The organism is Arthrobacter sp. 05T47 (assembly GCF_056395825.1).
Genome location: NZ_JBFTKG010000011.1, coordinates 57,672 through 115,342 on the forward strand (window position 1 = coordinate 57,672; position 57,671 = coordinate 115,342).

At 65.7% G+C, this 57,671-nt stretch carries 46 protein-coding genes (2 of these 46 cut by a window edge); 31 read left to right on the forward strand and 15 right to left on the reverse strand.

The window, feature by feature from the left end; all coding sequences use genetic code 11:
* From gyrA to dnaA, 7 genes are all read right to left on the reverse strand, one after another.
* Positions 1-1,058 carry the 5' portion of a DNA gyrase subunit A gene (gyrA, locus tag AC1DEY_RS10245; RefSeq protein WP_476867840.1) on the reverse strand. It extends 1,657 nt beyond the left edge of the window, so 1,058 of the gene's 2,715 nt are visible here — the first part of the coding sequence; the start codon lies at positions 1,056-1,058; its stop codon lies beyond the left edge, outside the window.
* A 61-nt stretch (positions 1,059-1,119) separates the two neighbouring features.
* Positions 1,120-3,213 carry a DNA topoisomerase (ATP-hydrolyzing) subunit B gene (gene gyrB, locus AC1DEY_RS10250; RefSeq protein ID WP_476867841.1) on the reverse strand — a complete coding sequence of 698 codons (2,094 nt, stop codon included), beginning with the start codon at positions 3,211-3,213 and terminating at the stop codon, positions 1,120-1,122.
* Positions 3,214-3,626: 413 nt separating this feature from the next.
* Positions 3,627-4,187 (reverse strand): DciA family protein, encoded by a 561-nt coding sequence (locus AC1DEY_RS10255; protein WP_441409164.1) that lies wholly within the window; start codon positions 4,185-4,187, stop codon positions 3,627-3,629.
* Positions 4,184-5,386 carry a DNA replication/repair protein RecF gene (gene recF, locus AC1DEY_RS10260; RefSeq protein ID WP_476867842.1) on the reverse strand — a complete coding sequence of 401 codons (1,203 nt, stop codon included), beginning with the start codon at positions 5,384-5,386 and terminating at the stop codon, positions 4,184-4,186. Before recF ends, AC1DEY_RS10255 begins: the two co-directional genes overlap by 4 nt.
* A gap of 44 nt (positions 5,387-5,430) precedes the next feature.
* On the reverse strand, positions 5,431-6,366 hold the full coding sequence (gene gnd / locus AC1DEY_RS10265; RefSeq protein ID WP_476867903.1) for a phosphogluconate dehydrogenase (NAD(+)-dependent, decarboxylating): 936 nt from the start codon (positions 6,364-6,366) through the stop codon (positions 5,431-5,433).
* A 42-nt stretch (positions 6,367-6,408) separates the two neighbouring features.
* Positions 6,409-7,533, reverse strand: a complete 1,125-nt coding sequence (dnaN, locus tag AC1DEY_RS10270) for a DNA polymerase III subunit beta (protein ID WP_441409167.1) — start codon at positions 7,531-7,533, stop codon at positions 6,409-6,411.
* A 587-nt stretch (positions 7,534-8,120) separates the two neighbouring features.
* A complete protein-coding gene (dnaA, locus tag AC1DEY_RS10275) occupies positions 8,121-9,542 on the reverse strand; it encodes a chromosomal replication initiator protein DnaA (RefSeq protein WP_018775671.1) in 1,422 nt (473 codons plus the stop codon).
* Between the two features lie 464 nt (positions 9,543-10,006).
* Between dnaA and rpmH the strand changes: the two genes are divergently transcribed.
* The 8 genes from rpmH to AC1DEY_RS10315 all read left to right on the forward strand — a co-directional run bounded on the left by rpmH (position 10,007) and on the right by AC1DEY_RS10315 (position 15,762).
* Entirely contained in the window at positions 10,007-10,144 is a 138-nt protein-coding gene (gene rpmH / locus AC1DEY_RS10280) for a 50S ribosomal protein L34 (protein ID WP_003800212.1), read from the forward strand.
* Between the two features lie 41 nt (positions 10,145-10,185).
* Entirely contained in the window at positions 10,186-10,596 is a 411-nt protein-coding gene (rnpA, locus tag AC1DEY_RS10285) for a ribonuclease P protein component (protein WP_441409168.1), read from the forward strand.
* Positions 10,597-10,633: 37 nt separating this feature from the next.
* Positions 10,634-10,999 (forward strand): membrane protein insertion efficiency factor YidD, encoded by a 366-nt coding sequence (yidD, locus tag AC1DEY_RS10290; RefSeq protein ID WP_476867904.1) that lies wholly within the window; start codon positions 10,634-10,636, stop codon positions 10,997-10,999.
* Between the two features lie 15 nt (positions 11,000-11,014).
* A complete protein-coding gene (gene yidC, locus AC1DEY_RS10295) occupies positions 11,015-11,989 on the forward strand; it encodes a membrane protein insertase YidC (RefSeq protein WP_476867843.1) in 975 nt (324 codons plus the stop codon).
* On the forward strand, positions 11,989-12,591 hold the full coding sequence (locus AC1DEY_RS10300; protein WP_441409171.1) for a Jag family protein: 603 nt from the start codon (positions 11,989-11,991) through the stop codon (positions 12,589-12,591). The genes yidC and AC1DEY_RS10300 overlap by 1 nt, the downstream gene beginning before the upstream one ends.
* 16 nt (positions 12,592-12,607) lie before the next feature.
* Complete coding sequence (rsmG, locus tag AC1DEY_RS10305) at positions 12,608-13,258, forward strand: 16S rRNA (guanine(527)-N(7))-methyltransferase RsmG (RefSeq protein ID WP_476867844.1); 651 nt, start codon at positions 12,608-12,610, stop codon at positions 13,256-13,258.
* Positions 13,259-13,345: 87 nt separating this feature from the next.
* A complete protein-coding gene (locus AC1DEY_RS10310; protein ID WP_476867845.1) occupies positions 13,346-14,413 on the forward strand; it encodes a ParA family protein in 1,068 nt (355 codons plus the stop codon).
* Between the two features lie 68 nt (positions 14,414-14,481).
* Positions 14,482-15,762, forward strand: coding sequence for a ParB/RepB/Spo0J family partition protein (locus AC1DEY_RS10315; protein WP_476867846.1), 1,281 nt, complete (start codon positions 14,482-14,484; stop codon positions 15,760-15,762).
* A gap of 6,908 nt (positions 15,763-22,670) precedes the next feature.
* Here the strand turns inward: AC1DEY_RS10315 and trxA are convergent.
* The 5 genes from trxA to AC1DEY_RS10340 form a co-directional block, all read right to left on the reverse strand.
* Complete coding sequence (gene trxA, locus AC1DEY_RS10320; RefSeq protein WP_091248528.1) at positions 22,671-22,997, reverse strand: thioredoxin; 327 nt, start codon at positions 22,995-22,997, stop codon at positions 22,671-22,673.
* Positions 22,998-23,036: 39 nt separating this feature from the next.
* Entirely contained in the window at positions 23,037-23,993 is a 957-nt protein-coding gene (trxB, locus tag AC1DEY_RS10325) for a thioredoxin-disulfide reductase (RefSeq protein ID WP_476867847.1), read from the reverse strand.
* A 193-nt stretch (positions 23,994-24,186) separates the two neighbouring features.
* A complete protein-coding gene (locus AC1DEY_RS10330) occupies positions 24,187-25,752 on the reverse strand; it encodes an ABC transporter substrate-binding protein (RefSeq protein WP_476867848.1) in 1,566 nt (521 codons plus the stop codon).
* Between the two features lie 172 nt (positions 25,753-25,924).
* Positions 25,925-27,988, reverse strand: coding sequence for a murein biosynthesis integral membrane protein MurJ (gene murJ, locus AC1DEY_RS10335; RefSeq protein ID WP_476867849.1), 2,064 nt, complete (start codon positions 27,986-27,988; stop codon positions 25,925-25,927).
* 71 nt (positions 27,989-28,059) lie between these two features.
* Positions 28,060-28,608 carry an NUDIX hydrolase gene (locus AC1DEY_RS10340; protein ID WP_441409178.1) on the reverse strand — a complete coding sequence of 183 codons (549 nt, stop codon included), beginning with the start codon at positions 28,606-28,608 and terminating at the stop codon, positions 28,060-28,062.
* A gap of 171 nt (positions 28,609-28,779) precedes the next feature.
* Here AC1DEY_RS10340 and AC1DEY_RS10345 point away from each other — a divergent pair, with 171 nt between their 5' ends.
* The 5 genes from AC1DEY_RS10345 to AC1DEY_RS10365 all read left to right on the forward strand — a co-directional run bounded on the left by AC1DEY_RS10345 (position 28,780) and on the right by AC1DEY_RS10365 (position 34,831).
* Positions 28,780-30,258, forward strand: coding sequence for a CCA tRNA nucleotidyltransferase (locus tag AC1DEY_RS10345; RefSeq protein ID WP_441409179.1), 1,479 nt, complete (start codon positions 28,780-28,782; stop codon positions 30,256-30,258).
* Positions 30,259-30,843 carry a histidine phosphatase family protein gene (locus tag AC1DEY_RS10350; RefSeq protein WP_476867850.1) on the forward strand — a complete coding sequence of 195 codons (585 nt, stop codon included), beginning with the start codon at positions 30,259-30,261 and terminating at the stop codon, positions 30,841-30,843.
* Between the two features lie 738 nt (positions 30,844-31,581).
* Positions 31,582-31,716, forward strand: coding sequence for a hypothetical protein (locus AC1DEY_RS10355; protein WP_476867851.1), 135 nt, complete (start codon positions 31,582-31,584; stop codon positions 31,714-31,716).
* 188 nt (positions 31,717-31,904) lie between these two features.
* Positions 31,905-33,386, forward strand: coding sequence for a glycosyltransferase family 87 protein (locus AC1DEY_RS10360; RefSeq protein WP_476867852.1), 1,482 nt, complete (start codon positions 31,905-31,907; stop codon positions 33,384-33,386).
* Positions 33,383-34,831 (forward strand): phytoene desaturase family protein, encoded by a 1,449-nt coding sequence (locus AC1DEY_RS10365; RefSeq protein WP_476867853.1) that lies wholly within the window; start codon positions 33,383-33,385, stop codon positions 34,829-34,831. Before AC1DEY_RS10360 ends, AC1DEY_RS10365 begins: the two co-directional genes overlap by 4 nt.
* Here AC1DEY_RS10365 and AC1DEY_RS10370 read toward each other — a convergent pair.
* A complete protein-coding gene (locus AC1DEY_RS10370; RefSeq protein ID WP_476867854.1) occupies positions 34,828-35,553 on the reverse strand; it encodes an ABC transporter ATP-binding protein in 726 nt (241 codons plus the stop codon). The two genes, AC1DEY_RS10365 and AC1DEY_RS10370, sit on opposite strands and share 4 nt — an antisense overlap.
* A 90-nt stretch (positions 35,554-35,643) precedes the next feature.
* Positions 35,644-36,753 (reverse strand): FtsX-like permease family protein, encoded by a 1,110-nt coding sequence (locus AC1DEY_RS10375; protein ID WP_476867855.1) that lies wholly within the window; start codon positions 36,751-36,753, stop codon positions 35,644-35,646.
* Between the two features lie 262 nt (positions 36,754-37,015).
* Here AC1DEY_RS10375 and AC1DEY_RS10380 point away from each other — a divergent pair, with 262 nt between their 5' ends.
* The 14 genes from AC1DEY_RS10380 to AC1DEY_RS10445 all read left to right on the forward strand — a co-directional run bounded on the left by AC1DEY_RS10380 (position 37,016) and on the right by AC1DEY_RS10445 (position 55,063).
* Positions 37,016-38,344, forward strand: coding sequence for a sensor histidine kinase (locus AC1DEY_RS10380; protein WP_476867905.1), 1,329 nt, complete (start codon positions 37,016-37,018; stop codon positions 38,342-38,344).
* Positions 38,341-38,997 carry a response regulator gene (locus tag AC1DEY_RS10385; RefSeq protein ID WP_476867856.1) on the forward strand — a complete coding sequence of 219 codons (657 nt, stop codon included), beginning with the start codon at positions 38,341-38,343 and terminating at the stop codon, positions 38,995-38,997. The genes AC1DEY_RS10380 and AC1DEY_RS10385 overlap by 4 nt, the downstream gene beginning before the upstream one ends.
* Before the next feature lie 77 nt (positions 38,998-39,074).
* On the forward strand, positions 39,075-41,108 hold the full coding sequence (locus AC1DEY_RS10390; RefSeq protein ID WP_476867857.1) for a penicillin-binding transpeptidase domain-containing protein: 2,034 nt from the start codon (positions 39,075-39,077) through the stop codon (positions 41,106-41,108).
* Between the two features lie 82 nt (positions 41,109-41,190).
* The gene (locus AC1DEY_RS10395; RefSeq protein ID WP_476867858.1) at positions 41,191-42,873 is read left to right on the forward strand and encodes an ABC-F family ATP-binding cassette domain-containing protein; all 1,683 of its coding nucleotides are present in this window, start codon (positions 41,191-41,193) and stop codon (positions 42,871-42,873) included.
* 89 nt (positions 42,874-42,962) lie between these two features.
* Entirely contained in the window at positions 42,963-43,736 is a 774-nt protein-coding gene (locus AC1DEY_RS10400) for a DeoR/GlpR family DNA-binding transcription regulator (protein ID WP_476867859.1), read from the forward strand.
* A complete protein-coding gene (locus tag AC1DEY_RS10405) occupies positions 43,733-44,920 on the forward strand; it encodes an MFS transporter (RefSeq protein ID WP_476867860.1) in 1,188 nt (395 codons plus the stop codon). The genes AC1DEY_RS10400 and AC1DEY_RS10405 overlap by 4 nt, the downstream gene beginning before the upstream one ends.
* A 96-nt stretch (positions 44,921-45,016) precedes the next feature.
* Positions 45,017-46,513, forward strand: coding sequence for a phosphatase PAP2 family protein (locus AC1DEY_RS10410; protein ID WP_476867861.1), 1,497 nt, complete (start codon positions 45,017-45,019; stop codon positions 46,511-46,513).
* A 206-nt stretch (positions 46,514-46,719) separates the two neighbouring features.
* A complete protein-coding gene (locus AC1DEY_RS10415) occupies positions 46,720-47,661 on the forward strand; it encodes an ABC transporter ATP-binding protein (protein WP_476867862.1) in 942 nt (313 codons plus the stop codon).
* A gap of 3 nt (positions 47,662-47,664) precedes the next feature.
* Complete coding sequence (locus AC1DEY_RS10420; protein WP_476867863.1) at positions 47,665-48,549, forward strand: ABC transporter permease; 885 nt, start codon at positions 47,665-47,667, stop codon at positions 48,547-48,549.
* 35 nt (positions 48,550-48,584) lie between these two features.
* The gene (locus tag AC1DEY_RS10425; RefSeq protein ID WP_476867864.1) at positions 48,585-49,964 is read left to right on the forward strand and encodes a sensor histidine kinase; all 1,380 of its coding nucleotides are present in this window, start codon (positions 48,585-48,587) and stop codon (positions 49,962-49,964) included.
* Positions 49,924-50,715: a response regulator gene (locus tag AC1DEY_RS10430; protein ID WP_476867865.1), complete on the forward strand. Its 792-nt coding sequence runs from the start codon at positions 49,924-49,926 to the stop codon at positions 50,713-50,715. Before AC1DEY_RS10425 ends, AC1DEY_RS10430 begins: the two co-directional genes overlap by 41 nt.
* Positions 50,716-51,000: 285 nt before the next feature.
* Positions 51,001-52,446: an amino acid permease gene (locus AC1DEY_RS10435; protein ID WP_476867866.1), complete on the forward strand. Its 1,446-nt coding sequence runs from the start codon at positions 51,001-51,003 to the stop codon at positions 52,444-52,446.
* A 224-nt stretch (positions 52,447-52,670) separates the two neighbouring features.
* Entirely contained in the window at positions 52,671-53,585 is a 915-nt protein-coding gene (locus AC1DEY_RS10440) for an intradiol ring-cleavage dioxygenase (RefSeq protein ID WP_476867867.1), read from the forward strand.
* 152 nt (positions 53,586-53,737) lie between these two features.
* Complete coding sequence (locus AC1DEY_RS10445) at positions 53,738-55,063, forward strand: M18 family aminopeptidase (RefSeq protein WP_476867868.1); 1,326 nt, start codon at positions 53,738-53,740, stop codon at positions 55,061-55,063.
* 14 nt (positions 55,064-55,077) lie between these two features.
* Here AC1DEY_RS10445 and AC1DEY_RS10450 read toward each other — a convergent pair whose 3' ends face one another.
* Complete coding sequence (locus AC1DEY_RS10450) at positions 55,078-55,761, reverse strand: DUF1345 domain-containing protein (RefSeq protein WP_476867869.1); 684 nt, start codon at positions 55,759-55,761, stop codon at positions 55,078-55,080.
* 258 nt (positions 55,762-56,019) lie between these two features.
* On the opposite strand from AC1DEY_RS10450, the gene rpsF reads away from it, so the two are divergent.
* The 4 genes from rpsF to rplI all read left to right on the forward strand — a co-directional run.
* Positions 56,020-56,325 (forward strand): 30S ribosomal protein S6, encoded by a 306-nt coding sequence (gene rpsF / locus AC1DEY_RS10455; RefSeq protein WP_026266755.1) that lies wholly within the window; start codon positions 56,020-56,022, stop codon positions 56,323-56,325.
* Positions 56,326-56,380: 55 nt separating this feature from the next.
* Positions 56,381-56,953 carry a single-stranded DNA-binding protein gene (locus AC1DEY_RS10460; RefSeq protein WP_390201359.1) on the forward strand — a complete coding sequence of 191 codons (573 nt, stop codon included), beginning with the start codon at positions 56,381-56,383 and terminating at the stop codon, positions 56,951-56,953.
* A gap of 125 nt (positions 56,954-57,078) precedes the next feature.
* On the forward strand, positions 57,079-57,318 hold the full coding sequence (rpsR, locus tag AC1DEY_RS10465) for a 30S ribosomal protein S18 (protein WP_003800144.1): 240 nt from the start codon (positions 57,079-57,081) through the stop codon (positions 57,316-57,318).
* Between the two features lie 18 nt (positions 57,319-57,336).
* On the forward strand, positions 57,337-57,671 hold the 5' portion of the coding sequence (rplI, locus tag AC1DEY_RS10470) for a 50S ribosomal protein L9 (RefSeq protein WP_476867870.1). It continues 118 nt past the right edge of the window; the window shows 335 of its 453 coding nt (coding positions 1-335); the start codon lies at positions 57,337-57,339; the stop codon falls past the right edge of the window.

The window sequence follows — 57,671 nt, forward strand, 5'->3', positions numbered from 1 at the left end:
TCCTGCAGCTGGGTGTGCTTGTAGAGGTTGTTCAGCACCACCTTGGCCACGGCGTCGCGCTTGAGCACAATCACCAGGCGCTGGCCCGTGCGGCCCGAGGTCTCATCGCGGAGGTCGGCGATGCCGGAAATCTTGCCGTCCCTGACCAGTTCGGCGATCTTGATGGCCAGGTTGTCCGGGTTTGCCTGGTAGGGCAGCTCGGTGACCACCAGGCATGTGCGGCCCTGGAGTTCCTCGACGCTGACCACGGCGCGCATGGTGATGGAACCGCGGCCGGTGCGGTAGGCATCCTCGATGCCCTTGTGGCCGAGGATCGTGGCGCCGGTCGGGAAGTCCGGTCCCTTGATGCGCAGGAGGAGTTCTTCGAGCAGTTCCTCGCGGGTGGCCGTCGGGTTCGCGAGGTACCACTGGACGCCGTCGGCTACTTCGCGGAGGTTGTGCGGCGGAATGTTGGTGGCCATGCCGACGGCGATGCCCGAGGAGCCGTTGACCAGCAGGTTSGGGAACCGCGCCGGCAGGATGGTGGGTTCCTGGTTCTTGCCGTCGTAGTTGTCCTGGAAGTCGACGGTTTCCTCGTCGATGTCCCGGACCATTTCCATGGCSAGCGGGGCCATCTTGGTYTCGGTGTAYCGCGGGGCGGCMGCGCCRTCGTTGCCGGGCGAACCRAAGTTGCCCTGKCCSAGYGCCAGCGGGTAACGCATGGTCCAGTCCTGGATCAGGCGGACCAGGGCATCGTAGATCGCGGTGTCACCGTGCGGGTGGTACTGGCCCATGACCTCGCCCACCACACGGGCGCATTTGTTGAAAGAGCGGTCGGGGCGGTAGCCGCCGTCGAACATCGCGTAGAGCACGCGGCGGTGGACGGGCTTGAGGCCGTCGCGGACATCCGGCAGGGCGCGGCCCACGATCACGGCCATGGCGTAGTCGAGGTAGGAKCGCTGCATTTCGGTCTGCAGGTCCACCTGCTCGACGCGGTCGGTCAGTACGTCGCCGTCGAGGATGGCGCCTTCAAGGACGGGCTCGGAGCCRGCCGGCACCTCGGGTGTTTCGTCACTCATAGTCTATATTTTCCGTTTCAGGTATATATCAGTCCGGGCATATTCGGGGCGWGGAAKCCCGCTAGATGTCCAGGAACCGAACGTCCTTGGCGTTCTGCTGAATGAAGTTTCGGCGCGATTCAACGTCCTCGCCCATCAGGACMGAGAAGATCTGGTCCGCCGCCAGGGCATCGTCCATCGTGACCTGCAGCAGGGTCCGGTGGTCCGGGTCCATGGTGGTGTCCCACAGTTCCGTGTAGTCCATTTCACCGAGGCCCTTGTAGCGCTGGATGCCGTTGTCCTTGGGAATACGGCGGCCGGCGGCCGCGCCCGAGAGCAGCTTCGCGTCACGTTCACGGTCGCTGTAGACGTAATCGTGCGGCGCATTGGACCACTTGATCCGGTACAGCGGCGGCTGTGCCAGGTAGACGTAGCCGTTTTCGATCAGGGGGCGCATGTAGCGGAACAGCAGCGTCATCAGCAGGGTCGTGATGTGCTGGCCGTCGACGTCGGCATCKGCCATGAGCACGATCTTGTGGTAGCGCAGCTTGGCGAGGTCGAAGTCCTCGCCAATCCCGGTGCCGAAGGCCGTGATCATGGACTGGACCTCGGCATTGCCCAGCGCCTTGTCCAGGCGGGCCCGTTCCACGTTCAGGATCTTGCCGCGCAGCGGCAGGATGGCCTGGGTCTCCGGGTTSCGGCCTCGCTTGGCGGAACCGCCGGCCGAGTCACCCTCCACGATGTAGACCTCGCACAGTTCCGGGTTCTTCGAGGAGCAGTCAGAGAGCTTGCCGGGCATGCCGAAGGATTCCAGCGGGCTCTTGCGGCGGGCGTTGTCCCGGGCCTTCCGCGCGGCCATGCGTGCCTGGGCTGCCGAGATGGCCTTGCGGATGACGTCCCGGGCGGGGCCGGGGTTGCGTTCGAGCCAGTCGCCGAGCCCGTCGGTGACCACGCGCTGGACAAAGCCCTTGACCTCGGAGTTRCCGAGCTTGGTCTTGGTCTGGCCCTCGAACTGTGGCTCGGAGAGCTTCACGGAAATGACAGCCGTCAGKCCCTCGCGGATGTCGTCKCCGGTGAGGTTGTCTTCCTTTTCCTTGATGATGTTCTTCTCCCGCGCATAGCGGTTGATGAGCGAGGTCATCGCGGCGCGGAAGCCCTCTTCGTGGGTGCCACCTTCGTGCGTGTTGATCGTGTTGGCGTAGGTGTGGACGCTCTCGGAGTACGCGTTGGTCCACTGCATCGCCATTTCCAGGGCAATGTGCCGTTCGGTGTCCTCGGTCTCGAAGGCGATGACGTCCTCGTGGACCACATCAACCTTCTTGCCGGAGTTCAGGTGCTTGACGTAGTCCAGCARGCCGTCGTCGTACTGGTACACCACGGTGTGGAATTCCGCCGGGACCTCACCTTCGGTGGGCACGGTGTCCAGGTCCAGGTCGTCGTCCTCGGACGGSTCCKSCGGAKCGCTCCGCTCGTCGGTCAGCGTGATGCGCAGTCCCTTGTTGAGGAAGGCCATCTGCTGGAAACGGGCACGCAGGGTTTCGAAATCGAAATAGGTGGTCTCGAAAATGCTGGCGTCCGGGTAGAACGTCTGCGTGGTGCCGGTCKCGGASGTCTCCTCGCCCTGGACCAGACCGCCCTGGGGCTTGCCGCCGTCGGCGAAGGACATCCGCCAGACRTGTCCCTGGCGGCGRACCTCGGTGTCGACACGGCTGGAGAGCGCGTTGACCACGGAGATGCCGACRCCGTGGAGGCCACCGGAGACGGCGTAGCCGCCGCCGCCGAATTTGCCGCCGGCGTGCAGGATCGTCATGACGACCTCCACCGTGGGCTTGAGCTCGGTGGGGTGCATGTCCACGGGGATGCCGCGGCCGTTGTCGACCACCTTGACCCCGCCGTCGGCCTGCAGCACGATCTCGATGTGCGTGCAGTAGCCGGCCAGGGCCTCGTCCACCGAGTTATCCACCACCTCGTAGACCAGGTGGTGCAAACCGCGGGGTCCGGTGGAGCCGATGTACATGCCGGGACGTTTCCGGACAGCTTCCAGGCCTTCAAGTACGGTGATGTCGCTGGCGCCGTATTCGCGCGTTGTCGCGGTCCCGGACGACGCCGCCGCCTCTGGCACTACCGCTTCCGCTACGTCTTCCACTGCCGGGATCTCTGCATTGTCGTTAGCCACAGGCGCTTTCGACTCCTCTATGTTCGTTGAAGGCCGGCCCTTGCCTCTTCCGTGGAAAAGGGTCCTGCCAACAGGCACGTCACTGACGGCGCCGGCGTGTTCCGCTGACWTGGGATCCCGTCCGCCGCACGCCGAAATTGCGTCGGAAACGGACTCAGTCAACGCTTCACCGGCGCCCAGTTATCTACATCGATTCTATCGTGTTATAGGACCCAAACCCGCATTCCAGGGCCCYAAACGGGCGGGAAAGTGCCGCTGGGAGGCCGCTGGCTCCCCCTGCAAGGCATTCAGGGTCCAGCCCTAGGGTTCCTATACGGCTCCCGGGCGTTCGAGCGCCCTACACGCCGTTCGCGGATATTTCAAGGGTTTTTGCAAGAAGTGCTTCATATCCGGYGCACGGGATGGGCTTTGGGCTATCCGTAGGTGTCGCGCGGGCCGCGGCCGTTGACGGTCCGGAGGCCCTTGCGCCAGCTYGGGGCGGCGGGTCCGAGRACCTGRATGCTGGTGACGACGCCCTCGCCCAGCTCGGTCCGGAATTTTTCCAGCAGGCTGCTGCTGAGCAGCCGCAGCTGGGTGGCCCAGGCCGTGGAATCGGTCCGCACGTGCAAGGTGGTGTCCGTGAAACTCTCAGGTGTGCAGTGCGCCGAAATTTCCGGGCCCACCAGGACGGCCCACTGCGCCATCACGGAACCTACGGCCACCGGCGAGCTCCAGCCACGCTCGGCCACGAGACGCCCCACGACCTTTCCCAGGCCCAGCGGATCCCTGCCGGTGCCATGGAACTGGGAGAATCCTCGGGTTCCCCGCGCGGCGCGSGCCGGCTTCTGGGCGCTGGTACCMGATCGCGGRACCGCGCGCCGGATTTCGCCACGGGCCGCGGCAGCGTCGCGCATCCTGTTCAGTGCCGCYTGCGCGGCATCAATGGCGTCGGGATCACGGCCCGGCTGCAGGCCGCCGTCGGTATCCTTATTCATCGATTTTCCTGCTCATCGATTCCTCCCGGGATGACCTTCACCCGCCGTCCGGTCAGTTCCGCCGGGATGTCGGCCTCGACGGCGGCAGTGACCAGCACTTGCTCGGCGCCGGATACTATTGCCGCCAGTTTACGCCGCCGYTGGACGTCCAGTTCGGCAAACACGTCGTCCAGGATCAGGATCGGAGGCGACCCWCCGGTGCGGGCGTCGTCGAGCATGACGTAGTAGGAGGCCAGCCGCAGGGACAGGCACATGGACCACGTTTCTCCATGCGAGGCGTAGCCCTTGGCCGGCGCCGATCCCAGCACGAGCTCAAGCTCGTCGCGGTGCGGTCCCACCAGCGAGATTCCCCKTTCCAGTTCCTTGCGGCGCGCTGCCGCGAAGGCCTGGATGTAGCGGTCTGCGAGCTGATCGACCGAGAGCAGCCGCAGGTCCTCTGACGGCGCGGCGCCGTCGCCGGCGTCTGCCGCCGCCGCCCCGCCGTCGTCATCCAGCATGTCCTGCAGCGTGGAGCGGTACACGGCAKAGGCCTCTTTGGAACCGTCGGTGAGCTGCGCATAGGCCTTGTTCAGGTGAGGTTGCAGGCGGTCCACCAGCTCGAGGCGCGCATGGAGCAGTTCCGCCCCGGCCCGCGCCATGTGCTGGTCCCAGACATCGAGCGTTGCCTCATGGCCGGCACTGAATTTTCCGGCGCGRCCCGAYTTGAGCAGTGCGTTGCGCTGCTTCAGGACCCGGTCATAGTCACTCCTGGTCGCGGCGTGGCGCGGCATGAGGCTGACCAGGAGCTCGTCCAGGAACCGGCGGCGGTTGGACGGATCGCCCTTGACCAGCGCCAGATCTTCCGGAGCGAAGAGCACTGTCTGGCAGATGCCGAGCAGGTCCCTGGCGCGGACAGGATTGCTSCGGTTGATCCGTCCCCGGTTGGCCCGCGCCGCATTGATTTCCAGTTCCAGCACGGTGGACTGCTCGCCACGGACCAGCTTGGCCCGGATCATGGCCCGTTCGGCACCAAAMCGCAGCAGCGGCGCGTCCGTGCTGACCCGGTGCGAGTTGAGCGTGGCCAGATAGCCGATCGCTTCCATCAGGTTGGTCTTGCCGATGCCGTTGGAGCCCACCAGGACGGTGACCCCGGGCTCAAAAYTGAGATCGACCTGGGCGTAGCTACGGAAATCTGTGAGCGAGAGTTTTTCTAGGTACACGCGGGATTCAGGACTTCACACGCAAGATCAATGGGCCGGCAGGATTACTTGGCCGGCCGTGTCGCGTGGCCGCCGAACTGGTGGCGCAGCGCGGACACCATCTTCATGGCGGGCGAGTTGTCCTCGCGGGAGGAGAACCTGGCGAACAGCGCAGCCGTGATCGCCGGTGCGGGCACGGCGTTGGCAATCGCCTCCTCGACGGTCCAGCGGCCCTCGCCGGARTCCTCGACRTAGTCGGAGATCGATTCCAGTCCGGGATCCTCGTCGAGGGCYTTGACCATGAGGTCCAGGAGCCAGGACCGGACAACCGTGCCCTTCTGCCAGGCCCGGAACGTCCCGGGAAGATCAGCGACGATTTCCTTGGCGGCCAGGAGTTCGTASCCCTCGGCGTAGGCCTGCATCAGGCCGTATTCGATCCCGTTGTGGACCATCTTGGCGTAGTGGCCCGCGCCGATGCCGCCCACGTGCACAAAGCTGTCGGCCCGCTCACCGGCGGGACGGAGTGCGTCGAAGACGGGCAGGGCCCGCTCGATATCCGCGGCATCGCCGCCGGCCATGAGGCCRTAGCCGTTCTGGAGGCCCCAGACYCCRCCGGATACACCGCAGTCCGCGAAGCGGATGCCCTTTTCGGCCAGCGCGGCGCCGTGCTTCTGGTCCTCGGTGAACCGGGAGTTGCCGCCGTCGATCACGAGGTCGCCGGCGTCGAGCTTGTTGCCGAGTTCGGTGATCACGGCRTCGGTGATGTCGCCCGAGGGGACCATGACCCAGATGACGCGCGGAGCCGGCACGGCGGCGATGAGTTCGTCCACGCTGGCGACGTCGGTGACGTCGGGGTTGCGGTCAAATCCGGTGACCTCGACCCCGCCGTTGCGCAGGCGTTCGCGCATGTTGAAGCCCATTTTTCCAAGGCCGATTAGTCCGATGTGCATTGGATGAACTCTTTTCTGCGCTGGGATTTCTGCGTGGGCCCACGCCGCCAGGGTTCCCTGGCCGAGCTTGCGAGGCGAGGGTGGCGGTGGGGACTAGTTGGGCAGYCKGACGGGCATGACGAGGTAGCGGTAGTCGCCCTGGTCCTCGCCCTCGGCGTCCTGCTGGGCCGTGATCATGGCCGGTTTGGGAGCGGTGGTGAAGGAGAAGCGCACAAACTTGGTTTCGATGACGCTCAGGCCCTCGATCAGGTAGTGCGGGTTGAAGGCCACCGTGATGTCCTCRCCGGACAACTGGGCTTCGAGCTCTTCKGAGGCCTGCGCGTCCTCGCCGGTGCCGGCGTCCAGGTGCAGCTGGCCCTGGGTGAAGGCGAGCCGGACAGGGGTGTTKCGCTCGGCCACGAGCGAGACGCGGCGCACGGCCTCCACCAGTTCCTGGGTCTGCACGGTGGCATGGATGGGCGTGGAATCCGGGAAGAGCGAACGGATCTTGGGGTAGTCCCCGTCGACCAGGAGCGACGTCGTGGTCCTGCCGCCGCTCTCGAAACCGATCAGCCGGCTGTCGTCGTCGGCCAGGGCGATGTTGATGTCGCCGCTGCTGCCGAGCGTTTTGGCTACTTCGTTSAGTGTCTTGGCCTTGACCAGGGCGCTGGTGGAGATGCCYGGGGTCACCGGCTTCCAGGGGACTTCACGCATGGCCAGGCGGTAGCGGTCGGTGGCCAGGAGGGTGATGAGATCGTCCTCRATTTCCATCCGCACGCCGGTCAGGATGGGCAGCGTGTCGTCCTTGCTGGCCGCGATGATCACCTGGGAAACCGCCTGGGCAAAAGAATCTCCGGGAACGGTGCCGCTGATGGTCGGCAGGGCCGGCAGCGGCGGGTATTCGGCCTCGGGCATGGTGGCCAGGTGGAAGCTGCTTCGACGGCAAGTGAGTGTCACCTTGTTGCCATCGGTCTCGACCTCGACGGGTGCGGAGGGAAGGCTSCGGCARATGTCCGCGAGCAGCCGGCCGGAGACCAGGATGGTGCCTTCGGTGGTGATGTCAGCAGGGATTTCGAGCCTTGCRGAGGTCTCGTAATCGAAGCTCGAGAGGCTGACGGTGCCGGCTTCAGCCTTCAGGAGCAGGCCTGAAAGGACGGGAACAGGCGGCCGCGGAGACAACGACCGGGCGGTCCATGTCACGGCTTCTGCCAGGACGTCCCGTTCGACTCTGAACTTCACGGAAGGGTGCCGCCTTTCATTGCTGCTGTTAGTGCTGAAAATAGCTGGAACTGCTCAAGCTGCCGCGGACCCCGGCAGGGATGCCGAAAKCCRTCAACAAGGGAATCGCMCGCCCACCCCGGGTCTCATGGCCCGGTAGGGAACCACAAAAGATGTCCGGGACGGACGCACTGCAGACAGCTTAGCCCCAAGGCGAGCGTTTCTCCCATCCCCGGCTTACAACAGTGTTGTTCGCGGGGCCGSYMTCCTGCGCCGGTCCGGAACGTGCCTGGGCGCTGTTCGGAGGTGGGAAGGAGATTGTTGTTTGAGGGAATTTCATTTTCTTGGGATTAGTAGTGTTAATAACTGCTGTGGAAACTGTGGATAACTYGATCCGGCCTCGGAAATCCGCGGTTAAGCCCTGTTCATGGAYTGTGGGYGGAGMAGGTTTTAAACAGGGTGTGGATGGGGACAASATTTTTGGCCGWKTCGSCGATCCACAGGCGCCTTAAGGGTTTTAAGCCCATTAACCGCGGTTGTCCCCTTAAGTATCCACAGGGTTGTCCACAGSGCCCTGTTAATAAGGTAAGAGTGCGCCGAGGGACGGCTCAGGAATTGCGCTGCTGCTGCTTGATCCGGTTGGTCAGCTCGGTCACCTGGTTGTAGATGACCCGGCGCTCGGCCATCAGTTCGCGGATCTTGCGGTCGGCGTGGATCACGGTGGTGTGGTCGCGGCCGCCCAGCTCCTGTCCGATCTTGGGCAGGGACATGTCGGTGAGTTCCCGGCACAGGTACATGGCGATCTGCCGCGCCGTCACCAGCGTGCGGGTKCGCGACTTGCTGCAGAGCTCTTCCATGCTGAGYTTGAAGTAGTCCGCTGTCTGCGTGAGGATCTGGGCCGAGGTGATTTCCTGGGCACCGTCGTCGGTGATGAGGTCCTTGAGGACCATCTCGGCCAGGGCCACATCWACGGGCTGCCGGTTCAGGCTGGCGAAGGCGGTGACGCGGATGAGGGCGCCCTCAAGCTCGCGGATGTTGCTGGAGATCTTCGAGGCGATGTATTCGAGGGCATCATCCGGGGCGGARAGGCCTTCGCTGAGGGCCTTCTTCCGGAGGATCGCGATGCGGGTCTCGAGTTCGGGCGGCTGGATGTCAGTCAGCAGGCCCCACTCGAAGCGCGACTTCATGCGGTCTTCGAAGCCGGCSAGCAGCTTCGGCGGCTGGTCCGAGGTGATGACCACCTGCTTGTTGTTGTTGTGCAGGGCATTGAASGTGTGGAAGAACTCCTCCAGCGTCCGGTCCTTGCCGGCCAGGAACTGGATGTCATCGATCAGCAGCACGTCCACGTTGCGGTACGTGGTCTTGAAGCTGGTGCCTTCATCGTCGCGGATGGAGTTGATGAAGTCGTTGGTGAATTCCTCGGAGTTGACATAGCGGACCCGGATCCCGCTGTAGAGCCGGCGCGCATAGTGGCCGATCGCGTGCAGCAGATGGGTTTTGCCCAGTCCTGAGTCGCCGTAGATGAACAGCGGGTTGTATGCCTTGGCCGGTGCTTCGGCCACAGCCACGGCCGCCGCATGGGCGAACCGGTTGGAGGACCCGATCACGAAGGTGTCGAAGACGTACTTCGGATTGAGGCGGCCGAATTCGTGGGAGGTGCTCGGCAGCATCGGYTGCGGCTTCAGCTCCACGGTGGGGTCGGCGGCSAGGGAAAGTTCGACGGCGGGTTCGGGTTCYGTGTGCAGGGGCACCAGATCGGTGTCGACGTCGATRGCGCARCGGATTTCGTCCGAGAAAACGCTGCGGAGCGCGTCGTCGAGCGCTTCCTTGACCTGGGTCTGCAGYACYTCGCGGGTGAGTTCRTTGGGGACGGCCACCAGAAGGGTGGAACCGATCAGGCCCTGGGCCTGGGCGAGGATAACGAAGCCGCGCTGCCGGGGAGAGACACGGTGGTCGTTCTCCAGGAGGCTCACAACCCGCCGCCAGGAACTTCCGACAGTGTTGGCTTGGTTGGCTTCGTCTACTGTCATCAATCAGTTCCTCAAACTTGCTGGCCTGCATTACGTGCATCCACGCGGTCCGGAGCTGTACGCCGGCCCGGCTCAATCCACAGGGTTATGCACAGTCCGTGGATAAGGGGTTACTGAGACACTGTAGGGGATGAAAACGCTAGAAGATAGCTGGGTTCAGTCCTGTGGATAATTACACCGTTGTTGTTCTCAAACGGGGCGCGTGACGCACTTCATCCACAGGCTGGCAGGTGGGTTAGCCACAGCTGGGGAAAGGTTGCCGAACCCCCGCCGGTTTGACTCTGGAGGGCGGCAAGCCCTAACGTTGTGAAGTCCCATGTGTACGCTTTTCGCCTCATCTGAATCTTTCCCGACGCCCCGCGTCGTGCGAGTTACGAGGGAAGTGGCACATACCAAAACTTAGCGTCGGCCAGTTCTTCCCCTTGATCGGGTGGGCGCACCTTTGATCCACTGGAGTAACTAACGTGAGCAAGCGGACTTTTCAGCCGAATAACCGCCGTCGAGCCAAGAAGCACGGCTTCCGCCTTCGTATGCGTACCCGTGCCGGCCGTGCCATCCTGGCAGCCCGTCGTGGCAAGGGCCGCACCGAACTGTCGGCCTAAATAACTGACTCGTCGGTCTGTATCCCTGTGCGAGTTGAACGGTGCTAGCCACCAGGAACCGACTGCGGACATCAACCGATTTTTCAACAACTGTACGTTCCGGTGTCCGCAATGGACGCCGGAACGTAGTGTTATATGCGGCAGCTCTGGCTGCCGAYGAACCAAGCCGGATCGGATTCATCGTTTCCAAGAGTGTCGGGAACGCTGTTGTCAGGAACCTCGTTAAGAGGAGACTGAGAGAAGCCGGTGCATTGTCGTTGCAGAAATACGGCAGCGGGTTCGCCATCGTGGTACGGGCACTGCCCGCCGCGGCGGGGGCCAGCTGGGATCAGTTGCTCGCCGACTATGACGCCGCGTTGGAAACGACCATGAAACGGCTGGGCAACCGCCTTCCACAGGCTGCATCACCAGGTTCTTACGAGACAACACAGGAAGGGACCCCGCGTGCGTAACTCAACTRCCGCCGKCGTCCCCCGCCTGCTCGTTGCAATGCCCGGAACGGTCCTGAGCCGGCTGGCCACTGCCGTCTGGAACCTGCCCCGCAACATCCTCATCCTGCTGCTGATGGCTTACCGCAAGGTGATTTCACCCTTGTACGGCCAGGTCTGCCGCTTCTTCCCCTCCTGCTCGGCCTATGCCCTTGAGGCGATCACGGTGCACGGTGCCGTGAAAGGAAGCTGGCTGGCTACCAGGCGCCTGTTGCGCTGCCACCCATGGAATGCCGGCGGAGTGGACCATGTCCCCGCCGGGCACCGGGAATGGCCGGCCGACCACACCCCCACAATTGTTGTGCTGAACAATCCGGACAAGTACTTGGCTGCTCAGCCTGATGGAGAAGGCCGCACTGCGGCCTGACGAATAGGGAATCGTATGGATATCTTTGGAACACTCTTGGCCCCGTTCAAATGGTTGGTCTCAGCCATCATGGTGGGCTTCCACGACGGGCTGAGCGCCATCGGCATGCCGGCGGCCAGYGGCTGGACGTGGACCTTTGCCATCATCGGGCTGGTGCTGGTGATCCGCGCGGCCCTGATTCCCGTCTTCGTCAAGCAGATCAAGGCCCAGCGTGGGATGCAGCTGCTGCAGCCGGACYTGAAGAAAATGCAGGACAAGTACAAGGGCAAGACCGACCAGCTSTCCCGCCAGGCCATGGCGCAGGAACAGATGGCCCTGTACAAGAAGCACGGCACCAACCCCTTCTCGGCCTGCCTGCCCATGCTGATCCAGATGCCGTTCTTCTTCGCGCTCTTCCAGGTGCTTTCGGGCATCACGGCGGCCGCCAACAAGGGCGAGGGAATCGGGGCWATGAGCCACGAGCAGGTAGTGCAGTTCGACCAGTCCACGATTTTCGGTGCCCCGCTCTCGGCATCGCTGCTGCACGGCGGCGGCGGCAACCAAACGTCCGTGTGGATTCTCTCCATCGTGATGATCCTGGCCATGACGGCCTCGCAGTTCATCACSCARAAGCAGATCATGGCCAAGAACATGTCCGAAGARGCCMTGGCRAGCCCSTTYATGCGCCAGCAGAARATGATGCTCTACATCCTGCCGATCGTGTTCGGYGTGGGTGGCATCAACTTCCCCATCGGCGTAYTGATCTACTGGACCACTACCAACCTCTGGACCATGGGACAGCARTTCTTCGTGATCCGCCGGATGCCGACGCCGGGTTCCCCCGCCGCCAAGGCTCTCGCCGAGCGTCGGGCAGCCAGGGGCCTTCCCGCACTGCCCCTCCTGGGTGGAAAGAAGGCCGACGCCGAGGCAGCGGAGGCCTCCGCTGCGACCGCCGTGGAAGCCAAGACCCAGCGCGTCCAGCCGCAACGTAAGAACAGGAAGAGGAAGTAATGTCCGCCGAGAGCACCGAACACGCTATTTCCGCCGAGTTTGAGGACGACCGGGACGACGCCCAGGAGGCAGTCCTGGACGGGTCGCAGGACTCGTCGAAGGGTGCGGAGGCCGGCGCCGGCAAGAGCGTCACCGCMAGCCGCCTCGAAGAAGAGGGCGACGTCGCCGCGGACTACCTCGAGGARCTGCTGGACATCGCTGACATCGACGGCGACATCGACATCGAGGTSCGCAACGGSCGYACSTACATCTCSATCGTGGCSGAAGAGGAATCAGCCGGGCTGGAAGGCCTTGTGGGCCGCGACGGAGAAGTCCTTGAGGCGCTCCAGGAGCTGACGCGGCTCGCCGTCCTGTCCGCCACCGAGAACCGGTCCAGGCTGGTGCTGGACATCAACGGCTACCGCGCCGAGCGTGCCGGCGACCTGCAAAAGATTGCCGAAGACGCCGCCGCCGCGGTCAAGGAATCCGGCGAGGCTGTTGCCCTGGCTCCGATGAGTGCCTACGAGCGCAAGATCGTGCACGACGCCGTCGCCGATTTGGGGCTCGTCAGCGAGTCCGAAGGCGAAGGCGCAGACCGGCACATCGTTGTTTCCGCAGACTGAACCGTTGACTAGCTTGATGGTTGAAATTACCGCYCCGGAACTCAAGGCAGCAGAGTCCATCTTTGGTGACCGCCTGGACCTGGCGAAGCGCTACGTGGAACATCTGGCGACATCCGGCACCGAGCGGGGACTGATTGGTCCCCGCGAAGTGCCGCGGCTGTGGAGCCGGCACGTGCTCAACTGCGCCGTCATCGAGAGCCAGATTGCCCACGGCAGCCACGTCGCCGACGTCGGCAGCGGGGCCGGACTGCCGGGCCTGTGCCTGGCGATCGCCCGGCCGGATCTGGAACTGACCCTGATCGAACCGCTGGAACGCCGTGTCATCTGGCTCCAGGAAGTTGTGGATGATCTCGGCCTCGAGAACGTCACCATCATGCGCACCCGTGCCGAACTGGCTGTGGGACTCGTGAACGCSGACGTCGTGACGGCCCGTGCGGTATCCGCGCTGGCCAATCTCGCGGGATTGACCATTCCGCTGCTGGCCGGCAAGGGCGAAGTTGTTGCCATCAAGGGACGCAGCGCCGGCGAGGAAATCGAAAAGGCCGCCAAGGTTATCCGTAAGCTGGGCGGCATTGAGACTTCCGTGGTTGTGGTGGGTGAGGACCTGCTCGAGGAACCCACCACTGTTGTCCGAATAGTAGTGAACAAGCCTCAAAAGATTGCCTAGCACCGGCCCCGGTRCCCGGGGAGTCTGAGGGGAAGAGGTTAGGCTAGTAACCGGCAGTAAAAGCCGAATGAGAGTGAGCGTGTCATAGTGAGCAGTAGCGAGGCCTCCACACAACGGATCCCGCCGTTTATGTCCCTGGGGTCCGCACGGGCGTTTACCGCTCCTTCCGCCGCTTTTGACTTCGGCGGAAATCACACGTCTTCGGTTGCAAAGGCTACCGGGATGGCCGGTGTTTCACGTGAAACATCWCTTACCCATACGGGCAACGTCCTGGACTCCATTGACGATTCCAGTCCCATCGCCCGGGAGCTCGCGCACGAAAACAAGCGCCGCGAGCGGTTGCTCGGCCGGAAGCTGCCCAAGCCTGAGAAAACCCGCATCTTCACCGTTTCCAACCAGAAGGGCGGCGTCGGCAAGACGACGACGACGGTAAACATCGCCGCTGCCTTGGCGGCCGCYGGCTTGAACGTGCTCGTGATCGACATCGATCCGCAGGGCAACGCCTCGACTGCCCTGGGAATCGAGCACCACGCCGACGTCGACAGCATCTACGATGTCCTGATCAATGATGTCCCGCTGAAGGACGTTGTGGCCCCGTGCCCGGACATTGACAACCTGATCTGTGCTCCCGCCACCATCCACCTTGCCGGYGCCGAAATCGAACTCGTCAGCCTGGTGGCCCGKGAGCAGCGGCTGCGCCGCGCCATCGATGTGTATTCCAAGGAGCGCGCCAAGAATGGCGARGAGCGGCTGGACTACATCTTCATTGACTGCCCGCCGAGCCTTGGGCTYCTGACGGTGAATGCCTTCTGCGCCGCCGGCGAAGTCCTCATCCCGATCCAGTGCGAGTACTACGCGCTCGAGGGCCTCAGCCAGCTTCTGAAGAACATCGAGATGATCCAGAAGCACCTGAACGCCGATCTGGTTGTCTCCACGATTCTCCTGACCATGTATGACGGCCGCACCAACCTCGCCGCCCAGGTGGCAGCCGAGGTCCGGGAGCACTTCCCGCAGCAGGTGCTCGGTGCCGTGGTGCCGCGCTCGGTCCGKATTTCCGARGCGCCGAGCTACCAGCAGACYGTCATGACGTAYGAYCCTTCYTCCAGCGGYGCCCTKTCCTATCTGGAAGCCGCAGCGGAAATCGCRGAACGTTAGAATCTTYTCAAGAATTGCACTAACCAGAGCCAGGTGAATCCCGGCTCTTCCACTGGAGGGATTTATCCATGAGCGATAAGCGACGCGGCCTCGGCCGTGGACTTGGCGCACTCATTCCAAGTTCCGCCGCGACCAGCGCCTCCGGAAACGGTGCCGCCCCATCCAGGCCTGTGGACCTGTTCTTTCCCGAAGCCCGCAAGAAGACMTCCGACGCCGAGCCCGTCCAGGACGCTCCCGTCCCCGAGGCCTCAGAGTCCGGGGTGGCCGCCAAGACCCGCGCTTCCTCTGCTGCGACTGTTGAAGCTCCTGCAGACGACGTGACCGACGGYGCCGACGGTGCCGCCGAGACTGACGGCGCCGACGACGCTGGCGCCGGGTCGGCTGCGTCCAAGAAGGCACCGGCCCGCAAGACTGCTGCCCCGAAGTCCTCACCTGCTGCTGCCAAGCCTGCTGAGCCCAACGCCGACGAGCAGTTGCCGTTCGAGTCATCTTCCGAGCAGCGCGACAAAGACGCCGTCGAACTCGTGGACGTGCCCGGTGTCCGGTTTGCCGAAATTCCGGTCACGGACATCCACCCCAACCGTAAACAGCCCCGTTCCGTCTTCGATGAGGACGACATGGCCGAGCTGGTGCACTCTGTCCGGGAAATCGGCGTCCTCCAGCCAATTGTGGTCCGTACATCAACCGAAGAGGGTGGCGAGCCCTATGAGCTCGTCATGGGTGAACGCCGCTGGAGGGCAGTACAGGCCGCGGGGCTGGAAACTATTCCCGCGATTGTCCGTGACACCACCGATGATGACCTTCTGCGCGACGCCTTGCTGGAGAACCTGCACCGCAGCCAGCTGAATCCCCTCGAAGAGGCAGCGGCCTACCAACAGCTTCTTGAAGATTTCGGAACCACACACGAACAGCTTGCGGACCGGATCGGGCGTTCAAGGCCCCAGGTGTCTAACACGCTCCGTCTCCTGAAGCTTCCGCCGCTGGTGCAGCGTCGTGTTGCCGCAAACGTCATCTCGGCAGGCCACGCACGCGCATTGCTGGCACTCCCGGACGCTGCGGCAATGGAACGGCTGGCGCAGAAGATTGTTTCGGAAGGCATGTCGGTCCGGGCGACCGAAGAAGCTGTGACTTTGTATCAGAGCCCCGCCGCGCCGACCAAGAACAACATCCCGCGGCCGGGCGCCCGCCACGAGCGCCTGGACTACCTGGCATCGTCGCTCTCCGATCGCCTCGATACGAACGTCAAGATCTCCCTCGGCGCACGCAAGGGGCGGGTCAGCATTGAGTTCGCCAGCGTCGAGGACCTGAACCGCATCATGGATGTGCTGACGCCCGGGACGCCCAGCTAGATCACCGACTGCTTCGTAGTCCCAGGAGGGTCTGTTTCACGTGAAACAGACCCTCCTTTTTTGTTGGCGCCCATGCTGGTGTGGGTGCTGTTGTGCTGCTGATGATGTTTCCCGTGTATCGCCGATTTCCCTCGAGGACTCTCCGCTTGTCCCTCCCTCGGCCCAGCTGCCGGGATGTCCGGGTCTCGATTGTGGTGGCAAACCGCGTTTCGGTGTTGTCCTTCGCAGTTTGGGGACGGAACTCGTGTAGGTGGCGAGGTAACCCCCAAGCCGCTGTCGAGACCTGTTGACGGCACGGAAGCCGAATATGTTCCCGCTCTGGGCGCGGCCTGCTCTCGTACGTGTGAGCGCAACTGCATGGCGAGACAACTTCGGCGCATCGCTAAGCGGTGCATGGGGCGAAGCTCCTTCGTTGGAGGGTCCCGGCGCCTGCCTCGGGGGTGGGCGCTCTCCTTGGGGGCTCGACGCCTGTCTTGGGGGTGGGCGCCCTTTGAACTAGGTGGGCCAGGTATTTCTGTGGGCCAGGATGCGGCCCTTGGTTTTGCTGCTGATGCGGCCAGATCGTTTCGCCGAGGGCTATTGAGTCCCTGTACGCTTCGATGCAGGCTGCGGGCTGCAAGGGGCTATTGCCGGTTAGGAACTACTGTATGAAATCCGCGCCGGCACCGGGGGCCCTGCTGTCGTAACCGGGCACCGCTCCTGGCGTCGTGTCCGTGCGATCCGAACTGAAGGATCCATGTTTCACGTGAAACAGGATCGCCTCCGTTTCACGTGAAACCAAGCAGACATCACCCCGCCTAACGGACCTTCTTGGGCGCGGACTCTAGGTGGGTAGTCTTCCGACCAAACACGTGATTGCGGAAGTCTCTGACCGGATGACCACCGGCCCGTAGTCGCCCTTGTCAGCTTGGGGATTTCTCCCGGATGTCAGTGATCGAGCCGGCAGGGCGCGAACCGGCTGGAATGGCTCCCCCGCACTTCTGGCCGGCGAGGCCAGTTCTAAAATCTACTTCTTGCAATCGACTTTCTTTGGACCGTCAACCACGCCTCTGCTGGGCGCGAAGGGAACTTTTGCTCCTAAATGAGCGCGGAAGCTGCCGGAGAACTTGGGGCGACATGGCACGCTATCCGGGGTTACTCCTTCGCTCCTCGACAAAAAATCCTTCGTCCATTCCAGCCGATGCGGGTACGGGACAGGCCAATAGCCACATCAGTTCCGCGGATACCTGCGGGGCAACTGCAGAGCAGAGTGGACCAACTTGGGACGGCTGAATCGACATGACGCCCTGTGCGCACACTCCCCTGTCGCGAGATCGTCCGCTCATGCCCATGATTCACTCCACAACGGCGTCGGTCGCCGTTATCTGGACACATTTCAGCCCAGTCCAGAGTCCAGCGAAGTGCAATGGACTCCCGACTGGATTGGTCTGGTCTGGTCTGGAATGCGCTGGACTGAACTGCACTTCGTTGTACTGCGCTGGCTGACTGCGTTGCGCCTGTGGACGCAACGGGGCGATGTGGATCCAATAGATGCACGCACGCTGGCGGTCCACGGAGTGTGGGTGAGCCTTGGAGGGTACTGGAGCGGGCAACGTTTCGTCTCTCGCGCGCCCTCGAGCGCTCCCTGATGTCGATGCGCGCCCGTGGAGACACCCCCAAGGCCTGCAAGTTGCTTGATGTGAGCTGGCCCGAGCAGATCCAAACGGTAGGCGGTCGAGGCGCTGGTCGAATGAGGTTGAGCCTGCGCGTATGGGTGCCACGGTCTGGCAGAGCGGGGAGAGCTCGCCAGAGTTGCGCTTCCTCCGTAAAACACCAGGCTGTTGCCCTCGTGCCCTGAGCCGAGGCTCCCACGAGTAGCACTGAGTCTCGCCACAGTGGCGAGTGCTGATTTCCCGCCGCGACCCAAAGCCGGCAACTCTCGTCTAAGTGCCCAGAGTTGAGACAAGCAGGACACGGAGCCCTCGCCCACCTGCTATCCGCCAGCCCTCCGCCGCACTCCGTAGATCACTACTATCCACCACGCGCCGAGAGCTGAGGTTTCAATCCATTCGTCCAGTCCGCGACTTCCTGACCATAGCCGCGAGCCCTCCGTCACCACACCACCCCAGAGGCCATGTGCCACCTCTGCTTGTCCTTGATGTTGGAGCTCTTCCTAGTCAGGTCTCCGCTTGGCTCTGATCGTCGGTCTAGTGGGCCGGACGGGAGCCCCTATGGAGATGCCAGGACGGCTTCGATGCTCCCGGGAGATGGTCACCCACTTAACGGTCCGGAGCATCGCGACTCGTCTGTCGCCTGGCTGATACGCCCGGATGGATCTGCAGGCCCCGACTCCCGGTTGGGGCGACAATCGCGATCTGCTCGGTAGCTCCTGTCCCCCGACTCGCGGGCTGGGTCGGCGATCGCCTTCCGTTCGGTAACTCTTGTCCCGGGAACCTGTTCTGTCCATCAGTCCGTCGATCGAACTTTACGCATCAGCCCACCACCGGGGAACGGCGTTCCTTCCCCTTGGACGATGGCTCCTATGATCTCCTTGCCACGAGACCTTGTGGGACCGTGGAGCAAGAATGATCGCCCTCGGCGCCGGCACCTCTGACCACAACGACCCGTCGGGCGATTCCCCCAGTGTGACAAGCCGAGCCGGCCGGGAGATGGACGACTCGAGGAGCCATGGCATGTGTGCCTCCCCCGCAGCGCTGGTCGAGCACGTACGGTAGGCGTCATCGCCGTGCCGAACGATGGTGCTCATTACTGAGCCGAAAGGTACGGGGGTCATACCTCTCGAGACGGCTGGGAGGTTGGCCACCTGGCCTGTCGGTGCGATGATCAGCATCGAGGCGATATGCGGTCTGCGCAAAGCCGCGGATGGCGTGATCCTTCTCTTGTGACCATCGACGGGCGATGCAAGGTAGTTGGAGCCTTCATGACTGAGCGAGCGAATGGCGTCCGGCAGGCATACCGGCATCCACTCCCCTTCCCGGGCAGCACGAATCCGCCCCCCCCTTCCAGGGACAGCGCACACCCGCTCCCCTTCCGAGGGCAGCGCCCCGTCCACGGCTTGTACTCCGCGGCCGCCTGTTCGACGGTGCGGCGGGCGGGGACGCCCCTCTCCTGATGGCCGCGTCGCAGCTCCCGTCTGCGACGAGACCATATCGAACAATGCCAACGAGAGTAGCGGTCGACGCTTGAAGCGATGTCGCACTGCGACGGTTCCACGCAGATGGCGTCCCGGCATTGAGGTCGGGACGTGGGCATCCATGAGCTTGGCCTTGGGGTTGAAACCGCTCATCCTCTTGGTGCCTCCAACCGCTGGGGCTGTGTACCGATGTGGTGCGCAGGCCGCTTTGCGAAGCGGCTCGGTCAAACGGGGCGCATCTCGGCCTCACCGTCTGGAGCGGCGACGTGCGCGCGGGTACTGCGGTCGGCGCTGCAAAAATGAGCTGTCCCTTCGATGTCCCGGGGTGCGCGACATGCGGTTTGGGCGGAGCAGCGCGTGAGCGCCAGGGGTCGCTTCGGGTGCGCGCCCCTGTCTGACCTGGGCGGTTTCGGCGGTGGATACAGCGGTGGATATTGCTGTGGATAACTTTGTGGATTACCCACATGCTCCGGCCCGCTCCGACGGTCGTACCGGAGGCCCCTTCGAGGTCGAGGCAATTGCGTGAGCGTTCGATATCCCTGCCGGTGACATGTTTCACGTGAAACAAGATCCCCGACTGCACCAGCTACCGGAGAAACTGCGGCGAGTACGTATCAAATCGCCGTCCTAGGGTTAAATACCCGCTCTCTCAGGCCTGTTCTCTCCGCCGCACCGCCCGAACGCTGAGCGGCTTCTTCTGACCGTTATATGTCGTCGAGGACACTCGCCTGCGAGGCAGCGTCGGGGGCATCGATTGACGGATACTGGCCAGTTCAAAACGGGTGTGAATAATCTCTCAGACCCTGTGGATAACCATGTGAATAACTTCTGTGGAGAACACGGTGGAAATCGGCGAGTCGGTAAGAGTCCGGGTCGTCTGGACGCGCCCGGTCTGCATGAGCGAGGGCCTTCCGTGACCCCCAATTTTCCGCCCTGGTGGGCAGCGGCGATGGTCCGGGCGATGACCGCGAAGCACCAGCCCTTTGCTTCTGAAGCCCCTGGTTCTTTGCGGTTGGACACGCAGGAATCCGTAGTCTCCCCTCCCAGCTCCGGGATGGTCGTGAACGATTGGCAGGGCCAAGGAAGACGTGATCCCGTGACTGTGTTGTCGAAGGGCCGTTCGAGAGTGCCATTCGGCGGCGAGGGTGATTGACGTGAACTAGGAGATGGGGAGGAGTCAAGGTCGTCCCTGTCCACCGCACGGGAACTCCGGGCACCGTTCGGGAGACGAACCGGCAGACGGGCTGTGCCCTCTTCATCAGCCCCGGAGCAAATTGATCGCCGGAGCAAGCATGGGTTCATGGGCCGTGACAGAGCTTAGGCGGAGTGGGGACGGGACCGCTAGCGAAGTAGTCCAGGGACGAGGACGCCCCGATGGTCCGGTGGAAAGTACGCGGCTGATAGACGAACCGTTGCTGACTTGATGAGAGAGCTGGACCCGGCACTTGATCGACCAGTCATTGCTGAACTAGTTGGCGACGTGAGCTCAGCCCTTGATCGACGAACCTCTGCTGAACTGGTTGGGAGCCTGGACCCAGCATTTGATCTACCAACCGGTGCTGAACTGGCTGTCGACGTGAGCTCAGACTGTGATCGACAAGGAAGGGGGACGGACCCGTTGGACCGCGGTCGAGGCAGGTGCAATCGAGGGGTCCCCCAACTACCGGTCATCTAGACGGAGACTCGCGAGGATCGCGACCCGAACTCGCGTGAGCCGGCGGCGCGATGTTCGGCCAAACTGCTGAAAGCCGGACGCTGAATGCTGATCGTGGGAGCCGGTGTGAACATGATTCCTCGCGAACCACTAAGGAAAGTCAACCGCCGGTCGCCCATCAGCGATGGACTGAAAGGGAGCCGAGCGCCGTAGACATTGCTTCAGCAGTGCGAACGCCGGAGTTCGTGGGCTGGATCCGCAAGCCGTCGGGGTTCTGGCATTCCGGGATGCAAGGGAACGCTGGCGCCGAGGAGCAACCGGCGGTCGATACTGTTCTGCCTGACGGATTCGGCTCACGGTCCGCCTCTTGCTGCTGAGCCCGGGTGCCGAGTTGTCCTGACCTGAGGGCTCCTGCATTGGCCGAGGGTGGGATGGCCTGCAGGCGTAGGCGGCGGCCTGAGCTCAGGCCGAGTGCTCCCCCCTGGGTGGCCCCTTTGACTCCGCTTGCGGGCCAACTCTCCCCTGGCTCGCTCTGGTCCGACGCCGCCAGAACCGAACAGGGATTGATGCTGGCGGCGTCGCGGCAACGGCATGTGTAAGCGGCTGCCTACCCTCAGGCCGGGCCGAATCGATCGCCATGTTTCACGTGAAACGGAGCAGCGCCAACTTTCTGCCCCAATCCGTGGAGGAGCAGCGCGGTTCTCCCGTGGTGCAGCATTGAGAATGGGCTTTGAATCGGAGGGTCCATGTCCCGATTGGATGGCAGTGGTCCCTCGGGAGATCGGTTGCTGGCCATGAGTCTCTACTTCGCCCGCACTCGTCGTGGCTTTGTCGGTGTCCGCTCCTGCGGACTGCGTGGTCGTACCCCCGGGAGTAGCTCTCCCCTGGACGGTCGTGGAGAACTAGCGGGTCGGCATTGGCCTGATGAGTCCAAGCTTCCCATCCGGCCGACAAATATGTTGGACAACAAGACAGAGAATATGGTCAATGGGTTATCTGAGAGTCAACTGTCACTTGCCTTCGAGGTCCCTTACCGCTTGGCGGCTGGTTGCAAGACTGTTTCACGTGAAACATGGGATATCGAAACTCTGTTGCCCCTTTCTTGCAACAACCACTGTCCGAGGAGACGCACTTRTCCGAGGATGCCCCTCTCAGTTCTCCGGCGCTGCGTGGCATTGTTTCACGTGAAACATCGCCTACCATTCGGTCCGCGCGTCCGGTGCGGTGATGGAAATAGTCATCGCAGTGAAGCGCCGCTGGTCTGAACTTCACTCATGTGGTCCCCCAGACCTGCCAGAGGACCGAGATCGATCAGGCTGGGCGGTGGGGATCGAGGGGTCCTTCAGTTGCAAGTTAAAATGACGATCGAATCACCACCGAATGCCAATCAGCTGCCGGCGCGTTCACTTGCAACACATTCGCTGTGCAAACGAAGCTCACGGCGGGATAGGCCCCATATGTCATATCGCCCGTTGTTTCAAAGACTGCCGGAGCAGCGGCTCATCCAACGTTTGACGTCCATTTGCGCCAAATTCAGTCAGTCGTGAGCAGTGAATGTTTCACGTGAAACGGGCACCAATGCCGCGTGTTCCGTCACCGCGGGGCCAGTACACTTTTAGCCCTTTTCGACCCAGATCCGCCCGGATTCCGCGAAGAGACCTCGGCTGCCGGAAACCACCGGTTTGCTGATCGGAGCACGATCGCATGTCGGCAGCCAATCAGTATCCGATACAAGTGCGCCGCTGACCATCCAGGATGTCACAAGCGACGACTATTCGGGGACTGAATTATGTTTCACGTGAAACACGCCGACAGGCCGTGCAATCAAGGAAGTCCTTCGCCCGACCAACAGAAAAAGAGGGCGGGTCGGAGCCTCCCTCAACGCGAAATTCGATCGCTCAGCGAGAATGGTCGATCTACAGAAACCCATCCCCAAAGACAACCTTTTTCGCTTGCAATTTCGCCCAGTGAGACCGACAGGCGACATCGGGCCGGCCAGTACCCGGCCACTCCCCTCTGCGGGCACCCCTGCGGGGCACTGGAGCACAACAAAAAAGTGGCCCCCGCGAGAAGCGGGGGCCACTTTCACTCAGCCCACAGCGGGCTGACTACGAGCTGGAACTAGGACAGGACGTCCGCGAATTCCTTTTCGAAGAACTGCTTGGGCCGGGCGCCGATCACCGTGCTCTTGACCTCGCCGCCCTGGAACAGGTAGACGGCCGGGATAGAGGTGATGCCGTATTCGGCGGCGATGGCCGGGTTGTCGTCAACATTCACCTTGACCACATCGACCTTTTCGCTGTACTCGACCGAAATCTCATCAAGGATCGGTCCAAGCTTGCGGCAGGGGCCGCACCATTCGGCCCAGAAATCGACGATGACAGGCTTGTCGGAGGCCAGCACGTCAGTGCTGAAGCTTGCGTCAGTTACGTCTTTTGCGTTGCTCATAACCCTTGTCTCTCTCTTCGGTGGTTTGCTGCGCGCCGTTTAGGCGTGGAAATCTGCGAGGTAGTGCTCGACGTCGAGAGCCGCAACACAGCCGGAACCCGACGCAGTGATCGCCTGGCGGTAGGTCGGGTCAATGACGTCGCCGGCAGCGAAAACGCCCGGGACGCTCGTCTTCGAGGTGCGGCCGTCCACTGCGATGGTTCCCTCGGCGGTCAGCTCAAGCTTGCCCTTGACCAGGTCGGTCCGCGGATCGTTGCCGATTGCCACGAAGACACCGGTCACGGCCAGTTCGGTTTCCGCGCCGTCCACCAGGTTCTTCAACCGCAATCCGGTGACTTTGTCCTGTCCCAGGACATCCTCCACGCCGGAGTTCCAGACGAAGTTGATCTTCTCGTGGGCCAGGGCGCGGTCAGCCATGATCTTCGAGGCCCGGAGGGTGTCGCGGCGGTGCACCACGGTCACGGACTTGGCGAACTTGGTGAGGAACAGTGCCTCTTCCATGGCGGAGTCGCCGCCACCGATCACAGCGATGTCCTGGTCCTTGAAGAAGAAGCCGTCGCAGGTTGCACACCAGCTGACGCCGTGGCCCGAAAGCCGCTTCTCGTTCGGCAAACCCAGTTCACGGTAGGCGGAGCCGGTGGAGAGGATGATGGAGCGGGCTTTGAACGTCTCCCCCGTGCCGATCGTGACAGTCTTGATGTCGCCGTCGAGGTCCAGCTCGGTAACGTCCTCAAACTGGATCTCCGTGCCGAACCGGGCGGCCTGCTTCTCGAAGTTCTCCATGAGGTCCGGGCCCATGATGCCGTCGGGGAACCCCGGGTAGTTCTCCACGTCCGTGGTGTTCATCAGTTCGCCGCCGGCGGTAACCGAGCCTGCCAGGAGCAGCGGCTTCAGGTTCGCGCGCGCCGTGTACACCGCTGCGGTGTAGCCCGCCGGGCCGGAGCCGACGATGATGACATCACGTACTTCGGAGGCAGTGTTTTCTGCGTTGCTCACTGAACGGTGAACCTCTTCCTTTGTCGATGCGCCCGCCTTGATGGCCGGCCACATGGCACAACTCTTGCCGGGCATTGAATATTCCGGGCCGAAATGGGCGTCACGGAGCAACACCACTACTCAGGGTACCGGGTTGCCCGCGCCGAGGCCGGAGACGGCCCCGCGTGACAGGGCCGCCAACGGACGAGTTCGGCTACTGAACCTTGATCTCGGCCAGGCGCAGGCCGTAGCCGTAGCGGGTCTTGGGAGCAGCCAGCTTCGGGAGTTTCTTGATGGACACGATCACGTACTCCGCGGTGACCGGTTCGGCCAGCGGCATGGTCAGATCCGGCGAGGTGAAGCTGTTGCTGCCAATCTGCTTTGCGCCGTCCAGCGACGGCTTGTCATTGGTGAAGACGCTGATGCTGCCGCCGGAGGCGCCCAGCTGGCTCAGGGTGACGGACGAGACCTTAGAGGGGTCCTTCAGCTTGACCACCAGCGGAACCTCGGAGGCGAGGCCGCCCCAGTCGTCGGTGGCGAATTCCATGTCGGACCAGTAGCTTGCGCCGTTGCCGTCAAAAGTCTTGACGAGGTCGGAGTCGTAATTTCCGGCGAAGTCGAAGTTCCCCAGTCGCGTCACGTCATCGATGACGGGCGGCCCGGCGGCAGGTGCCTCACTGGCGGTCGACGACGGTTGCCCGGTCGACTGTTCCGGTGCGCTGGACTGCGCGGAGGACGCGGCGGTCGTCTGCGGGCTGCTCTTGAAGAGGCTGCCAAGGTTGGTGACGGCGAAGATGAGGCCCACCACCAGCACGGCAGCCAGCAGGCCACCCACCAGCCAGCGCATGGATCGCGGTTCCTTGGGCGGTTCCTCTTCGTACTCGTACTCGTCCTCATCGACCTGGGCCCGGGCAGACGCGGGGAATTGGCCCGGAGCCCGATCCGCGGCCGCGTAACCGGCTCCAGCCAGTCCGGCGGCAGCTGCGCCTCCGTGGCGGTCTCCGCCACCGCGCTGATCGGCGTCGGCGTAGTCCTCGCCGGTGTAGTCGTCCTCGGACCACAAAGAAACTTTGGGTGCCGCGGCTGTCGCCGGCTGCGGCGTTACCGGCTCGGCCTGGCGGGGCGCTGTGCCTTCCTGGACGGGCTGCGGCGCCGTTGTGTGTGCCGCGGTCTCTTGCGGCGCGGTTGTGGGTGCTTTGGGAGACCTGGCGGCTGCGGCTCCCGCTGCTGCCGCCGCGCCCGTAACGGCCGACGGTGCAGATGTGGGCCGGGAGGGTACCGCGGCTGGCGGCGCCGTCGGGGAAACCGGCTGCTGGCCGGCTGCGGGCTGGGCCTTCCCGTAGTCGATGTACCCGGCGTCGACTTCCTCGTCGTCGTAGAGTCCGTCGTAGGTTTCGGGTTCGTGGGAGCGGGCCTGCCCGAAGATCTCGCTGCCCAGGGTGTCGGTGAAGAAGGGCTCGACGTAGGGCGGGTTGGAGGACACCACAAGATCCAGCAGGTCCGCCGCGGAGGTGTGGTTGGTGATCAGATACGTGGTGGAATCGCTGACGCCGAGGTCAAGGATCTGCACGTTGCCCGGACGTTCGCCGGTGGCCACTTCACGGGCGCTCTGGGCCACCTGGTCGGCATTGCCGGGCCCGGCGACGAGGATGCTTACGGGACGGTTGAGCACCTGGTCCACACCGTCCAGCACCAGATCCTGGTCATGTGAGGTCAGTACGGTGGCAGTGACCTTGTAGCGGCCACCGAGTACTGATCCGACATCGATCGGGTGGGACACGGGCTCCTCCTAGACTGTCCGGGACCTGCCGACGTGGTCACTCTGAGAGCGACCGTGTGCCCTCCGGTAAGCCGGTTGACCGCTGGTCCGCAACTTCCCTTGTTAGTCTTCGATCCTAGCCGATGCTCTGTCCAGGCCGTGTGAGCACGGCGGTTTGAAACGGAGCAGGGCTTTATTTTTTCTTTTTCCGGCTAAACGGGAAATAGGGGTTGTGGCCGGCCGGGCCCTGGTAGGTCCGGCGGCCCGGCAAGGGAGCATCGCCCCGGCCCAAACCGCCTAGCGCGGTGCTGGGCAGGTCTTCGGCCGGCAGGTAGCCGCCCTCCGGACCGGCCGGACGGCCGTACGGGAACGAGTCCTCTTCCCGGATGTCGGGACCGGCGCGGAACGACTCGGCGTCGAACCCACCGGAAATTCGCGGAATCAGGCCGGTATCCACGGAGATCGTGGCCCGCTCCGGCGCCCTCCGCACTTCTGCTGCGCCGCCGGCCTGCGGCTCAGTGCCCGCCTCGGGAACCGGCTCGGCCGCCCTGCGCCGGAGCCGGCCAAGCAGCGGCTGCAGGAGGTCCTGGAGCTCGGTGACCCGGAAAACCTTCAGCAGCAGGAAATAGACAACCAGCATCACCGGGCCAACGACGACGATCGTCACGAAGGCGGCGATCCGGTCGCTCCAGGCGTAGCCGTCCGGGTTGTAGCTGCCCAGCAGCCACAGGGCCACGGCTCCGGCCAGGGCGGACCCGAGCGCCGCGTAGCCCATGCGGATGTAGGAGTTGGCGATGCGGGGGCCGTCCAGGTGGCCCAGGAGCCGGCGCAGGAAAAACGCGCTGACGATCACGGAGAGGATATTGCCTCCGGTATAGAGGAGGGCGATCGCGAAAATGATCTTATCGAAGGCCAGGAACTGGATCGCGAAAGCGGCCACCACGTTGACCAGGGCCAGCACCAGCTGGATGAAGAACGGCGTCCGGGCGTCCTCGTTGGCATAGAACACCCGCGACATCATGAAGTTGGCGCTCATGAAGGGGGTGCTGAGGGCGAGGATAGTGAGGGTTTGGGCCAGCATGACGCCGTCCTGCCGCWCGCCGCCGGAGAAGAACATGCCCAGCGGTCCGGCCAGCGCGAACAGCGCCAGCGCCCCGAAAACAGTGGCGACTGCCATGGTCCGCAGTCCGTGTGAGAGCGCGCTGCGCAGTGCAGCCCGGTCCCCCTCCTGCGACGCCCGCGTCATCCGGTTGAACAGCACGGTGGCCAGGGACAGCGCAATGATGGAATGCGGCAGCAGATACAGCTGGCTGGCCACCTCCAGCACGGCGTTGCCGGGCATGGAGTCTGCCGCCGGATCCCCTGCCTGCTGCAGGCGCAGGCGCTCCGCGCCCGGGATGGTGGCGATGCGCATGACGTACAGGAACGCCAGCTGCCCGACGGCGGCCGTCGCCAGGGTCCAGACACTCAGCTTCGCGGCATGGCCGAGCCCCACCCCGCGCCAGCCGAAGCGCGGCCGGAGACCCAGCCGGAGCCTGAAGACCGGAATGAGCAGGATGGCGGTCTGCGCGACGACGCCGATCGTGGAGAACCCGGCCACGAGGATGGTCTGGGTGGACCCCCAGTTGTCGATCGTGTGGGGGTTGACGGCGTTGGCGCCCATGATGGCGATGAACATACCCAGGCCGGCTATTGCCACGATGTTGTTGATGATAGGCGCCCACATCGCGGGCCCAAAGGCTCCATGGGCGTTCAGGACCTGGGTAAGCAGGGCGTACAGGCCGTAGAAGAAAATCTGGGGAAGGCACCAGAACGCGAACGAGACCGCAAGGGCCTTCTGCTGCGGCGAGTAGCCCTGGGTGGTCAGTTGAATGACCTGAGGTGCGAGCAGCGTGACCAGCAGCGTGAGTACCAGCAGCACCAGCACCGCCAGCGTCAGCAGCCGGCTGATGTAGTCCGCGCCTTTGTCCGGCGCTTTGCTGGCCTTGATGATCTGTGGCACCAGGACAGCGTTGAATACGCCGCCCGCCACCAGCAGGAAGATCAGGTTGGGAAGGTTGTTGGCGTTGATGAACGTGTCGTTGACCGTAGAGCCCAGGCCCAGGGCGGCCGCCAGCATCCAGGTCTTGGCGAAGCCCAGGAAACGCGACACGAGCGTGCCGGCGGCCATGATGGCGCTGGAACGGGCTTCTCCGGGCTGGACAGCCTTGGAATCGGCGGAGCCGGAGGGGACGGGGGCGGGTTTGGCTGATGACATCGTCTTCATCGTCTCACCCGGGCGGGGCATAAGTCGCTATCGATGCCCGCGGACGGTGGCTCCGGCGGCGTTCAGCGGTCCTCCGGGAGGACTTCCTTGGCCAGGTCCGCGATGCGGCGCTCATTCGGAAAGGACAGCTTGCGGGCCAGCTCCTGGATGGGAACCCATGCGACATCCACGGCTTCCTTGTCCGGATCGTTTTCGATGGTGAGTTCCCCGCCCGTGGCACGCAACAAGTAGTGGTGCACCGTCTTGTGGACGCGGTGCCCGCTCACGGTGAACCAGTAGTCGATGCTTCCCAGGGGTGCGAGGATCTTGCCCTCGATCCCGGTTTCCTCGGCGATCTCGCGGACGGCAGCTTCCTCGTTGCTTTCCTTGCCTTCCGGGTGCCCCTTTGGCAGGCACCACTCGAGGCGGCCGCCGCGGTTGAGACGGGCGATGATCGCTACCCGCAGGTCGGAATCGGACATGTCCACCACGACGCCTCCGGCGGAAATTTCCTCGACCGTGGGCAGGGAAGCGTGGCCCGTGTGCTGGACAGGCGCGACGTTGGCACCTATTGCCGACGGCAACGGTGCGTTTGTCCTCCTGCCGGGAGCGCTCGGTACGGGATGGGCCATGATGTCCACTCTAACGACTCTTGCCCGCTGTTGATGACCTAAACATGGCCGGAAAGTGGACGGCCGGGAAAGTAGGACTGCGCCCGTTCGTCGGCAATCGTTACGAACCGGCCGGATCCTGGCGGGTTCCGGTGTGGTGCTGGCGCGGTTTTCTGACAAGCTTAAGTAACTATGGCGCACGCACATCACAAGACTGACTCCCACACCGTTTCCTTCCAGGTGGATCCGGTGGTTCTGGAGCTTGGGCAGCGCTTTGTCGACGCCGGCCACGAACTGTCCCTCGTGGGCGGGCCCGTCCGTGACCTGTTCCTTGGCCGGATCTCGCCCGACCTCGACTTCACTACCGACGCCAACCCGGACCAGACGGTTGCCCTTATCAAAAAATGGGCGGACAACTACTGGGAAATCGGCCGCGCCTTCGGCACGATCGGGATGCGCAAGGGCGGCTTCCAGATCGAGATCACCACATACCGTGCCGACGCCTACGATCCTGAGTCCCGCAAGCCGGTGGTGGCCTTCGGAACATCGCTCACCGATGACCTGCTCCGGCGCGACTTCACGATCAACGCCATGGCGCTGCGGCTGCCCATGCTGGAGCTCGTCGATCCCTTCGGCGGTGTCCGCGACCTGCACGCCTCGATCCTCAACACGCCGGGGCCGCCGGAAACGTCCTTCTCCGACGATCCCCTGCGCATGATGCGCGCGGCACGGTTCGCGGCCCAGCTCGGGGTGTCGCTGCACGCCGATGTCCGCGAGGCTATGGTCCGGATGGCGGAACGGATCAGCATCATCTCGGCTGAACGCGTGCGCGATGAACTGACCAAGCTCATTTGCGCCGCGCATCCGAGGGCGGGCGTGGATCTGCTGGTGGACACCGGACTCGCTGACCTGGTGCTGCCTGAAGTCTCGGCACTGCGGCTCGAATCCGATGAGCACCACCGCCACAAGGACGTCTACCAGCACTCGCTCCAGGTCCTGGAACAGGCCGCCGCCCTCGAAACGGAGGCGGACGGCCCGGTGCCCGGCCCGGACTTCGTGTTGCGGTTCGCGGCGCTGATGCACGACGTCGGCAAGCCGGCCACGCGCCGCTTCGAACCCGGCGGTGCGGTGAGCTTCCGCCACCACGACATGGTGGGCGCCAAACTGACCGCCAAACGCATGAAGGCGCTCCGCTTCGACAACGACACCATCAAGGCCGTGGCCAGGCTTGTGGAGCTGCACATGCGCTTCTACGGCTACGGCGAGGCCGGCTGGAGCGATTCCGCGGTCCGCCGCTACATCACCGACGCCGGGCCGCTCCTGGAGCGCCTGCACCGGCTCACCCGCTCCGACGTCACCACCAGGAACCAGCGCAAGGCCGACCGGCTGTCCTTCGCCTATGACGACCTCGAGGACAGGATTGCGGCGCTGCGCGAACAGGAATCCCTCGACGCCGTCCGCCCGGACCTGGACGGTGGCCAGATCATGGCCATGCTGGGCCTCAAGCCCGGCCCGGTCGTGGGCCGTGCCTACAAGTTCCTGCTGGAAGAGCGCATGGAACACGGTCCGCTCGATCCCGCCGTCGCCGAATCCCGCTTGCGGGACTGGTGGGCGGCCCAGCCCGAGGCGGCGCCCGCCGGCGTCGAACCTTCCACCACAGAGGAGTCCTAAGTGATTGCACCAGCCAACGGCCCCCGACCCCAACTGTGGATCCTGCGCCACGGTGAAACAGAGTGGTCCAAGAGCGGGCAGTACACCGGCCTCACCGACATGCCCCTCACGGTGGAAGGCGAGCAGCAGGCCGTCGAGGCGCGCAGGGTGCTCGAGACCGTCGACTTCGACCTCGTGCTGACTTCACCCCTGCGCCGCGCCCGCCGGACCGCCGAACTCGCCGGCTACCCCGACGCCCAGCTGGAGCCGCTGGCCGTSGARTGGGACTACGGCGASTACGAGGGCATCAGCTCGGACCTCATCCGCAAGGACAACCCCGAATACCTGATCTGGACGCACGGCGTGCCGAACGGTGAAGCGCTCGACGACGTTGCCGCCCGGGCGGACAAGATCGTGGCCCGCGTGCTGGAGTCGGGCCTGGACAACGTGCTGATCGTCGCGCACGGACACTTCTCCCGTATCCTCACCGCGCGCTGGCTCGGACTTGACCCGCGCGAGGGCCGGCATTTCGTGTTGGGGACCGCAAAAGTCTGCACGCTGGGATGGGACAAGAAGACGCCCGCAATCGTGCGCTGGGGACTCTAAATCCGGTTTACAAAATAAAGTCCAAGAAAGTTTGTGAATTCGGTAGGCAACTGCCACATTCATAGTGTATTTTTATTTCTGACCCCAGAGCGACTTGCCGGGGTCACGGCGCGCGTCGCCCGGCCAGTCAGCCGGAGCCACGGCAGAACAGAAAAGGAGGTTGGGAAAATGATGATTACTTTGACTAGCGGACGGATGTACTCCACCACCGCGATCCCGGCCTCGTTCGCTGAGCCGCGCCCAAATGTCGGACTGACTGTTTCCTGACGCCTTCCCGTCCCGGTAATTCTCCCCGGGGCCGGCGGCAACTGGCTTCCTCGACGGAAAGCCCGGTAACAGCAGCCTGAACAGGCGGAACCACGCGGTTGCGCAGACACCCCCATAGTTCGGAACCCAGCTTCTTGTTGGGGTTTTCAGCGCTACCGCGTCCAGGGGCCATTTCCCATCGAATATCTCTCGGCATCCGGAATTTCGGCTTAATTTAAGCCCGGTAATTTCTCGGCTATTAGTCGCGCCCGGAATCGGCTATTCGAATTCATTTCATCTATGGCTCTATTTTTCATGCCCAAAAGGCGTCCGATTGTATTCGCCTGGACATTCCAGGTTGATCCCCGGCCGGCCCGCAATCCCCATCCACGAAAGGTCCCCGTGACTACTGCTCCAGCCCGCAGCACCGCCGCACCTGCCCCTAACCGCGCTGATCCGCGCCGATCAAGTCCCCGAGAGGAGGTAGCAACCATGCTGAACAAGCTCTATACGATCCTGTTCCGGAAGTCCGCAGGCAGGGAGCCATCCCGCTTCAACGGCCAGCTCCTGGACCAAATGCGCGACGACACGTTCCTCGCCATGCATCAGGCCGGCCTGATTCGCTGAACCCCAGAGCGAAGGAGACACCTGATGGCTGATCATGAAACCAGAGAGCCCGTGCGGCGACGCACGGGCTCTCCCCTGTCTAAGCCCCATCGCCGTCAAACGCGAGGGTGGTAAGCATGCGTTTAAGCACTGGTTGTTAAGCACGCGTTGTTAAGCACGGGGCAATGGCCCCCGGTAAGCTCAAGGTCATGCAGGAGACAAAGCCGCAGGCGGACCGCAAACGGGTTCGATTGGTCATCCCGAGCCGCAGCGACCCCTTTCTCCGAAACTTCACGGAACTGATTGGCGGGCCCCTGGGCCAGCGTTCGGCGCCAGGGATCGTCTCGCCAGGGTTCTTCACGGTGGAGCGCGTCCTCGTGATCCTCACAGTCCTCGCCGCCCTGGCCGGGATTCTCCTCAAGAACTTCTGCCGCACCAACGGCTGGGAAACCCCCGGCCAGTTCTACGCCACGTGCTACTCGGACTTTCCGGAGCTGTTCCGCAACCGTGGCCTCGGCGATGGCGCCTTCCCCTTCATTACCCAGGGAACCCTCTTTGAATACCCCGTGCTGATGGGGTTCATCGCGGGCGCCACGGCACTCCTGGTCCCCGGAGCCGGCACCGGGGATTCCCGCGTCCTGGGGTACTTCGATGTGAACGCCACCCTGATCGCCGCCGTCTGGATTGTCACCGTGCTGGCCACGGCACGGACGTACCGGCGGCGGACCTGGGATGCGGCCATGGTTGCCCTCGCCCCCGGTATTGTCCTGGCGGGCGTGATCAACTGGGACATGTGGGCCGTGTGCCTGCTGGCACTTGGCATGTACTTCTTTTCGCGCAACAAGCTTGTCCTGGCCGGGATCTGCATCGGCCTGGGCACGGCCACCAAGCTCTACCCGCTGCTGATCCTCGGTGCCGTCCTGCTGCTGGCGCTCCGGAGCGGGCGCATCCGCGCACTGCTGGTCACTGCCGGAGCGGCCACCGCGGCCTGGCTGGCGGTCAACGTCCCGGTGGCCGCGACGAATCCGGACGGCTGGAAGTACTTCTACCAGTTCACCCAGGAGCGGCCCGCGGGGTACAGCTCACCCTGGTTCGCCTACAACCTGGTGGCCGAGAGGCTGGGCTGGAACCCGCTTGAGGCCGAGGCCATCAACTCCCTTGCACTGGACCTGTTCCTCCTGGCCTGCATCCTGATTGGTGTCCTCGCGCTGACCGCACCCCGGCGGCCGAGGATAGCGCAGYTGGCATTCCTGATCGTGGCCGCCTTCATCCTGACCAACAAGGTGTACTCGCCACAGTTTGTGCTGTGGCTGATCCCCCTGATCGCCCTCGCCCGGCCGCGCTGGCGCGACTTCCTCATCTGGCAGACCATCGAGGCACTGCACTGGGGCGCCATCTGGATGTACCTCGGGCAAGCGACCAGCGGCGGCTCCACCCAGCACAACATCGATATGCCCTACTACGTCCTGGCAGTGGTGGCCCACATGCTCGCCACCGCCTACCTGATGGCGCGCGTCGCCTGGGACATCTGGGATCCTTCCTACGACGTGATCCGCCGCAACCGCGTGGACGATCCGCACGGCGGGCCCTTCGACGGCGCCCCGGACTGGCTGCGGATTGATCTCCGCCGACCGGCGGCGTCCCTTGGTCCGTGGCGGAAGGCTGCCGTGGCGGAGGACCGCCGGGCATGACCGAGGTCGCCGTCGTCGGTTCCGGCCCCAACGCGCTGGCCGCGGCGGTGACCATGGCGCGGGCCGGGCTCAAAGTCCACGTGTTCGAGGCGGCTGCCATCGCAGGCGGCGGACTGCGCACCACGGAACTGATGGAACCGGGGCACTTCCACGACGTCTGTTCGGCCGTGCACCCCATGGCTTTGGTCTCGCCCTTCTTCCGCCAGTTCGAGCTGTCCCGGCGCGTGTCCCTTGAAGTGCCGGATGTCTCCTACGGATCCCCGCTCGACGGCGGCCGCGCGGCCCTGGCATACCGGTCCCTGGACCGCACTGCTGCAGAACTCGGGCACGATGGCGCCGCCTACCGCCGGCTCATGGCGCCTCTCGTCCGCCGGGTGGAGGGCGTCGCGGACCTCACCCTGAACCAGCTGCTGCGGATTCCGGGGAACCCGGCGGCTGCCGCCGCCTTTGGCCTCCGGACGCTTGAACAGGGCTCGCCGCTGTGGAACGCGAGGTTCAGCCAGGACCTGGCTCCCGCGCTGCTGAGCGGTGTCGCCGCGCATGCCGTGGCGCCGCTGCCCTCGGTCACCGCGGCCGGTGCCGGCCTGATGCTGGGCGCCCTGGGGCACGCCGGCGGCTGGCCCATTCCTCGCGGCGGATCGGCCGCGATTGCCCGGGCGTTGACCGCCGACATCGAGGCCCATGGCGGGGTGATCGAGACCGGCCGGCGGATCACGTCCCTCGCGGAGCTGCCGCCGGTGCGGGCCACCCTGCTGGACGTGGCGCCTCCGGCCCTGCTCCACCTTGCGGGGGCGCGGCTCCCGGCACGCTACCGGCGCGTGTTGGAGTCCTTCCGCTTCGGCAACGCGGCGTGCAAGGTAGATTTCATCTTGTCCGGACCGGTTCCGTGGGCGGCGGAGGGCCTCGGCGATGCCGGGACCGTGCATGTGGGCGGCACCCGGGCCGAGACCGCCGAAGCGGAGCGCCTGGTCGCCGCGGGACGGCATCCGGACCGGCCGTACGTGCTCGTTTCCCAGCCCTCACGCTTTGATCCCGGCCGCGCTCCGGCCGGCCGGCACATCCTCTGGACGTATTGCCATGTTCCGGCGGGCTCCACTGTGGACATGGGCGAGGCGGTCATCGCCCAGCTGGAACGCTTCGCACCCGGGTTCCGGGACCTCGTGGTCGAGTTCAAGGTGACCACAGCCGCAGGGCTGGCGGCCTACAGCGAGAACTACGTCGGCGGGGACTTTGGCGCCGGGCGCATGGACCTTTGGGGCATGCTGCGGCGGCCCGTGCTGAGTCCTGTTCCGTGGCGGACGCCGCTGTCCGGCGTGTACCTGTGCTCGTCCTCCACCCCGCCGGGTCCCGGCGTCACCGGGATGCCCGGCTTCCACGCGGCAAAATATGCCCTCAGGGACATGTTCGGGCTTGCCGTCCCGGATCTTGGGATCGGCGCCGCCTAGCCCAGCCGCGGGACTGCCGACGCAGGCGTCGCCGTGGCCGAGAGCCGGCCGTCGCGCATGCCCGCCACGGCATCGGTGAACGGGACAAAATCGGTGTCGTGCGTGACCATGACGGTTGCCGCGCCGAACTCGTCCGTGATCTGCCGGAGCAGCCGGACGATCGCCTCACTGCGGTCGTGGTCAAGGGCCGCCGTCGGCTCATCCACGAGCAGCACGGCAGGGTTCGCCATGAGCGCCCGGGCAATGTTGACGCGCTGGCGCTGCCCGCCGGAGAGCTGGTGCGGCCGCTTGGCCAGCGCCTGGCCGAGGCCCACGAGGTCCAGCAGGGCCGCGGCGCGTTCCGCCGCGGCCCTGACGGCCCCGCCGCGCAACCGCTGGGTGATTACCAGCTGTTCCACGGCGGTGAGGGACGGCAGGAGGTTAGGCTGCTGGAAAATGATGCCGATCTTGTCCCGGCGCAGTGCGGTACGGCCGGCGTCGGGCAGCCCGCCCGCGTCCTGTCCGTCAATCATCACCAGACCGGAGGAGGGCCGGACGAGAGTGGCGGCGACAGCCAGCAGGGAGGACTTTCCGGACCCCGAGGGGCCAATCAGGGATACGAACTCCCCCGCCTGGACCTTGAGGTTCACGTCGTCCAGGGCTTTGAGGGTCCCGTCGCCGTCCGGGTACTCCAGCGTGACGTTGACAAGGTTTAGGGCGGGCTGGTGCGGTGTAGATTTCACGAGATATGCCTTTCAGGGAATGCAGGGAATGCAGGGAATGCAGGGAATGCAGGGAATGCAGGGAATGCAGGGAGCCGGGGAGCCGGCAGATCAGTTGCCGCCGAGGGCGATGAGCGGATCGACGCGCGCAACGCTGCGGACCGCCAGGGCCGCGCCTGCCAGGCCCAGGAGCACAATGCCGGCGATGGGTAGCAGCGTTGTCCAGGGGGTAAGAAGGAACGGTGCGGCCCGGGAGGCGAGGGTCCCACCCGCCACGCCGGCCAGGCCGCCCGCCGCGGCGCCGGCCAGCAGGACCAGGGCCGCCTGCGCCATGGCATCCCGGAGGATGTAGCGGGCCGATCCGCCCAGGGCCTTGAGGACGGCGATGTCGCGGGTGCGCTGGACCGTCCAGACCGTCAGGAAGGCGACTATGACGAGGGCCGAGATGCCGTACAGGAACGCCTGCATGAGCAGCAGCGAGCCGTTCTCGCTCTTGTAGGAGCCGAGGGCCTGGAAGGATCCCTCGACGGTGGTGCTGACGGTTCCCGCGGCCGAGTTGGCGGCGGCGATATCAACCCCGGTCCCGGCGTCTGTTTTACCGGCGCCAAACTTCACGGCCAGCACCGTCGCAGCGCCGCCGTCTGGGATGTGTGAGAGCTTCTGCCAGTCGGCCAGAGTGGTCCACACGACGCCGGTGTGCGAGTACCACTGGTCCGGGACGATGGCCGTCACAATCAGGTCCGAACCGCCAACCGAGGCTCGGCTGCCAATGCTGAGGTCCAAGTCCGCCGCGAGGCCCGCTCCGACAGTGACAGTTCCCTCGGACAGTGGGGCGGGAGCCAGCCCGGTGCCGGGCTCGGCGCCGAAGACCGCCACGCTTGCCGTGCGTGCCGGTACGCCACCGGCGCCCAGGGCCTGGAACCGGCTTTGGCTGATCCCCAGCGCATCGGCCCGGGCGACACCGTCGCGTGCCGCCCACTGCGCCTGCTGGGCGCGCGATACTTCGGACTCCGTGAAGGAGGCCTTGGGCTCACTTCCGGCCGGCGCGCCAAAGACCAGCTGGTCGGCCGGGAGGGCGGCGAGGGCCGACGTCGACTGGTTGCCGAGGCCGGCGGTGAGCCCGGAGAGCATGACGAGCAGGAGCGTGATGAGGGCGACGACCGCGCCCATGAGGGCAAACCGCCCCTTGGCGAAGCGGATGTCGCGGATGGCGAGATACATGGTTGTCCTTCTTTGTCAGTGACGTTGGTGGCCTAGGTTCAAGCCTTCCGCGCGCCAGCTTTAGAGGCATCGTCCGACCGGCTGGACCGCCGCCGCCGGGAGGACCACCGGGCGGTCAACCAATCGGTTGATTCCACCGGCGAGGTACCGCTTTCCGCGCAAGTGCTGTCCTGCCCGGCACTAGGCTGGAAGCATGGAGGGCGACGCCGGAAACCCGGTCAACGACGGCACAATTCCCGGCGGCACAGGTCAGGACGGCGCGATGCACGCGGGCGCGGAGCCCACCGGGGCGGCCGTCATTCTGCGTGTCCTGCGCGTGAGCCTGCATGTCGGCTTCGCGGTGCTGCTTCTCGTGGCGCTCGTCCGGTTCCTCACCGGCGGCGTCCACGGCCCCGGCTGGATCGCCCTGTTGCTGGCACCGCTCCTGGCCGCCGTCTACCTAGTTGGCACCGTCCTGGAGAAGCGGCACTCCTCGGACCCTGCACGGTTCGATCCGAGGCCCTACTCGGGCTGGTGGCTGGGCGGCGTCAGCCTGCTCTGGCTGCTGCTGGTCTGGGCCAGTGCCGACTTCGTCTGGCTCGCCTTCCCGCTGTTCTTCCTGCAGCTGCACGTGCTCCGGCGGCGGCTGGCGCTGCCGGCGATCGCCCTGAGCACCGGGCTGGTCATCGCGGCCCTCTGGTTCCACGGCGGCGGCACCGCACCCTCGGGACAGGCCGGTGCAGGACAGGCCAGCCCGGGACCGGAGCTGCCCATGGTGCTGGGCCCTGTGTTCGGCGCGGCCTTCGCCGTGGTCACAGGACTCGCCTACCGGGCGCTGTTCCTGGAGGCGGAAAACCAGCGGCTGGCAGCCGTTGAACTCCGCCGGACCCGTGCCGAACTCGCCCGGACCCAGCACAACGCCGGCACACTGGCCGAGCGCACCCGGCTGGCCCGCGAAATCCATGACACCCTCGCCCAGGGCCTGTCCAGCATTGTGCTGATGGGCCGCGCGGCCGAAAAGGCCCTGGACGACGGCGATTCCGCCATGGCTCGGGAAAGGCTCCGCATTGTCCAGGACACGGCGGCCGCCAATCTTGCAGAAGCCCGCAACTTCGTCCGGGCCCTCCAGTCCCCCGACCTCGAGGACGGTTCCCTCGTGGCCAGCCTCCACCGGCTGTGCGAGAAGACCGAAGCGGAAGCTGACGCGCGCGGTGCCGGACTGCGCTGCCGCCTTGATGTCGAAGGCCCGCCGGCCGAACTCCCTGCGGCCCACCAGAGCACCCTGCTTCGGGCCGCCCAGGCGAGCCTGGCCAACGTCCGGATTCATGCGCAGGCGAGCGTCGCCGTCGTCACCCTGTCCTTCCTGGGCCCGGAAGTGGCCATGGACATCTACGACGACGGCGGCGGGTTCGACCCGGCGGCCGTGGCCGCCCGCCCGGACGGCTCCGGCTACGGCCTGAGGTCGCTGCGCGAACGGGTGGCCGCCCTCAACGGCCAGCTGGACATCGAATCCGCACCGGGCGAGGGCACTGTGGTGGCCATCCGGCTGCCGCTGGGCAACCAAGCGGACTCCAACGCCGCCGTGGCCCAAGCCGGCAAGGAGCTGCCATGAACAGCATCCGGGTATTCCTGGTGGACGACCACCCGGTGGTCCGCGCCGGGCTGCGGGCCATGCTGGGCGATCTGCAGGGCATCACCGTGGTGGCCGAGGCCGCCGACGGCGCCGCCGCCCTGGCCGGGCTGGCGAAGCTCCATACCCTGGGCGAACCTGCGGACGTGGTGCTCATGGATCTGCAGATGGGCGCCGGCATGGACGGGGTCACAGCTACAGGGCGGATCAAAGCGGGAGAGGCCGGCCAGCCTGCGCCGCCGGTGCTGATCCTCACCACCTTCGACTCCGACGCCGACATCCTCGCCGCTATCGAGGCCGGCGCCAGCGGCTACATGCTCAAGGACGCCCCGCCCGAACAGATCCGCCAGGCGGTGCTCTCGGCCGCGGCCGGCGGAACGGCGCTGGCACCGGAGGTCGCGGCCCGGCTGATGGGCCGTATCAGGAATCCGGAGCCGGCCCTCTCCGCCCGCGAGATCCAGTTGCTGGAACTGTTGGCCACCGGCCTGGGAAACCGGGCAATCGCGAAGCAGCTCTTCATCTCCGAGGCCACGGTCAAGACCCACCTGGTACACATCTACACCAAGCTCGGCGTGGACAACCGCACCGCCGCAATCGCCGTGGCCGCACAGCGCAGGATCATCCGGCGGCCCTAGCCTGTTGCAGGTCCTTGCGTCACGTGACGGCGTTATGTGACAACGGGATAGTCAGTGGTCCGGGGCATAATGTCGCCATGGGGAACTCACCAAAACTTGCACTGGCCCTCGTGGGCCTTGTCCTTGGCGCCTCGCTGGTCGCCTGCGACGACGGCCGTGCCGGCGCCGAAAGCGCCGCCAAGCAGCTTGCCTCCGCGGTGTCCGCGCTCGACGTCGGATCCGTCGCCTTTGAGGGGAAGGAGTCGGGTGCCGCCAACGACCAGCTGAAGGAAATCTTCAAGGGAATGGACCCGGTCAAGCCTGCCGTGGAAAGCGGCCAACTGACGCTGGAGTCCGGTAAGGCCACGGTACCGCTCAACTACAGCTGGAAGATCGGCTCCGGGGAGTGGAAGTACACCACCTCCGCCGAGTTCAAGAAGTCCGGCGACAAGTGGCTGACGGTATGGAACCCGGCCACCCTGGTCCCCGAGCTGGCCGACGGCGAGATCGTCTACTCGGCGACCCATACGCCAGCGCGGGCCGACATCCTGGGCGCCGGTGGCGTTCCGCTGGTCACGTACCGGCAGGTGGTCAACGTTGGCATCGACAAGCCCACACTCGGCGGGGCGGACCCCGCTGACTCCGCCACCAAGCTTGCCCAACTGGTTGGAGTCGACCCCGCGGCGTACGCCCAACAGGTCCAGGCGTCCGGCCCCGAGGCGTTCGTTGCCGCCATCACTCTGCGTGAGGATGGACGGACCATCACCGACGGCCAGATCGGCGAGATTCCCGGCGCCCGCGCCGTCCGGGATTTCCTCCCGCTGGCACCTACCCGCACCTTCGCCCGCGCCCTGCTGGGTACTGCAGCCGAGGCGAATGCCGAACAGATTGAAAAATCCAATGGGGCACTCAAGGCGGGGGACACCACGGGCACCGGCGGGCTCCAACAGCAATACGACGCGCAGCTTCGCGGCAGCGACGGCATTCAGGTCTTCGCCGAGAAGGCAGGCCTCACAGCCGAAGAAAAGCAGACTTTGCCCAATGAAGGACGCCGCGTGCAGTTCCAGACTGAGACAAAAGTAGGAACCCCGCTGAAAACCACCCTGGACCCGAAGCTGCAGCAGCTCGCGGAGGACGTCCTCGCCAAGGTCGGCCCGGCGTCGGCCATCGTGGCGCTCCGGCCCTCCAGCGGCGCCGTCCTGGCGGCCGCCTCCGGGCCGGGCAGCAACGGCTACGACACCGCGATGCTGGGCCAGTACGCCCCCGGTTCGATCTTCAAGATGGTCGATTCCCTGGCCATGTTCCGCAACGGAATGACCCCCGACTCCAAGGTGGACTGCCCGTCCACCCTCACCGTGGACGGCCGCACCTTCAAGAACGCCGAGGGATACCCCGCGTCCTCCCTGGGCTCCGTGACGCTGCGCGATGCCTTTGCGCACTCCTGCAACACCGCCTTCATCAATGCCCGCGACACCGTCAGTCAGGCGCAGCTCGAATCGGCCGCGACCTCGCTGGGCGTGGCAGTCGAAGCGCCCGCGCTCGGAGCCACCGCGTTCCTCGGCTCCGTCCCCGGGGACGCCGAAGGCACCGAACACGCCGCCTCCATGATCGGCCAGGGCAAGGTGCTCCTGTCCCCGCTGGCCGCCGCCATCATGGCCGGCTCCGTGGCTAAGGGAGCCCCGGTGGCAGCCCAGCTGGTGTTGAATCCGAACGAGGGCGTCACTTCCCCGGCCGCCGAGAGCTCCCCCACAGCCGGCAATGGCTCAACCGGCTCATCGCCGGCAGCCCCGGCGTCCGGTGACGCGACGGCTGACACGGCGACGACGCCGGCCCCCGCACCGGCCGCTGCCGCCGAAACGCCGGTCACGGCAGCGGAGGCCGCCTCGCTGGCCGACATGATGCGTGCCGTCGTGACCAGCGGGCACGCCGGGTTCCTGGCGTCCGTCCCGGGTGAGCCCGTCGGCGCGAAGACCGGCACGGCCGAGTTCGGCAACGACAGCCCGCCCAAGACCCACGCCTGGATCGTGGCCGTGCACGGCGACCTCGCCGTCGCCGTCTTCGTTGAGGACGGCGGCCTTGGGGCCACCACCTCGGGCCCGCTGCTCAAGGAGTTCCTGACCAAGGCCGGCTGACGCCCCCCGGAAGCTGCCCGTGCCGCCGGTCTACGGGATGGCCGAGGCAAGGCCGCGGGAAGACCGTGGGAAGATTGAACGCGTGGCTCATATTGACGTTTCGAACATCGATTACTTCCTCTCCGACGGCACCCAGCTGCTCAACGGCGTGACCTTCAAGGTCCCGGACGGCACCAAGACGGCGCTGATCGGGCCTAACGGAACGGGCAAGACGACACTGTTCCGGATCATTTCCGGCGACCTGGTCGCGGACGAAGGCGTGATCGGCCGGTCCGGCAACATGGGGATCATGCGCCAGTTCGTGGGCCAGGTCCGTGACGACTCCACGGTCCGGGACCTGCTGGTTTCCGCGGCCCCGCCGGCGCTGGCCGCCGCCGCGCGTGCCGTCGACGAGGCGGAACTCGCCATGCTGGAGCACGACGATGAGCCTACCCAGATGGCCTACGCCCAGGCGATCGTGGACTGGGGCGACGCCGGTGGGTACGACGTCGAGACCGTCTGGGACGAGGTGTGCATGGCCGCGCTGGGCCTGCCGTTCGACCGCGCGCAGCACCGCCCGGCGTCGAGCCTGTCCGGCGGCGAGCAGAAGAGGCTGGTCCTCGAAGCCCTCTTCGCCGGCCCCGACGAGCTGCTGCTCCTGGACGAGCCGGACAACTACCTCGACGTCCCGGGCAAGCGCTGGCTCGAGGCCAAGCTGAACGAGTCGAAGAAGACCGTGTTTTTCATCAGCCACGACCGCGAACTGCTCAACAACGCCGCAGGCCGCATCGTCACCCTGGAGCCGGGCATCAACGGTGCGGGCGCCTGGATCCACGGCGGCGGCTTCGGCTCCTACGTGGACGCCCGCGCGGACCGGAACGCGCGTTTCGAAGAGCTGCGCAAACGCTGGGACGAGGAGCACGTGAAGCTCAAGGAACTCGTCAACATGTACAAAAACAAGGCAGCGTTCCGCTCCGACATGGCCAACCGGTACCACGCCGCGCAGACCCGGCTCGCGAAGTTCCTGGAGGCCGGACCGCCCGAGGCCCTGCCGATTGAGCAGAATGTGCAGATGCGGCTCAAGGGCGGGCGCACCGCCAAGCGCGCCATTGTGGCGGAGAAGCTGGAACTGACGGGTCTGATGAAGCCGTTCTCCACCGAGGTCTGGTTCGGTGACCGGGTCGGCGTACTGGGGTCCAACGGCTCCGGCAAGAGCCACTTCCTGCGCCTGCTCGCCACCGGCGGCACCGACCCGGAGCGGGAGCACCTGCCGGTGTCCGACGTCGAGATCGCCGAGGTCCCGCACGAGGGCACCGTGAAACTCGGCGCCCGGATCCGGCCCGGTTTCTTCGCCCAGACCCACGTCCGGCCCGACCTGCTGGGCAAGACCCTGCTCGAAATCCTGCACCGCGGCGACGAGCACCGCTCCGGGCTGGGCCGCGAAGCCGCCGCCGGGGCGCTGGACGGCTATGGGCTCGCGGGGCAGTCGGAGCAGAAGTACGAGTCCCTTTCCGGCGGCCAGCAGGCCCGGTTCCAGATCCTGCTGCTGCAGCTCTCCGGCGCCACCCTGCTGCTGCTCGACGAGCCCACGGACAACCTGGACCTGCACTCGGCCGAAGCCCTGGAACGGGCCATCGACCACTTCGAGGGCACAGTCCTGGCGGTCACCCACGACCGCTGGTTTGCCCGCACCTTCGACCGCTTCCTGGTCTTCGGCTCCGACGGCAGGGTCTATGAATCCGCTGAACCCGTCTGGGACGAAAAGCGCGTCGAGCGCGCCCGCTGACCCAAAGGACGACGACGGGTCCGCACAGCGTTGCTTCCGCGTCCCGCGCAACAGATGATTAAATGATCAAAAAGCATTAGCATTTGATCATGAATACTGATGAGCGGCRCCGCCTGATCGGTGGACTGCTTCGCAGCCGGGAGCAGGTCACAGTGGACGAACTGATGGCCGCCTGCGGCGCCTCCGGCGCCACCATCCGGCGCGACCTCGACGTCCTGGCCCAGCACGGCGTGCTGCGAAGGGTCCACGGCGGCGCCAAGAGCCTGGTTTTCGGCGGCGAAAACCCCGAGTACGGCCAACGCGAGCTGGAGGACCACGCCGCCAAAGTGCGGATCGCCGCCGGAGTGGTCGCCCTGCTCCAGGACCGCGGGCACGTCTGGCTGGACAGCGGCACCACGGCCACGGAAATCGCCCGGCAGTTGCGCCAGCGCGAGATGACGATCATGCCGATGTCACTGCGGGCGGTCACAGCACTGTCCCCCGACGATGCGACTGCCGGCCGGCGCCCGGACATCCTGATGCCCGGCGGAAGCCTCATCCCCGGCGAGCTGTCCTTCCGCGGGCCGATGACGGAATCCAACATCCGCTCCCTGCGCTTCGACGCCGCCGTCGTGACGCCCTGCGCCCTGAACCTCAAGGACGGGCTGCTGGCCCACGACCTCGACGACGCTGCCGTGAAGCGCGCAGGCCTGGAATCCGCAGCCCGGGTGATCATCGCCTGTGCCGGATCCAAATGGAACGCCAGCGCCGTCGCCCTCGTGGCGCCCCTGGACGCCGTGGACACCATCGTGACCGACCGCCAGCTCAGTCCTGAAGAACGTGACCAACTCGCACAACACTCGGTGGAAGCAGTGATCGTATGACCAGTACCGCAACCGTCCCGCAGCTGAAGGCTGCCGCAGGGGCCACCTTCCTAGTCTTCGGCATCAACGGCCTGGTCTTCGCCAGCTGGGCCGCCCGSATCCCSGCGGTGACGGAGATCCTGAACATCACCGCCGGGCAAATGGGAACGCTGCTGCTGTGCCTGGCGGTCGGCTCGCTGATCGCGCTGCCCACGGCCGGGTTCGTCGTCGGCCGGATCGGCACCGCGAACGCCGTCCGGAGCGCCGGACTTGTGGCCGCGGCGGCCGGCGTCGCCGTGGCATTTTCCCTGATGGCCGCTTCCGTCCCGGGGACGGCGATCGCCCTCTTCTTCTTCGGAATCGGCGTCGGGTTGTGGGATGTTTCGCAGAACATTGAAGGTGCCGACGTCGAACACCAGCTCGGGCGCACCATCATGCCGCAGTTCCACGCGGCTTTCAGCGGCGGCGCGTTCGTGGGCGCCCTGATCGGCGCCGGCCTGTCCACTCTGGGCGTCGGCCTCCCGGCACACCTGCTGGTCATCGCCGCCGTCGTTGCCGTGCTGACCACAGTGGCCCCGCGGTACTTCCTGCCGCATGTGGCCGCAGAAGCCCCCACCGCAGGGGACCTGGAGGCCGGCAAGGGCGCCTCGGCCTGGCGGGACGGCCGCACGCTGCTGATCGGCGTCGTCGTTCTGGGAGCCACCCTGACTGAAGGCGCCGGCAACGACTGGATTGCCAAAGCCGCCGTTGACGGCCTGGGCGCCGAACAGTCCACCGGGGCGCTGCTGTTCGCCGCCTTTGTGCTGGCCATGACCGCCATGCGCTTCTTCGGCGGCCGCGCGATCGACGCCTACGGCCGTGTGGCCGTGCTGCGCGCCAGCATGGCCGCGGCAACCGCGGGCCTCTGCCTCTTCGTCTTCGCGGGAACCATCTGGCTGGCCGCGGCCGGTGCCGTGCTCTGGGGCGTGGGCGCCGCGCTGGCGTTTCCGATCGGCATGTCCGCCGCGGCGGATGACCCCAGGAAGGCGGCAGCGCGGGTGTCCGTCGTGTCCACGCTGGGCTACATCGCCTTCCTCGCCGGGCCGCCCCTGTTGGGCTATCTGGGAGATCTGACCGGTATCAGGACGGCCCTGCTGGCGATCGGAATCCCGATCCTCGTGGCCCTGCTGCTCGCCGGTGCCGCGAAGCCGCTGCCCTCGAGGTAGCAAGCCCCGCTACGCCCGCTGCGGCCTCGCTAGGCTCCCCGCTGCCTTCGTGTGTTTCCAACTCTGGCACGCAGTGTCCGGCAGTATGGTGGTCAGATGCGAACCATGCTGAAGAAGGCTCCAGGCCGCTTGTCGACGTTCGACCGCAAACTGGTGCGCGCCGTCTCCAATCTGCCCGCCGGTGGCCACGATGAGTTCTTCCGCCGCCTGTCCGCAGCTGCCAACAATGGCAAACTCTGGTTCGGCGTTGCCGGAGTGATGGCGCTTGTGCCCGGGAAGACGCGGCGGGCAGCCCTGCACGGAGTCCTTGCGCAGGGCGTGGCATCGGCCGTGACAAACCTGGCGTTCAAGACCCTCCTGCCCCGGACCCGTCCCCTGCCCGAACACCTTCCGGTGTTCCGCTTCGTCAACCCGCAGCCGACGAGTTCATCGATGCCCTCGGGCCATTCCGCCTCCGCGGTGGCCTTCGCCCTGGGAGTCGGCCTGGTCCGCCCGGCGCTGGGGGCGGCGCTGGCCCCCGTCGCGGCCGGCGTGGCCTACTCACGGGTCCACACCGGGGCCCACTGGCCCTCGGATGTGCTCTTTGGTTCGGCGATCGGCGCCGGGGCGGCCATGGTGACGCGGAAATGGTGGCCCGTCCGGCCACCCTTCCCGGAAACCCACCGCAGTACAGTCCGTGCCGCGGAACTCCCGGACGGCCAGGGACTTTGCATCGCGATCAATACCCTCGGCGGGTCCTATGCTGACGAGACCGTTGCCACCCTGCAGAAAACATTCCCCAAGGCGTATATAAAGGAAATCGGGCATGACGAGTCCGTTGAGGCCGGCATCGCAGGAATTGCGGCCCGGCCGGGGATCGAGGCCCTGGGCGTCTGGGGCGGCGACGGAACCGTGGGCGCCGCGGCAGCCGCCGCCGTCGAACATTCCCTTCCGCTGCTCGTGCTCCCCGGCGGGACGCTGAACCACTTCGCCCGCGACGCCGGGACGCCCACCATGATGGCGGCGGTGCAGGCGGCCTCGAACGGCCAGGCGGCAGTGGCCGACGTCGGCCACGTGAGGGTCGAGCGCGGGCTCCCCGACAGCCCGGAGCACCTCGAAATGATCATGCTCAACACGGCCAGCATCGGCCTCTACCCGAACCTGGTCCGCCGGCGGGAGCAGCTCCAGCCGGCACTTGGAAAACCCCTGGCCGGAATCGTGGCGATGTTCCGGACCTTCGCCGCCGGCACCCCCACGACCCTGGTCGTCAACGGGGTGCGGCACCGGCTGTGGATCCTCTACATCGGCCGCGGCCGCTACTACCCCCGCGACCACGCGCCGCTCGTGCGCCCCGTGCTCGACGACGGGGTCCTGGACCTGCGGATGATCACCGCCGATGAGCCGTTCGCCCGGCTGCGGCTGCTCTGGGCCGTGCTCACCGGCACCGTGGCCACGTCCGGCATCACCCACCTCAGCGAGACCGACCGGATCACCGTGGAACCCGGGAACGGGCCCATGGTCCTCGCCGTCGACGGCGAGGTGGTGCCGGGGGTGCGGAGCGTGGAGATCACCGTCCGGGGCGGCGCGCTGACCTATTACTCGCCCCTCGACTGAGCCCGGGCGGGCCCCGGACAGGCCCGCCAGGCCTCCGGTCGAACGTCGGGGGCCCGGGGCGTCATCCTCCCGGACTACCCTGATTCGCCCCTGAATCATCCCTGAGACCGGCGAAAACCGCCGGCGGTGTCGGTAGCGTGGGGTGCAGACGGGCCCGTGATCGCGGTGACCCGGACATATCTCCCGCTACGCAAAGGAACGCTTCCATGATCGAAGCACGAGGCCTGACCAAGGTTTACGGCGACAAGACCGCCGTCGCCGGTGTCAACTTCACCGTCGAAGCCGGCCGGGTTACCGGCTTCCTGGGGCCGAACGGGGCCGGAAAATCCACCACCATGCGCATGATCATGGGACTGGACCGGCCGACGTCGGGCTCGGTGACCGTCAACGGTGCGCCCCTGGCCGACCACGCTGCGCCGCTGCGCGACGTCGGCGCGCTGCTGGACGCCAAGGCCGTCCACACGAGCCGCTCCGCCTACAACCACCTGCTCGCCATGGCCGCGACGCACAGCATCCCCAAAAAGCGGGTCCACGACGTCATTGAGATGACCGGGCTCGCCGAGGTGGCCCGGAAGAAGGTCCGGGGCTTCTCGCTCGGCATGGGCCAGCGCCTGGGCATCGCCGCCGCCCTCCTGGGCGACCCGCAGACCGTCATCCTGGACGAGCCCGTCAACGGTCTTGACCCCGAGGGCGTGGTGTGGGTCCGCAATCTGGCGAAGTATCTTGCCTCTGAGGGGCGCACGGTCTTCCTCTCCAGCCACCTCATGAGCGAAATGGCCGTCACGGCGGACCACCTGATCGTGATCGGCCGCGGGAAGATCATCGCGGACGCCCCGATCCAGGAGATCATCACCGGGAAGGGCCAGAGCCGCGCGCGGGTCCGCACCGACCAGCCGGACCGGCTCATGCAGCTGCTCGCCGGCGCCGGCGTCTCGGTGGAGGTCCAGGAACGGGAGCTCCTCGAAGTCACGGGCCTGGACCCGCGGCAGATCGCCACCGCAGCCCTGGATAACCACGTCATGATCTACGAACTCACCCCGCTGCAGGCCAGCCTCGAGGAGGCCTACATGGAGCTGACCAAGGATGAGGTCGAATACCACTCGCTGATCACCACGGGCGCCGTTCCCGTCGAAGCCGGAGGCAACTAAGCCATGAGCTCCACAACCGTTGAATCCACGTCCCCCCGCGGCGCCGACACGTCCGCGAAGCGCTCCGGAAACGGCACCAGTTCCGGCCCCGGCCCCAGCTTCCTGAGGGTCCTCAACTCCGAATTCATCAAGTTCCGCACCCTGCTCTCCACGCTGATCCTGCTCGGCTCCACAATCGTCGTCATTGTTGGAATCGGCGCCCTCGCGGCCTGGGGAATCGGCCAGGCGCTGCAGGCCTCCGGCTCGAATCCGCAACGTTCCGCGGCATTGGCCGCCCAGGGCGACATCGCGGCATCGGCACCCAGCGCGGGGATCTCGTTCGCGCAACTGATTCTTGGTTCCCTGGCCGTGCTGATCATCAGCTCCGAATTCACCACGGGAATGGCGCGGTCCACATTTACCGCCGTCCCGAAACGAATCCCGGCCTTCGTCGCCAAACTCCTCGTCGTCGTGGTCTCGGCGTTCCTGGTCACTGCCGTTTCGCTCTACCTCGCCGGCCTCGTGGCGGTGCCGATCTTCGACCAGTACGGCCACACGCTGGACGTCTCCAGCGGGCAGTACTACCGGACCCTGCTGATCAACAGTGTTTATGTTGCCGCCGTCGCAGCGATCGGCATGGCCCTCGGCGCCCTGATCAGGAACTCCGCCGGCGGCATCATGAGCCTGGTGGGCATCTTCTTTGTGCTTCCGATCGCACTGCAGATTATCCAGGGCGACTTCGTCAAGGAACTGCGCAAGTTCATCCCGGACAACACGCTGGCACCCATGACCGCCGCCGAACATCTCCCGGACACCCTGGAGGCCTGGCAGGCCGGCCTGGTGCTGGGCGCCTGGGTGGTCATCCCGCTGCTCCTGGCAGGATTCATGCTCAAGAAGCGGGACGTCTAGGCCGGCGCCACGCGCCCAGCGCCTAGGCTCGGAGCATGATCGATGCTGTGCCTGTAAGGGACGCGTCAGCCGGTTCGGCTGACGCGTTCCTTGCCGAACTCACCGCCCGCCGCCGCGGCCGCCTCCGGCGCTACCTGCTGGCCAACCCGCGGGTCATGGATGTCCTGGTGGTGCTCTGCTACCTGCTCCTGGTCACGCCCACCGCGGTCGAGTCGGTCACCCACGGCGACTGGCCGGTGGCCGTGCTTCTTGCGGCGGCCGCACCCGTCCTGCTCTTCCGGCGGGCCTATCCCGTACAGGTGGCGGCGGCCGTGGGGGTACTGGAGCTGGCCGTCACGTTCCTGCACCCCTGGGGATCCAACGTCTCCGCCGGGCTCTGGTTTTCGCTGTACGCCGTCGCCGTGGTCCGCTCGCGGCGGTTCGCCCTGACGGCCCTGGCCCTGACCACCGCCCCGCTGGTCCTCGTATACTTCCTGCTGGCCGTGGGCCCGCTGGATGGGCGGCTCCCGGACATGGCGGTCCGCACGCCGGAGAATTTCCAGCTGATCACCAGCATCGCCGCCGGCATCGGCATTACGCTTTCCAACGTGATTGCCACGGGGATCGGAATTTCGGTCCGGCAGCGCCGCGAGCATGAGCAGGAGATTGCCGCATGGGCCGCCCGGGCCCAGCAGCTGGGCTCAGTCACCGAACGGAACCGGATCGCCCGTGAAATGCACGACGTCGTGGCCCACTCCCTGACGGTCATGATCAGCCTGTCCGACGGCGCCGCCGTCGTCCTCAAGAAGGATCCCGCACGCGCCGCCGGCGTCCTCGAGGAACTCTCCCGGACCGGACGCACGGCTCTGGCCGACATGCGGCGCGTCCTGGGCGTGCTCCGCGAGGATTCGGCCGCGGGAAACGCCCCGCGCGAGCCGCTGGTGGCCGGAGACGGACTGGCCACGCTGCTCGAGGGTTTCCGCACCGCGGGACTTCCGCTGCACTACACGCACACCGGCCCGTCGCTGCCCGGTGATGCGGCGTTCCAGCTGACCGTCTACAGGATCGTGCAGGAATCGCTGACCAACGTGCTGCGCTACGGCCGTGCGCTCAGCCGGGTGGATGTCAGCATTGCCCGCGACGGTTCCAGCGTGGTCATCGAAGTGGTCGACGACGGCCGGGGCACAGTTGACCCCGGCGGTCACGGCGCCGGCCCGCAAGGCAAGGCCGACTCCCTGGATTCGCTCGGCACCGGGCACGGAATCGACGGGATGCGGGAGCGAGCCAGGATCTACGCAGGCACCGTGCACGCCGGACGCACCGGCGACCGCGGCTGGCGGGTGCGTGCGGAACTGAACTGCACCGGGGACAATGCAACCGAAACAAGGGGGGACAATGGTCGACAAAGGACCGGTACGCGTTCTGCTGGTGGATGACCAGCCGCTGCTCCGGATGGGGTTCCGCCTCATCCTGGAGGGTGAAGATGATTTGTGCATCGTGGGCGAGGCATCCAACGGCGCCGAAGCGGTCCGGCACGCCCGGGAGCTCGCGCCCGACGTCGTCCTGATGGATGTGCGGATGCCCGTCCTGGACGGGATCGAGGCCACCCGGGCCATCGCGGACTCGGGCTCCGACGCCAAGATCATCATCCTGACCACCTTTGACCTTGATGAATACGCCTTTGCCGGGCTGCGGGCGGGGGCCTCGGCCTTCCTGCTCAAGGACGTGGCGCCGGCGGAACTGATCAGCGCGGTGCGGGTTGTGGCCAGCGGCGACGCCGTTGTGGCGCCCCGCGTTACGCAGCGGCTGCTGGAGACCTACGTCCGCGGTGCCGGGGCGGTGGATCCTTCCGCGGGTACCGGCCCTTCCTGGGCGGACCGCGGCGGTCAGCGCACCGGCGGTCAGCGTGATGGGGCGGACGACGGCGGCCAGCCGGCCGGCAGCCCGGCACGCCCCGCGCGGGATCCCTTGCTGGAAGACCTGACGCCCCGCGAAAACGAGATGCTCGGAGCGCTGGCGGAGGGGCTCTCCAACGCCGAAATCGCGCACAGGTACTTCCTGTCCGAGGCCACAGTCAAGACCCACGTGCGCCGGATCCTGACCAAGCTCCACCTCCGGGACCGCGTCCAGGCCGTCGTCTACGCGTACGAGACCGGCCTCGTCGTGCCGAGCAACGCCGACTACTGACGGGGGCTGCCTGCCGGCGGTGCCGAACGGTTACCGGCGGGTAGTGCCTGAAGCAGTGGTTTCAGGCACATTGCCGAATTGCCAATGGGGCAACTTTGGTTGCCTTGGAGGCTCTTTTGTTGGGGAATGGCCCGGTCCTGCCCGTCGTCATTTGTGGGATTGCACAAGACGGAGCGTGCGCCGGGCGGTCTAGTGTGAAACGACACTGTGGTCCGCCGCACAGCATGGTTCGATTCCGTGCCGGCAACGAGCGGGCCTGAACCCCCCACGAAGGACGGCGCTTCCATGCCCGCTGACCAACAGCTCTCAAAATCCCTGAAACCCAGGCACCTGTCCATGATCGCCATCGCCGGCGTGATCGGCGCCGGACTGTTTGTCGGTTCGGGTGCGGCGATCCAGCAGGCCGGACCGGGCATCCTGGTTGCCTACGCCGCGGCGGGTCTCGTCGTCATCCTCGTCATGCGGATGTTGGGCGAGATGGCTGCGGCCAACCCGGAAACCGGCTCCTTTTCCACGTACGCGGACAAGGCGCTGGGCCGCTGGGCAGGGTTCAGCATCGGCTGGCTCTACGCCTGGTTCTGGATCATCGTCCTTGGCATCGAGGCCACGGCCGGGGCGGCCATCATGCACCGCTGGGTTCCGGGCATCGACCAGTGGGTGTGGGCGCTTGCCCTGATGGTGCTGCTGACGCTGACCAACCTCGGGTCCGTGAAGTCCTACGGCGAGTTCGAGTTCTGGTTCGCTTCCATCAAGGTCGCGGCAATCGTGCTCTTCCTGCTCTTCGGTGTCGCCGCGATCCTCGGCTTCATCCCCGGTGTTCCGGCCCCCGGACTGGACAACCTGATCGGCAACGGCGGGTTCATGCCCAACGGCCCGGGCGCCGTCCTGGCCGGCATCCTCGTGGTCGTGTTCTCCTTCTTCGGGGCAGAAATCGCCACCATCGCCGCCGGCGAATCCGAGAACCCGGTTGACGCCGTCAAGAAGGCCGTGAAGTCCACCGTCTGGCGCATCCTCGTCTTCTACATCGGCTCCATCGCCATTGTGGTCACCCTGCTGCCCTGGAACTCCGCGTCCGTCGCCAAGAGCCCCTACGTTGCGGTCATCGAGCTGTTCGGCATCCCCGGCGCCGGAACCATCATGGACGTCGTGGTCCTGACCTCGGTGCTCTCCTGCCTGAACTCGGGCCTCTACACCGCCAGCCGCATGCTCTTCTCGCTCTCCCGCCGCGGCGACGCCCCCAAGTCATGGATGCGGATTTCCAAGCGCGGAGTGCCTGCAGCTGCAGTGCTGGCCTCCACGGTGGTCGGCTTCATCACCGTGGGCCTGAACTACATCGCCCCGGACACCGTCTTCCTGTTCCTGGTCAACACCTCCGGCGCCATCGCGCTGTTCGTCTGGCTCGTGATCGCCTCCTCCCAGCTGATCCTGCGCCGCCGCATGGGCGCCGCCGCCAAGGACCTCCAGCTGAAAATGTGGCTCTTCCCCTACCTGACCTGGGTGTCCATCGTCAGCATCGTCGCCCTCCTGATCGGCATGGTGATCCTGGAATCCACCCGCGAATCGCTGCTGCTCTCGCTCGCCCTCGCCGGCGTCGTGGTGGGAATCGGAGTCTTCCGATACCGCAGGAACGGCGCCCAGGCCGCCGTTTCCGCAGCCGGTGACGCCACTGGTGCCGAAGCCCAGGTGGTTGACGCTGAGGACGCCACGGTGGGTGCCCGCCCGGTGTCGTAAGCCCCCCACGTCACCCCCCAGCACCACCGGACATGCCCTCGCTCGGAAACCAAGGCTGGACATAATGCCATCATGTCCATTCCTGGGAGCGTGGGGAGCGCATGTCCGGCGCACCAGGGACATGTCCGGTCGCTGCGCTGGCAAAGGGGCATGTCCAGCAAGGCCACAGCCGCTTCACAGGAAAGGGCTAGCCAGCCCATAGTGCCGCCGGGTTCCATGGGACCATGACAAAAACGCCCCAGCCCCCGCACCAGCCGCATCCCAACCACGACCGCGGCCTGGAGTTCGATCTTTCCACGCTCATGAGCCGCCGCTCGCTGGGCATGTTCCTCGGCGCGGGAACCGCAGCCGCCCTGGCAGCCTGCAGCCCGGCCGGCACCAGCGGCAGTTCGACGTCGGCCTCGTCCGCCGCGGCTTCGGCGGCCACAACTCCGGCGACGTCGGCCGCGGCAGCAACGCCGTCGGCCTCGTCTTCGGCCACGCCGACGCTGACCCGTGCGATCGCCGAATGCGGCGCAGAAATCCCTCAGGAAACCGCCGGCCCCTACCCCGGCGACGGTTCCAACGGCCCCAATGTCCTGGAGGCCTCCGGGGTGGTCCGCCAGGACATCACTTCCAGCTTCGGCACCGCCACCAGCACCGCCGAGGGCGTGCCGCTGACGGTCACACTGACCCTGCTCGACAACGCCAACGGCTGCACCCCGCTGGCCGGAGCCGCCGTCTACGCCTGGCACTGCGACCGCGACGGCAAATACTCCATGTACGATTCCGGGCTCCAGAACGAGAACTACCTCCGCGGCGTCCAGGAGGCCGACGCCAACGGGCAGGTCACATTCAAAACCATCTACCCCGGGGCCTACAGCGGCCGCTGGCCACACATCCACTTTGAAGTCTTCGAGTCCATGAGCAATGCGACGGCGGCCGGCCAGGTCCTGGCCGTGTCCCAGATCGCGCTGACCGAGGCGGCCTGCAAAGAGGTCTACGCGTCGACCGGCTACGAAACCAGTGCCCAGAACTTCCCCCGCACCACGCTGAAATCCGACAACGTCTTCGGCGACGACGGCGGCATCTACCAGCTGGCCGCCATGAGCGGCTCGGTAACCGCGGGCTACACCGCCGGTCTCAACGTCACCGTCTAGACACAGCGGCGGATCCGAGCCACAGCGGAGCATCCGGCCAGGCGGCACGGTCTCGGCTCCTCGGATCCGGCCCGACGGCCTGGTCTCGGCTCGGTCAGAGCGGCGTGTCCGGCACACCCAGGGGCCGGGTGTGCCGGACTAGACTCGGAGCCATGCCAACACCGAGCACCGCAGCAGAGCACATCCAGGACCTCGGCGCGTATGTCAGCGCGTCGCCGTCGAGCTTCCACGCCGTCCACGAAGCCGCGCGCCGGCTGGATGCTGCGGACTTTACGGGCCTGGACGAACTGCACGCGTGGCCGGAACCCGGAGCCGCCGGAGCCGCCACGGCCGGCAAGTTCTACGTGATCCGCGACGGCGCCCTCATCGCCTGGGTGGTGCCCGCCGGTGCCGGACCGACCACCGGCTTCAACATCCTGGGCGCGCACACGGATTCGCCGTCCTTCAAACTCAAGCCGAAGGCCACCACGGGCAAGTTCGGCTGGCTGCAGGCCGGCGTCGAGGTCTATGGCGGACCGCTCCTGAACTCCTGGCTGGACCGCGAACTCCAGCTCGCCGGCCGCCTGGTCATGCGTGACGGCACGCAGCACCTGACGGCCACGGGCCCGCTGCTGCGCTTCCCGCAGCTCGCCATCCACCTGGACCGGGCCGTGAACGAGGGCCTGGCCCTGGACAAGCAGCAGCACATGAATCCGGTCTATGGCCTGGGCGATCCCGCCGGCGAGGACCTCCTCGGGCTCCTCGCAGACCGGGTCGCCGGTGCCACCGTGGATCCGGACCAGATCGGCGGGTACGACGTCGTCATCGCGGACACCCAGGCCCCGGCGGTGTTCGGCGCGCGGGGCGAATTCTTCGCCTCCGGCCGGCTCGACAACCTCTCCGCGACGCACGCCGGGCTCACGGCGCTGATCGCCCACGCCGGCACGCCGCTGCCGGACGGTGCACCCATCGCCGTTCTGGCCGCCTTTGACCACGAAGAAATCGGCTCAGCATCCCGTTCCGGCGCGTGCGGACCCATCCTCGAGGACGTCCTGGTGCGGATCTCCGACGGGCTCGGGGCCTCGGCCAGCCAGCGTCGGCAGGCCTTCGCGGCGTCGTTCTGCGTCTCGGCGGATGCGGGCCATGCCGTGCACCCGAACTATCCGGAACGGCACGATCCGGCCAACCGGCCCGTCCTCAACGGCGGGCCGCTGCTGAAGATCAATGCCAACCAGCGCTACGCGACCGACGCCACCGGGGCCGCCCTCTGGGCGCGGCTGTGCACCGACGCCGGGATTCCGTACCAGGAATTCGTCTCCAACAACGTGATGCCGTGCGGCTCGACGATCGGCCCGCTGACCGCCACCCGGCTGGGAATCCGGACGGTCGACGTCGGTGTTCCCCTGCTCTCGATGCACTCGGCGCGCGAGCTTTGCGGCGTCCAGGACCCGCACCGGCTGGCCACGGTGACGCGGACGTTTTTCCGGACGGCGGCGTAAGGTCCCGGTACGGACTACGCGGCGACCCCGACCACGAGGTTGATGGTGGTAGCCAGGATGATTGTCCCAAAGAGGTAGGACAGCAGGCTGTGCTTGAGCGCCTCTGCCCGGATGCCATGGTTCTGGAGGGCGGTGTCTGAAACCTGGTACGTCATGCCAAGGCTTGTGGCCAGGTACGCGAAGTCGGTGTACTGCGGCGGCCGGGTCTGGTTGAAGTCGATGCCGCCCACCGCGGAGCCTGCTTTCCGTCCGGTGCCGTAGTACAGCTCGGCATAGCGCAGTGTGAAGAGCGTTTGGACGAGCGTCCAGGACAGTGCCACCGAGACCACCGCGAGCAGGCCGCCCCCGATCCGGGACACGAAGTCGGTGTTGTTGTGGGAATCCACGATGACCGCCGCTGCCGCGCCCAGGCTGGCCACATTTGCCCCCAGAATGAGCAGGTCCGTGGTGCTCCGGGATGGATCCTCCGCTGTGGCGTGCAGCCGTGTATCCGCCGGATCGAGGCCCCCGATGACCAGCCAGACCCAGACGATGTAGGTCAGGGCAGCCCCGCACCAGCCAATCGTGGGAGCCTGCACCCAGTGCCCCGCCACTCCGGCTGCGGTCGCGGCAAGCAACCCCGCCAGCAACATGACGGCGAAACGCAGGCGGCTCTTCCTGGTGCGCACGGCACGTCGGTGCGGGGATCCGGTGTTCATTCCCTGATCATGGCATGCCGACGGCGGCAACCGCCGCAACGGTTATCCACATGCCCCTCCGGTACTCTTCCGGGCCCGGCCGCAGGGTCGTACAGTGGGGGCACGGAATCGCCGAAACCGGCGCGGATGCACTAAGCTATTGAAGTCTGTGCTGCGCCCTGCCTCCGATCCGGTGGCCGGGCATTGCATGGCACCGCAAATGAACCTCCTGTTACGGAAATGCCGTAACCGCTTAGCCCAAAGGAGGTGGGTTCACATATGCGTCCTTACGAATTGATGGTAATCATCGACCCCGAGGTCGAAGAGCGTGCCGTTGAGCCGTCGCTTCAGAAGTTCCTGAACGTCATCACCAACGATGGTGGAACCATCGAAAAGGTTGACATCTGGGGCCGTCGTCGCCTGGCTTACGAAATCCAGAAGAAGTCCGAAGGTATCTACGCCGTGGTGAACTTCACCGCTGAGCCGGCTACCGCCAAGGAACTTGACCGCCAGCTGAGTCTCAACGAGACCATCATGCGCACCAAGATCACCCGCCCCGAAGAGCAGAAAGTTGTTGCTGAGTAATTCAGCGCTCAACCTTCAATCTTTATCCCCGCAGGAACGCACAAGGAGGCAGTAGATGGCAGGCGAAACCACTATCACGGTTGTCGGTAACCTCACCAATGACCCCGAACTCAGGTTCACACCGTCCGGTTCGGCCGTAGCGAATTTCACCATCGCTTCTACTCCCCGCACCTTCGACCGGCAGTCCAATGAGTGGAAGGACGGGGAAACCCTGTTCCTCCGCGCGTCGGTCTGGCGCGAAGCAGCCGAAAACGTCGCCGAATCCCTGACCAAGGGCATGCGCGTGATCGTCTCCGGCCGCCTGAAGAGCCGTTCCTACGAAACAAAAGAAGGCGAGAAGCGCACCGTTATCGAGCTCGAGGTCGACGAGATCGGCCCGAGCCTGCGGTACGCCAATGCCAAGGTCAACCGCACCCAGCGCTCCGGCGGTCAGGGTGGACAGGGTGGCTTCGGCGGCGGCAACAGCGGTGGCTTCGGTGGCGGCCAGGGTGCAAACCAGGGCGGCAACACCGGCGGACAATGGGGCGGCAACCAGCCCGCCGCGCAGGAAGACCCGTGGGCCACGCCCGGGGTCAGCAATGCGGGCGGCGGCTGGGGCAACGGCCCGGATTCCGAACCTCCCTTCTAAACAACATCTAAGGTCCGGCAACGAAAACCGCCGGGACGCCGCAAGGCGCCCGGGTGCAGACCGCGCCGGATCACCACCATCCCGTGGATCAATATCCACGGGCTCCATCGAATAGGAGCTCCACGATGGCTAAGGCTGAACTCCGTAAGCCCAAACCAAAGTCCAACCCCTTGAAGGCCGCTGACATCACTGTCATCGACTACAAGGACGTAGCATTGCTGCGCAAGTTCATCTCCGACCGCGGAAAGATCCGCGCCCGTCGCGTCACTGGCGTCACGGTGCAGGAACAGCGCAAGATCGCCCAGGCAATCAAGAACGCCCGCGAAGTTGCTCTGCTGCCCTACTCCGGCGCTGGCCGCGGTTAAGGGAAGGGATTAACTAAAATGGCAAAGCTCATTCTGACCCACGAAGTAACCGGTCTCGGTGCTGCTGGCGACGTTGTCGAGGTCAAGGACGGTTACGCACGTAACTACCTGCTGCCCCGCAACTTCGCCCTGACCTGGTCCAAGGGTGGCGAGAAGCAGGTTGAGTCCATCAAGGCTGCCCGCGTTGCCCGCGAGCACGCTTCCCTGGAAGACGCTCAGAAGCAGGCTGCTGCACTCTCCGCCAAGCCGGTCAAGCTGGTCGTCAAGGCTGGCGCAACCGGACGCCTGTTCGGCACCGTCAAGCAGGSCGACGTGGCSGACGCTGTTGAGGCCGCTGGCCTGGGCCGCATCGA

Excerpts from the sequence above, each read along its gene's own strand:
- yidD (WP_476867904.1), top strand. The coding sequence starts at position 10,634 with ATGCCCGGAACGGTCCTGAGCCGGCTGGCCACTGCCGTCTGGAACCTG.
- trxA (WP_091248528.1), bottom strand. The coding sequence starts at position 22,997 with ATGAGCAACGCAAAAGACGTAACTGACGCAAGCTTCAGCACTGACGTG.
- AC1DEY_RS10340 (WP_441409178.1), bottom strand. The coding sequence starts at position 28,608 with ATGGCCCATCCCGTACCGAGCGCTCCCGGCAGGAGGACAAACGCACCG.
- AC1DEY_RS10345 (WP_441409179.1), top strand. The coding sequence starts at position 28,780 with ATGGCGCACGCACATCACAAGACTGACTCCCACACCGTTTCCTTCCAG.
- AC1DEY_RS10355 (WP_476867851.1), top strand. The coding sequence starts at position 31,582 with ATGCTGAACAAGCTCTATACGATCCTGTTCCGGAAGTCCGCAGGCAGG.
- AC1DEY_RS10365 (WP_476867853.1), top strand. The coding sequence starts at position 33,383 with ATGACCGAGGTCGCCGTCGTCGGTTCCGGCCCCAACGCGCTGGCCGCG.
- AC1DEY_RS10375 (WP_476867855.1), bottom strand. The coding sequence starts at position 36,753 with ATGTATCTCGCCATCCGCGACATCCGCTTCGCCAAGGGGCGGTTTGCC.
- AC1DEY_RS10380 (WP_476867905.1), top strand. The coding sequence starts at position 37,016 with ATGCACGCGGGCGCGGAGCCCACCGGGGCGGCCGTCATTCTGCGTGTC.
- AC1DEY_RS10385 (WP_476867856.1), top strand. The coding sequence starts at position 38,341 with ATGAACAGCATCCGGGTATTCCTGGTGGACGACCACCCGGTGGTCCGC.
- AC1DEY_RS10390 (WP_476867857.1), top strand. The coding sequence starts at position 39,075 with ATGGGGAACTCACCAAAACTTGCACTGGCCCTCGTGGGCCTTGTCCTT.
- AC1DEY_RS10410 (WP_476867861.1), top strand. The coding sequence starts at position 45,017 with ATGCGAACCATGCTGAAGAAGGCTCCAGGCCGCTTGTCGACGTTCGAC.
- AC1DEY_RS10415 (WP_476867862.1), top strand. The coding sequence starts at position 46,720 with ATGATCGAAGCACGAGGCCTGACCAAGGTTTACGGCGACAAGACCGCC.
- AC1DEY_RS10420 (WP_476867863.1), top strand. The coding sequence starts at position 47,665 with ATGAGCTCCACAACCGTTGAATCCACGTCCCCCCGCGGCGCCGACACG.
- AC1DEY_RS10425 (WP_476867864.1), top strand. The coding sequence starts at position 48,585 with ATGATCGATGCTGTGCCTGTAAGGGACGCGTCAGCCGGTTCGGCTGAC.
- AC1DEY_RS10430 (WP_476867865.1), top strand. The coding sequence starts at position 49,924 with ATGGTCGACAAAGGACCGGTACGCGTTCTGCTGGTGGATGACCAGCCG.
- AC1DEY_RS10435 (WP_476867866.1), top strand. The coding sequence starts at position 51,001 with ATGCCCGCTGACCAACAGCTCTCAAAATCCCTGAAACCCAGGCACCTG.
- AC1DEY_RS10440 (WP_476867867.1), top strand. The coding sequence starts at position 52,671 with ATGACAAAAACGCCCCAGCCCCCGCACCAGCCGCATCCCAACCACGAC.
- AC1DEY_RS10445 (WP_476867868.1), top strand. The coding sequence starts at position 53,738 with ATGCCAACACCGAGCACCGCAGCAGAGCACATCCAGGACCTCGGCGCG.
- AC1DEY_RS10450 (WP_476867869.1), bottom strand. The coding sequence starts at position 55,761 with ATGAACACCGGATCCCCGCACCGACGTGCCGTGCGCACCAGGAAGAGC.
- rpsF (WP_026266755.1), top strand. The coding sequence starts at position 56,020 with ATGCGTCCTTACGAATTGATGGTAATCATCGACCCCGAGGTCGAAGAG.
- AC1DEY_RS10460 (WP_390201359.1), top strand. The coding sequence starts at position 56,381 with ATGGCAGGCGAAACCACTATCACGGTTGTCGGTAACCTCACCAATGAC.
- rpsR (WP_003800144.1), top strand. The coding sequence starts at position 57,079 with ATGGCTAAGGCTGAACTCCGTAAGCCCAAACCAAAGTCCAACCCCTTG.